General features: G+C 70.4%; 50 protein-coding genes and 1 tRNA gene (1 of these 51 running past the window's edge). 37 read left to right on the forward strand and 14 right to left on the reverse strand.

The genetic code is table 11. From position 1 onward, the window contains the following. The 3 genes from IE94_RS39955 to IE94_RS0122565 all read right to left on the reverse strand — a co-directional run. On the reverse strand, positions 1 to 552 hold a 552-nt coding region (locus tag IE94_RS39955), incomplete at its 3' end, for a condensation domain-containing protein (RefSeq protein ID WP_245235306.1). After that, positions 444 to 974 (reverse strand): condensation domain-containing protein, encoded by a 531-nt coding sequence (locus IE94_RS41205; protein WP_245235307.1) that lies wholly within the window; start codon positions 972 to 974, stop codon positions 444 to 446. The genes IE94_RS41205 and IE94_RS39955, both read right to left, overlap by 109 nt. Beyond that, positions 856 to 4,107: a non-ribosomal peptide synthetase gene (locus IE94_RS0122565; protein WP_051777607.1), complete on the reverse strand. Its 3,252-nt coding sequence runs from the start codon at positions 4,105 to 4,107 to the stop codon at positions 856 to 858. Before IE94_RS0122565 ends, IE94_RS41205 begins: the two co-directional genes overlap by 119 nt. A 271-nt stretch (positions 4,108 to 4,378) precedes the next feature. Between IE94_RS0122565 and gntA the strand changes: the two genes are divergently transcribed. Continuing rightward, the gene (gntA, locus tag IE94_RS35925) at positions 4,379 to 5,086 is read left to right on the forward strand and encodes a guanitoxin biosynthesis heme-dependent pre-guanitoxin N-hydroxylase GntA (protein WP_106977964.1); all 708 of its coding nucleotides are present in this window, start codon (positions 4,379 to 4,381) and stop codon (positions 5,084 to 5,086) included. Positions 5,087 to 5,190: 104 nt separating this feature from the next. Here the strand turns inward: gntA and IE94_RS0122575 are convergent, their stop codons facing one another. After that, positions 5,191 to 5,850, reverse strand: coding sequence for a response regulator (locus IE94_RS0122575; protein ID WP_030187199.1), 660 nt, complete (start codon positions 5,848 to 5,850; stop codon positions 5,191 to 5,193). A gap of 77 nt (positions 5,851 to 5,927) precedes the next feature. Between IE94_RS0122575 and IE94_RS37240 the strand changes: the two genes are divergently transcribed. The 4 genes from IE94_RS37240 to IE94_RS35935 all read left to right on the forward strand — a co-directional run bounded on the left by IE94_RS37240 (position 5,928) and on the right by IE94_RS35935 (position 11,763). Further along, complete coding sequence (locus tag IE94_RS37240) at positions 5,928 to 7,541, forward strand: sensor histidine kinase (protein ID WP_051777609.1); 1,614 nt, start codon at positions 5,928 to 5,930, stop codon at positions 7,539 to 7,541. Positions 7,542 to 7,956: 415 nt separating this feature from the next. Beyond that, positions 7,957 to 8,340 (forward strand): DUF6083 domain-containing protein, encoded by a 384-nt coding sequence (locus IE94_RS41210; RefSeq protein ID WP_078606563.1) that lies wholly within the window; start codon positions 7,957 to 7,959, stop codon positions 8,338 to 8,340. A gap of 562 nt (positions 8,341 to 8,902) precedes the next feature. Further along, positions 8,903 to 10,708, forward strand: a complete 1,806-nt coding sequence (locus tag IE94_RS0122585; RefSeq protein ID WP_030187204.1) for a DUF262 domain-containing protein — start codon at positions 8,903 to 8,905, stop codon at positions 10,706 to 10,708. Positions 10,709 to 10,716: 8 nt separating this feature from the next. Then, the gene (locus tag IE94_RS35935) at positions 10,717 to 11,763 is read left to right on the forward strand and encodes a CBS domain-containing protein (protein WP_245235304.1); all 1,047 of its coding nucleotides are present in this window, start codon (positions 10,717 to 10,719) and stop codon (positions 11,761 to 11,763) included. A 1,659-nt stretch (positions 11,764 to 13,422) separates the two neighbouring features. Here the strand turns inward: IE94_RS35935 and IE94_RS0122595 are convergent. Then, entirely contained in the window at positions 13,423 to 14,172 is a 750-nt protein-coding gene (locus IE94_RS0122595; RefSeq protein WP_030187206.1) for a hypothetical protein, read from the reverse strand. Positions 14,173 to 14,408: 236 nt separating this feature from the next. Next, positions 14,409 to 14,480 (reverse strand) — tRNA-Arg (locus IE94_RS0122600). Positions 14,481 to 14,658: 178 nt separating this feature from the next. Here IE94_RS0122600 and IE94_RS0122605 point away from each other — a divergent pair. The 26 genes from IE94_RS0122605 (at position 14,659) to IE94_RS0122730 (ending at position 42,934) form a co-directional block, all read left to right on the forward strand. Next, entirely contained in the window at positions 14,659 to 15,201 is a 543-nt protein-coding gene (locus tag IE94_RS0122605) for a response regulator (RefSeq protein WP_030187209.1), read from the forward strand. Positions 15,202 to 15,329: 128 nt separating this feature from the next. After that, positions 15,330 to 16,430 carry an ArgS-related anticodon-binding protein NrtL gene (nrtL, locus tag IE94_RS0122610; protein ID WP_030187213.1) on the forward strand — a complete coding sequence of 367 codons (1,101 nt, stop codon included), beginning with the start codon at positions 15,330 to 15,332 and terminating at the stop codon, positions 16,428 to 16,430. Between the two features lie 18 nt (positions 16,431 to 16,448). Then, a complete protein-coding gene (gene lysA / locus IE94_RS0122615; RefSeq protein WP_030187215.1) occupies positions 16,449 to 17,840 on the forward strand; it encodes a diaminopimelate decarboxylase in 1,392 nt (463 codons plus the stop codon). Positions 17,841 to 18,022: 182 nt separating this feature from the next. After that, positions 18,023 to 19,315, forward strand: a complete 1,293-nt coding sequence (locus IE94_RS0122620) for a homoserine dehydrogenase (RefSeq protein WP_030187217.1) — start codon at positions 18,023 to 18,025, stop codon at positions 19,313 to 19,315. Positions 19,316 to 19,321: 6 nt separating this feature from the next. Next, entirely contained in the window at positions 19,322 to 20,380 is a 1,059-nt protein-coding gene (gene thrC / locus IE94_RS0122625) for a threonine synthase (RefSeq protein WP_030187220.1), read from the forward strand. Between the two features lie 339 nt (positions 20,381 to 20,719). Next, the gene (gene thrB / locus IE94_RS0122630; protein WP_030187223.1) at positions 20,720 to 21,649 is read left to right on the forward strand and encodes a homoserine kinase; all 930 of its coding nucleotides are present in this window, start codon (positions 20,720 to 20,722) and stop codon (positions 21,647 to 21,649) included. A gap of 429 nt (positions 21,650 to 22,078) precedes the next feature. Beyond that, positions 22,079 to 24,154 carry a transcription termination factor Rho gene (rho, locus tag IE94_RS0122635; RefSeq protein ID WP_030187226.1) on the forward strand — a complete coding sequence of 692 codons (2,076 nt, stop codon included), beginning with the start codon at positions 22,079 to 22,081 and terminating at the stop codon, positions 24,152 to 24,154. Between the two features lie 212 nt (positions 24,155 to 24,366). After that, the gene (locus IE94_RS0122640; RefSeq protein WP_030187229.1) at positions 24,367 to 26,157 is read left to right on the forward strand and encodes a trypsin-like serine protease; all 1,791 of its coding nucleotides are present in this window, start codon (positions 24,367 to 24,369) and stop codon (positions 26,155 to 26,157) included. Positions 26,158 to 26,503: 346 nt separating this feature from the next. Next, positions 26,504 to 27,652, forward strand: coding sequence for an LCP family protein (locus IE94_RS0122645; protein WP_030187231.1), 1,149 nt, complete (start codon positions 26,504 to 26,506; stop codon positions 27,650 to 27,652). Positions 27,653 to 27,776: 124 nt separating this feature from the next. After that, a complete protein-coding gene (gene rpmE, locus IE94_RS0122650; protein ID WP_030187235.1) occupies positions 27,777 to 27,998 on the forward strand; it encodes a 50S ribosomal protein L31 in 222 nt (73 codons plus the stop codon). 109 nt (positions 27,999 to 28,107) lie between these two features. Next, positions 28,108 to 29,184: a peptide chain release factor 1 gene (prfA, locus tag IE94_RS0122655; RefSeq protein ID WP_030187239.1), complete on the forward strand. Its 1,077-nt coding sequence runs from the start codon at positions 28,108 to 28,110 to the stop codon at positions 29,182 to 29,184. Between the two features lie 29 nt (positions 29,185 to 29,213). Then, positions 29,214 to 30,059, forward strand: a complete 846-nt coding sequence (gene prmC, locus IE94_RS0122660; protein ID WP_030187242.1) for a peptide chain release factor N(5)-glutamine methyltransferase — start codon at positions 29,214 to 29,216, stop codon at positions 30,057 to 30,059. Positions 30,060 to 30,115: 56 nt separating this feature from the next. Then, on the forward strand, positions 30,116 to 30,763 hold the full coding sequence (locus IE94_RS0122665) for an L-threonylcarbamoyladenylate synthase (RefSeq protein ID WP_030187245.1): 648 nt from the start codon (positions 30,116 to 30,118) through the stop codon (positions 30,761 to 30,763). Next, complete coding sequence (locus tag IE94_RS0122670; protein WP_030187248.1) at positions 30,760 to 31,440, forward strand: arsenate reductase/protein-tyrosine-phosphatase family protein; 681 nt, start codon at positions 30,760 to 30,762, stop codon at positions 31,438 to 31,440. Before IE94_RS0122665 ends, IE94_RS0122670 begins: the two co-directional genes overlap by 4 nt. A gap of 94 nt (positions 31,441 to 31,534) precedes the next feature. After that, on the forward strand, positions 31,535 to 32,791 hold the full coding sequence (locus IE94_RS0122675) for a serine hydroxymethyltransferase (protein ID WP_030187250.1): 1,257 nt from the start codon (positions 31,535 to 31,537) through the stop codon (positions 32,789 to 32,791). A 130-nt stretch (positions 32,792 to 32,921) separates the two neighbouring features. After that, positions 32,922 to 34,235, forward strand: a complete 1,314-nt coding sequence (locus IE94_RS0122680; RefSeq protein WP_030187253.1) for an MraY family glycosyltransferase — start codon at positions 32,922 to 32,924, stop codon at positions 34,233 to 34,235. 261 nt (positions 34,236 to 34,496) lie between these two features. Next, positions 34,497 to 34,931, forward strand: coding sequence for a Cg1360 family ATP-synthase-associated protein (locus tag IE94_RS0122685; protein ID WP_030187255.1), 435 nt, complete (start codon positions 34,497 to 34,499; stop codon positions 34,929 to 34,931). Between the two features lie 225 nt (positions 34,932 to 35,156). After that, positions 35,157 to 35,978, forward strand: coding sequence for a F0F1 ATP synthase subunit A (gene atpB, locus IE94_RS0122690; protein WP_030187257.1), 822 nt, complete (start codon positions 35,157 to 35,159; stop codon positions 35,976 to 35,978). Positions 35,979 to 36,051: 73 nt separating this feature from the next. Next, entirely contained in the window at positions 36,052 to 36,282 is a 231-nt protein-coding gene (gene atpE, locus IE94_RS0122695) for an ATP synthase F0 subunit C (protein ID WP_024884520.1), read from the forward strand. Positions 36,283 to 36,323: 41 nt separating this feature from the next. Continuing rightward, positions 36,324 to 36,878: a F0F1 ATP synthase subunit B gene (locus IE94_RS0122700; protein ID WP_030187263.1), complete on the forward strand. Its 555-nt coding sequence runs from the start codon at positions 36,324 to 36,326 to the stop codon at positions 36,876 to 36,878. 5 nt (positions 36,879 to 36,883) lie between these two features. After that, a complete protein-coding gene (locus IE94_RS0122705) occupies positions 36,884 to 37,699 on the forward strand; it encodes a F0F1 ATP synthase subunit delta (protein WP_030187268.1) in 816 nt (271 codons plus the stop codon). A gap of 172 nt (positions 37,700 to 37,871) precedes the next feature. Continuing rightward, positions 37,872 to 39,461 carry a F0F1 ATP synthase subunit alpha gene (atpA, locus tag IE94_RS0122710; protein WP_030187271.1) on the forward strand — a complete coding sequence of 530 codons (1,590 nt, stop codon included), beginning with the start codon at positions 37,872 to 37,874 and terminating at the stop codon, positions 39,459 to 39,461. A gap of 21 nt (positions 39,462 to 39,482) precedes the next feature. Beyond that, the gene (locus IE94_RS0122715) at positions 39,483 to 40,400 is read left to right on the forward strand and encodes a F0F1 ATP synthase subunit gamma (RefSeq protein ID WP_030187273.1); all 918 of its coding nucleotides are present in this window, start codon (positions 39,483 to 39,485) and stop codon (positions 40,398 to 40,400) included. Beyond that, positions 40,400 to 41,836, forward strand: coding sequence for a F0F1 ATP synthase subunit beta (atpD, locus tag IE94_RS0122720; protein WP_030187275.1), 1,437 nt, complete (start codon positions 40,400 to 40,402; stop codon positions 41,834 to 41,836). The genes IE94_RS0122715 and atpD overlap by 1 nt, the downstream gene beginning before the upstream one ends. A 131-nt stretch (positions 41,837 to 41,967) precedes the next feature. Further along, positions 41,968 to 42,342 carry a F0F1 ATP synthase subunit epsilon gene (locus IE94_RS0122725; RefSeq protein ID WP_030187277.1) on the forward strand — a complete coding sequence of 125 codons (375 nt, stop codon included), beginning with the start codon at positions 41,968 to 41,970 and terminating at the stop codon, positions 42,340 to 42,342. Positions 42,343 to 42,484: 142 nt separating this feature from the next. After that, positions 42,485 to 42,934, forward strand: coding sequence for a DUF2550 domain-containing protein (locus IE94_RS0122730; RefSeq protein ID WP_030187280.1), 450 nt, complete (start codon positions 42,485 to 42,487; stop codon positions 42,932 to 42,934). Positions 42,935 to 42,976: 42 nt separating this feature from the next. Here the strand turns inward: IE94_RS0122730 and IE94_RS0122735 are convergent, their stop codons facing one another. The 3 genes from IE94_RS0122735 to IE94_RS0122745 all read right to left on the reverse strand — a co-directional run bounded on the left by IE94_RS0122735 (position 42,977) and on the right by IE94_RS0122745 (position 46,783). Next, a complete protein-coding gene (locus IE94_RS0122735; protein WP_030187284.1) occupies positions 42,977 to 44,800 on the reverse strand; it encodes a glycoside hydrolase family 18 chitinase in 1,824 nt (607 codons plus the stop codon). Between the two features lie 148 nt (positions 44,801 to 44,948). Then, complete coding sequence (locus tag IE94_RS0122740; protein ID WP_030187286.1) at positions 44,949 to 45,590, reverse strand: response regulator; 642 nt, start codon at positions 45,588 to 45,590, stop codon at positions 44,949 to 44,951. After that, positions 45,587 to 46,783, reverse strand: a complete 1,197-nt coding sequence (locus tag IE94_RS0122745) for a sensor histidine kinase (RefSeq protein WP_030187292.1) — start codon at positions 46,781 to 46,783, stop codon at positions 45,587 to 45,589. The genes IE94_RS0122740 and IE94_RS0122745 overlap by 4 nt, the downstream gene beginning before the upstream one ends. A gap of 152 nt (positions 46,784 to 46,935) precedes the next feature. Here IE94_RS0122745 and IE94_RS0122750 point away from each other — a divergent pair, with 152 nt between their 5' ends. Continuing rightward, entirely contained in the window at positions 46,936 to 47,550 is a 615-nt protein-coding gene (locus IE94_RS0122750; RefSeq protein WP_030187295.1) for a hypothetical protein, read from the forward strand. Positions 47,551 to 47,599: 49 nt separating this feature from the next. Here the strand turns inward: IE94_RS0122750 and IE94_RS0122755 are convergent, their stop codons facing one another. Next, a complete protein-coding gene (locus IE94_RS0122755) occupies positions 47,600 to 48,172 on the reverse strand; it encodes a cob(I)yrinic acid a,c-diamide adenosyltransferase (protein ID WP_030187297.1) in 573 nt (190 codons plus the stop codon). Between the two features lie 275 nt (positions 48,173 to 48,447). Here IE94_RS0122755 and IE94_RS0122760 point away from each other — a divergent pair, with 275 nt between their 5' ends. The 3 genes from IE94_RS0122760 (at position 48,448) to IE94_RS0122775 (ending at position 52,667) form a co-directional block, all read left to right on the forward strand. Next, the gene (locus IE94_RS0122760) at positions 48,448 to 49,296 is read left to right on the forward strand and encodes a 3-hydroxyacyl-CoA dehydrogenase family protein (protein WP_030187300.1); all 849 of its coding nucleotides are present in this window, start codon (positions 48,448 to 48,450) and stop codon (positions 49,294 to 49,296) included. A 191-nt stretch (positions 49,297 to 49,487) separates the two neighbouring features. Continuing rightward, on the forward strand, positions 49,488 to 49,811 hold the full coding sequence (locus tag IE94_RS0122770) for an STAS domain-containing protein (RefSeq protein ID WP_030187305.1): 324 nt from the start codon (positions 49,488 to 49,490) through the stop codon (positions 49,809 to 49,811). A 234-nt stretch (positions 49,812 to 50,045) separates the two neighbouring features. After that, a complete protein-coding gene (locus IE94_RS0122775; protein WP_030187307.1) occupies positions 50,046 to 52,667 on the forward strand; it encodes an ATP-binding protein in 2,622 nt (873 codons plus the stop codon). An 89-nt stretch (positions 52,668 to 52,756) separates the two neighbouring features. Here IE94_RS0122775 and nucS read toward each other — a convergent pair whose 3' ends face one another. Further along, positions 52,757 to 53,428, reverse strand: a complete 672-nt coding sequence (gene nucS, locus IE94_RS0122780) for an endonuclease NucS (RefSeq protein ID WP_030187313.1) — start codon at positions 53,426 to 53,428, stop codon at positions 52,757 to 52,759. Between the two features lie 279 nt (positions 53,429 to 53,707). On the opposite strand from nucS, the gene IE94_RS0122785 reads away from it, so the two are divergent. Next, positions 53,708 to 54,100: an SCO5389 family protein gene (locus IE94_RS0122785; RefSeq protein ID WP_030187319.1), complete on the forward strand. Its 393-nt coding sequence runs from the start codon at positions 53,708 to 53,710 to the stop codon at positions 54,098 to 54,100. Between the two features lie 84 nt (positions 54,101 to 54,184). Here the strand turns inward: IE94_RS0122785 and IE94_RS0122790 are convergent, their stop codons facing one another. Beyond that, positions 54,185 to 55,213, reverse strand: coding sequence for an LLM class flavin-dependent oxidoreductase (locus tag IE94_RS0122790; RefSeq protein ID WP_030187320.1), 1,029 nt, complete (start codon positions 55,211 to 55,213; stop codon positions 54,185 to 54,187). A 267-nt stretch (positions 55,214 to 55,480) separates the two neighbouring features. On the opposite strand from IE94_RS0122790, the gene IE94_RS0122795 reads away from it, so the two are divergent. Further along, positions 55,481 to 55,813 carry a hypothetical protein gene (locus IE94_RS0122795; RefSeq protein WP_030187323.1) on the forward strand — a complete coding sequence of 111 codons (333 nt, stop codon included), beginning with the start codon at positions 55,481 to 55,483 and terminating at the stop codon, positions 55,811 to 55,813. Positions 55,814 to 55,827: 14 nt separating this feature from the next. On the opposite strand, the gene IE94_RS0122800 is transcribed toward IE94_RS0122795, so the two are convergent. Then, a complete protein-coding gene (locus IE94_RS0122800; RefSeq protein WP_030187326.1) occupies positions 55,828 to 56,694 on the reverse strand; it encodes an ABC transporter permease in 867 nt (288 codons plus the stop codon). Next, on the reverse strand, positions 56,691 to 57,671 hold the 3' portion of the coding sequence (locus tag IE94_RS0122805) for an ABC transporter ATP-binding protein (protein WP_030187328.1). The gene runs 309 nt beyond the window's last position; only the last 981 of its 1,290 coding nucleotides appear in the window; the start codon falls outside the window, past its right edge; the stop codon is at positions 56,691 to 56,693. The genes IE94_RS0122800 and IE94_RS0122805 overlap by 4 nt, the downstream gene beginning before the upstream one ends.

Consider the following 57,671-nt stretch of genomic DNA (forward strand, 5'->3'; position numbering starts at 1 on the left):
CTCCAGGACCCGCTCCCGCTCGCCCTCCTCCAGCACCCCGATCCCGCCGACCCGCACCTGCGGATCGGCCACCACCGCCTCCAACACCCGCACGAAGCGCCGCGTCAGGAGCTCCGCCGTCTCCCTGTCGAACAGATCCGCACTGAACTCCAAGGCCCCGTCGATACCGCTCGCGGAACCGTCGGCGGCGAACTGCTCACCGAGGTTGAGCGCCAGGTCGAAGCGCGCCATCTCCGAGTCGAGAGGCTGCCCGGACACCTCCATGCCCGGCCAGTCGGGGAGCCCGTCGCCGGTGCCACGGCCCAGGAGGTTGTGCAGGGACAACATGGTCTGGAAGAGGGGGTGGCGTGAGGGGGAGCGTTCGGGGTTGAGGGTTTCGACGAGGCGCTCGAAGGGGGTGTCCTGGTGTGCGTACGCGCTGAGGTCGCTCTCCCGCACCCGGCTCAGCAGTTCGGTGAAGCTGGGGTCACCGGTGAGGTCGGTGCGTAGGACGAGGGTGTTGACGAAGAAGCCGACGAGGTGGTCGAGGGCGTCGTCGGTGCGTCCTGCGATGGGGGTGCCGATGGGGATGTCGGTGCCAGGACCTTCCGCCAGTGGGCGAGCTGCTGTGCCGCAATCGACGTGTCGTCGCCCTCGTCGCCCAGCAGCGTCTGCTGCCAGAGGGTGTAGTCGGCGTACTGCACCGGCAGCGGCGCCCAGCCGGGGTTCCGTCCCGCGAGCCGGGCGGTGTAGGCGGTGGTGAGGTCGTGGGCGAGGGGTCCCATGGACCAGCCGTCGGCGGCGATGTGGTGGACGACGAGGAGCAGAACGTGCTCCTCGGGCCCGGTGCGGAAGAGGGTGGCCCGCAACGGCAGGTCACCGGTGAGGTCGAAGGGACGCCGGACCTCCGCGGCCAGCGCCGGTCCGGGATCGGCGTCGGCGGCCGCGTCGACGGTCTCCAGCCGGGGCTCTGCCCGTTCCGTGGGCAGGACCAGTTGCCGGGTTCCGTTCTCGTCCTGGGCGTAGAGGGTGCGCAGGGCTTCGTGCGAGGGCGCCGCGAATGCGGGAGACGAGCTGGGTGGCCAGGAGGGAGTGCCCACCGAGGTCGAAGAAGCTGTCGTCGATGCCCACCCGGGCGACGCCCAGCACGTCCGCGAAGAGCCCGCAGAGGATCTCCTCCTGGTCCGTACGCGGCCGGCGTGCCGACTCGCGGGCGTTCGCGTAGTCGGGGGCGGGCAGGGCACGGCGGTCCAACTTGCCGGTGGGCGTCAGCGGCAGCTCGGAGAGGTGGACGACGGCGGCCGGGACCATGTGCTGCGGCATGTGCTCGGCGACGTGGCGGCGCAGTGCCGCGGCGTCGGGCTCCTCGCCCTCGGCGGCGGAGACGTAGGCGACGAGGCGCTTGTCGCCGGGCTGGTCCTCGCGGACCACCACGGCGGCCTGGCCCACCGTGGCGTGGGCGCCGACCAGGGACTCGATCTCACCGAGTTCGATGCGGAAGCCGCGGACCTTGACCTGGTGGTCGGCGCGTCCGATGAACTCCATGACACCTTCGGGCGTCCAGCGCACCACGTCTCCGGTGCGGTACATGCGGGAGCCGGACGGGCCGAACGGGTTGGCGGTGAAGCGCTCCGCGGTGAGGGCCGGGCGGTTGACGTAGCCGCGGGCCACTCCCGCACCCGCCACGTACAGTTCGCCCGCCACACCGGGCGGGACCGGCCGCAGTGCCGAGTCCAGGACGTACACCCGCGCGTTGGAGACGGGCGTGCCGAGTTCGGCCGGGGAGGCGTCGCGGACGACACCGGTGACGCTGTCGGCGGTGCACTCGGTGGGACCGTAGAAGTTGAACGCGGTCAGGCCGGGTACGGCGGTCAGGGCAGCGCGCAGGGACTCGCCGATGGCCTCGCCGCCCAGGACCACCAGGGCGGGCCGGTGCCGGGAGGCGTCCAGCAGGCCGGCCGCGATGAGATGCTGGCACTCGGACGGGGTCATGTCGACGACGTCGATGCGGTCCTCGTCGACCTGACGGGCGAAGGCCTCCGGGTCGTGCCGGGTGTCGTCGTCGATCAGGTGCAGTTCGTGACCGTGCGCGGCCATCCACAGGAACAGGCCCCAGGACGCGTCGAACGAGAAGGACGACGTGTGCGCCATCCGCAGCCGGCGTCCACCGACCGAGTCCGTGACCGGGGCCAGGACCTCATACTGGTGGTGGTGGAGCAGGTTGCTCAGGCTCGAGTGGTGGATCAGCGCGGCCTTGGGTCGGCCCGTGGAACCGGAGGTGTAGAGGATGTACGCGCCGTTGTCCGGGGTGGCGGGCGAAGCCGCGGGGGCCGAGGCGGGGCGGGCTTCGAGGTCCTGCCGGGTGCGGGGGTCGTCCAGGCGTACGACGGGCGTGGTGGAGCCGGCGGGCAGCGCCGCCCGGTCCTCGGCGGCCGAGACCGTCACCACGAGGGCCGGGGCGGAGTCGGCCAGCATGAAGGCGGTCCGCTCGGCGGGATACGCGGGATCCACGGGCAGATAGACCGCGCCCGCCTTCATGGCGGCGAGCAGCGCGACGACGGAGTCGACCGAGCGGGGCAGTACGACGGCCACCACGTCCTCCGGGCCGACGCCGTGCTCCACGATCAGGTGGGCCAGCCGGTTCACCCGCGCGTCGAGCTCGCGGTAGGTGACCCGGGTCCCCCGGAAGACGACCGCGGTCTCCTCGGGGGTGCGGGCCACCTGCTCCTCGAAGAGGCGCGGGAGGGTGTCCGTGGGCACCGTACGGTCGGTGCGGTTCCAGTCGACGAGCATCCGCCGGCGCTGCGCCGGGTCCAGGACGTCGACCCGGCCCACGGGCCGCTCCGGCTCCGCGAGCAGCAGCCGCAGGACGTCGAGCAGCTGCGCGGCCAGTTCCTCGGCCCGTCCGGCGGTGAAGACGTCGGGCCGGTAGTCGAGCTGGAAGCGCAGCCTGCCGTCCGGGATGGCGACGAGGCCCAGCGGGTAGTGGGTGGCGTCGTAGCTCTCGGTGCCGAGGATGGTCAGGTCCTCGGCACCCTGTGCGAGGGCCGACGCGTCCAGCGGGTAGTTCTCGAACACCATGGAGGTGTCGAAGAGGTCGCCCATGCCGGCCGTACGCTGGATCTCGGCAAGCCCCAGGTGCTGGTGCGCGAGGAGTGCGCTCTGCTCCTCCTGGACCCGCGCCAGCAGGGCGGAAAGGGGCTCCTGCGGACGCAGCCGTACCCGCACCGGCAGCGTGTTGATGAAGAGGCCGACCATCTCCTCGACGCCGTCGAGCTCCGGTGAACGCCCCGAGACGGTGGCGCCGAAGACGACGTCGTCCAGGCCGGTGAGCCGGGCCAGCAGCAGTGACCAGGCCACCTGGGCCACGGTGTTGAGGGTCAGCCCGCGGCTCCGGGCGAAAGCGGTCAGCGCCCTGGTCTCGTCGTCGTCGAGGCCGAAGCGGATGTGCTCGGGGACCACGGGGGCCTGCCCGGCCGCCGGCGGGGCGACCCGGGTGGGCTCCTCCAGACCGGCCAGTGCCCGGGCCCAGGCCGTGCGCGCGGTGTCGGTGTCCTGCCCGGCGAGCCAGGTGAGGTGGTCGCGGAAGGGGCGGGGGCGGGGCAGCCCGGAGGCGTCGCCGCGGGACAGGTAGAGGGCGAACAGGTCCTTCATCAGGATCTGCATCGACCAGCCGTCCAACAGGATGTGATGGTTCGTCATCACGAAGCGGAAGCGCCGCTCCGCGAGCCGTACCAGGGTGAACCGCACCAGCGGCGCCTGCCCCAGGTCGAACCTGCGGTCCCGGTCGTCGAGCGCGGCCCGCCTCGCCCGCTCCTCCCGCTCGGCCGCGGGCACTCCGGTCAGGTCCAGGGTGCGCCAGGGGAGTTCCACCTCGCGCAGCACCAACTGCGCCCACTCGCCCGACTTGCGCTGCCGGAAGGCGACCCGCAGATTCGGATAGCGGGTCAGCAGCGAGGCGGCGGCGGCGCGCAGCGCCTCCTCGTCGAGGGCGCCCTCGAAGTCCGTCGTCACCTGGGCGACGTAGACGTCGGTGCCCGCCCCTTCGAGGACGTTGTGGAAGAGGAGACCCTCCTGGAGAGGGGACAGCGGGTAGATGTCCTCGATCTTGCGTGGCTGTCGCGTCACTGCCGTCTCTCCCACTCCGACCGCACTTGTTGATCTGACCAGCGACGAAATACAGCTGGCAGCAATAGTGATCAGCAACCTATTCGGGCGGCCGGGAGGTCTGTCAAGGAACTTTAAGCGCAGCCGTTAACCCTCGCCTTAAAGACCGATGTGGTTCGGGTCGTGCCATGGTTGTCCCATTCAACCTCTCCCTTAAACAGAAGGATTAGAGGGGGAGGGATTCTCCGTCAATGCTAGGGTCGCGGCACTTGCTGGGGGAGCTGGAGGAAGAATGGCACATCAAGACCTGGTGCAGGAATTCGGCTTGTGGATGGAAAGTGATTCCTTCACTTGCCTCGGCGCGCGTGCGTCCCTGCGTCAAGATGTGCTGGTGACCCGTGTCTACGACGAGCTGGACACGGAGGAGGACACCGAGCGGCTGCACCGCGACCTGACCCGGTTCGTCGCGGAACGGCTTCCCGGGGACACGGATTTCGCCTCGTTCGCGGCCGTATTCCGCGGCCCGGTGCGGATCGGGGAGGAGGAGTTCGAGGACATCCTCTGGAGACAACTGGACCGGCTGCACCGCGTCGACGCCCGCGACCACGCCTGGGACGACGGATACTCGAGTGATCCCGAGTCGCCGAAGTTCGGCTACAGCGTCGCCGGGCACGCGTTCTTCGTGGCCGGACTCAATCCGGCTTCCTCGCGAGTTTCCCGGCGGTTCTCCCACCCGGTCCTCGTATTCAACTCGCACCACCAGTTCGACCGTCTCAAGGCACAGGGTACGTATTTCGGGCTGCAGCGCCGCATACGGGAGAGGGAGATCCGCCTCCAGGGAGACGTGAACCCCATGCTGTCCGACCACGGCGAGTCCTCGGAGGCCCGTCAGTACTCGGGACGCGCGGTCCCGGCGGACTGGCGCTGCCCGTTCCCCGCACACGCGGCGGGCGGCACCGAGGACGGACACCCGGGTGGCGGCGGATCCGCCCACCCGTGACGCCGCCCGCCCGTGCCAACCTCGGCCCCTGAAAAGCGTGATGACGCCGGCCGGTGACGACGCCGACCGTCGGCCCCTCCCACCTGCCGCGTCCGCGGCGAGGTTCACTCGACGCGATCGAGCAGCCCCGCCTCGTGGGCGATGATGGCCGCCTGGACCCGGTTGTCTACGCCCAGGCGGGTGAGGATGGAACTGACATGTGTCTTGACCGTGCCTTCGACGAGGCGGAGGCGGCGGGCGATCTGGGCGTTGGCGAGGCCCTGACCGAGCAGCGCCAGCACCTCCTGCTCACGCGCGCTCAGCCGGCCGACCCGCTCCCGGGCCGCGGCCCCGCGGGCCGTCCGGCCGGAGGACATGCCACGGATCACGTGGTGCGCCGCCTCCGGCGACAGATACGCCGCCCCGTCCGCGACGGCGCGCACCCCCGCGATGAGGTCGCGGGGATCGCCGGACTTCAGCAGGAACCCGCTCGCGCCCTCGCTCAGCGCCCGGGAGATGTAGTCGTCCTTGCCGAACGTGGTGAAGATGATGACCGCCGTGCCGACCCCGGAACGCAGGATCGCCGACGACGCGTCCAGCCCGTCCAGGTGCGGCATCTGTACGTCGAGGAGCGCCACGTCGGGCCGGTGACGCAGGACCAGCTCCACCGCCTCCCGTCCGTCGGAGGCCTCGGCGACGACCTCGATCTCCGGGTCTGCGGAGAGGATCGCGCGCGCCCCTGCCCGCATCATCGTCTCGTCGTCGGCGATCAGCACCCGAATCACGCGTTCCCCATCCCTGGTCGCTGTGCGGCCGTCACCGCACCTGCTCGTCTCCAGGATCCCCGATTCCAGGACCCCCGATGAGAGACTCAGCCGACGCCGCCCTGCCTGACTCCACGACCGACCGGTACCGCGACGCACTGAAGCGGCTCGGCCGGCACCGGGTCGTACGGGGCACCGCCCTGTGGACGGTCCTCACCGTACCGGTGCTGTTCGAGTCGCCCGCCGTGTGGGACGCGGGCCCCGTGTGGTGGCCCTGGGCCGGTGCCCTGCTGCTCGTCCCGGCCGTCGTGCTCAGAGAGCGACGCCTGCCCCTGTCCTGGGGCCTCAGCGCCGTGTTGAGCCTGTTCAGCCCCTGGTTCGCCCCCGCCATGCTGGTGATGACCTACCTCGCCGGCCGACGCGACCTGAAGGGCCGGCCGGTGGAAGTGGTCGCCGCGGCGAGCGCCGTGCTGGCCGCACTCGCCGCCCTCGGCGCGAAGTCCGGCTACACCACGACGCTGCTCAACAGCGCGCCGCTGCTCGTCGGCGCCGTCACCGCCTGGCTGGCCGGCCGCCACCGGCAGCAGCGCCGCGAACTCGAACTGGCCGGCTGGCAACGCGCCCGGCACCTCGAACGCGAGCAGCAACTGAGCGCCGACCGGGCCCGGATCAGGGAACGGGCGAGGATCGCCCAGGACATGCACGACCACCTGGGCCACGACCTCACCCTCCTCGCCATGCAGGCCGCGGCCCTGGAAGTCGCCCCGGCGCTGGACGAGTCCACCCGCTCCACCGCGCGTCAACTGCGCAGCAGCGCGGGAGCCGCCGTCAAGAGCCTCAGCGACATCATCGGCGTCCTGCGGGTGGACGACGACGCACCCGAGTCGTCGGGCCCCCGCGAGGACGTGACGGCGACGGTGGACCGGGCCAGGGCCGCCGGAATGCTGGTCGACGTCCGGCGGGTTGGCCTCGACCTGGAAGCGCCGCCGGTGATCGAGGAGGCCGTGCAGCGCGTGGTCCAGGAAGCCCTCACCAACGCCGCCAAGCACGCCCCCGGGGCCGAGGTCCAGGTCCGGCTGGAACGCCTGACGGACCTCACCGTCGTCACCGTCACCAACGGCGCCTCCGGCCAGCCCGCCCGAAGCGGCGGCGGCCACAGCATGGGCCTGGTCGGCCTCGCCGAACGCGCCCGCGTCCTGGGCGGCACCTTCTCCGCCCACCACCGCGACGACGGCTTCGAGGTCTCGGCCCGCCTCCCGCACACCGGCGTACGACCCGGCACGAGCCCCCCGGACGACAGCCCCCCGTTCGAAGCCCCCGCCACCCACGCCGCCCAGCACCACGCGGAACAACGCGTGCGCCGCAGCCTGGCCGTCGTCCTCGCCGTACCCGTCGTGGCGGTGGCCGCGGCGGTCGCGGTGTCCGTGGTCTACCTCTCGCGACAGGTCGACGACATGACCCTCAACACCGAGACCTACCGGGGCCTCAGACTCGGACAGAGCTGGGAGGACCTGCGCTCGGTCCTGCCCTCCCAACAGGTCTACGAGGGAAGCGGCCCCAGCACCTCCGCCCGCGTCCCCACCCCGCCGAACTCCCTGTGCAAGTACTACCGCGCCGAGGGCGGCGGCTTCTTCGCCATGGAGGCCAAGATCTACCGCCTCTGCTTCGTCGAGGGCCAACTCGCCTCAAAGGACACCCTGGACGACACGTGACGGCGGCAGGTCGGCGAGTTCACAGTTCCGGGTGCACGCGTCCCCGCCCCCCCCGGTACTCACGCCGGCCGAGCAGCAACACCGGCATCTCGCCGACGCCCCTCTGCCTCCCGACGTCGGCACGGCTGGTGTCCTGCCACCCTCTCCGGGCCGCAGCACCCCAAACCGCTCGAACTCACCGCGCGCGACGCCACTGACGACAACGCGATCGTGACCCTCACCCCCGCAGGCCACCGCACCCCCTTCCGCTGCCACCCGCAGTCGCCTTCGCCGCATCTCGGCCGCGTGTCGTCGGTCGTTAGTTGCCGGCTGCACCTGCTGTATCGCATCGTGCATCGCTGGTGGGCTGCTGCCCCAAGGATTCCGTCCGGTTCGCGCTCTACGCCTGAGCTGACGGACCGGCGACCCTCACGGTATGGGGCCATTAGAGAAGGTACCGCGGCGGCTGAGTGGCGGGCAGTCCCGTTGCCCCGACTGCGGGCTGTTGCAGGACCGGGCGCCGACGCTTGAACAGGAATGGGTGCTGCTGGAGCCGGACATGAGACCCCTGGCTCACACGGTGCCTGCGGAGCACCGGTGGATCGAACTGTCCGATGGGAGGGTGACGGTCTACGGGGTATGTCCGCCGGATCAGTTCCAGCGGTGCCGCGTTGAGCACCGCCTCGTCTGCTCGGCAGGACCTCTGCCAGATCTGTGGCCGTGCTTGACGTCCCTACGCGAGGAGAACGCGCGACGAGTGGAACGACAGGCCGACCCGGGGCAGTCCCCGCCACCTGAGGAGTGGCCGGACACCGGCTGACGTACGCCCGGGAATCTCGGGGCCGACCATGGGAGACAGCCCAAGACCCTGTCCACGAACAGTCCACGGACCAGACAGACACCCGCTGCGAGCGGCACACGCCTGCACTTACGCGAAGACCCGGCCTCAGCGTTTCCGCCGCCGACCAGATCTCGGGGGCACCTCATGCAGGGTGCCCCGGCAGGATTCGAACCTGCGTACATGGTTATGGAGAGGGCTTCGAGTTCACGAGTAAATAGCTGGTCAGAGTCTCGCGAGCCCTGGACCAGGCTTGGCTCGTCCACAGGTGGTCCATGGCATGTCGATACCGCGCGGAGGGTGGGCTGCGCTTCAGCGCAGGTCGTTCCAGCTTTCAGTATGGTTCCTCTCCTCCCTCAGGGCACGGTGCCCTGCAGCATCCTGCCAGCGAGCTGACTGCCCCGAGGCCGCGATGAGCGCGACTCCTCCACCGCGACCGGTCGCCGTTGCAATGCGCTCTGAGCAGTTGACACGCGTCGAACCGCCCTGCTCGTATGGGCAGTTGCATGGTTCTGATCCAACTGTTGGTGGGGGAGTAGGCGTCGTGGCACTGGATAATCCGGATCTCAAGGACGTGCTCAAGGAAGTCGCCTCCGGTGCTCTTCAACTTCCAGACTTTCAGCGGGATTGGAAATGGGACGACGAGCGGATCAGGGCGCTCATCGCGACGGTGACGTTGAAGTATCCGCTCGGCGTGGTCATGTCGCTGCACACCGGTGGCACTCCGCAGTTCAAGGCCAGGCCGCTCCAGGGTGCCGAGGTTTGCGAAGGCGCTACGCCGGATTTGTTGCTGCTGGACGGGCAGCAGCGATTGACCTCCCTGTTCCAGGCGCTTCACCAGGACAGACCAGTGGAGACGCGGGATTCCCGGGGCAAGGACATGAAGGCCTGGTACTACGTGGACATCGCCAAGGCGGTCGGTTCACCCGCAGATAGGGATGAGGCGATTCTGTCGGTGCCCGAGGAACGCACGCTCAAGCGGGACTTTGCTCGCAAGGTGGTGCTTGATCTGAGTACTACCGAACGCGAATGCGCGACCGGACTTTTTCCGCTGAACTTTGTCTTTGACACCCACCGTGTGGGCGCATGGCAGCAGGAGTTCGTGCGAGATCCAGGCAACTGGCCTCTGTGGATGAAGTTTCAGGACCAAGTCCTGAACAACGTGCTGTCGTTCGACGTGCCGATGATCAAGCTTGCGTCCACCACCACCACGGATGCCGTGTGTGCAGTGTTCGAGCGAGTGAACACCGGCGGCATGCTACTGAACGTCTTTGAGCTGCTGACGGCCACCTATGCGGGAAACCAGGATTACGTTGTCCAGCGAGGGGATTACTACCGACTTCCGGACGAGTGGAAGCAGATCAAGTACGTGCTGACTACCGCGTATCCGGTGTTCGGTCGGCCTGAGGGCGGTCCGGAAGAGGGGCTGAGCAGCAGCGATTTCCTTCAGGCAATCTCCCTGGTCCGTACCTGGGAGGCGAAGCAGGCCGGGACGGTCACGTCCGTCTCGTGCAAGCGCCGGGACCTACTCAATCTGCCCCTCGCTGATTTCATCCGGCTGGCGCCGCGGGTGGCCGGCGCCTTCGCATGGGTGGGCGGTTTCCTGGAGCGCCAGTCCATTGTCCGTACGAGTGACCTGCCGTACCGCACCCAGTTGGTTCCGCTCGCGGCGGTTCGAGCGCTCATCGGCGACGAGACGGATGCCCCGGGAGCCGATGAGCGGATCGCTCAGTGGTATTGGTGCGGGGTCCTCGGCGAGATGTACGGCGGCTCGCTGGAAACCCGCTTTACCCGCGACACCGAGCAGTTGATCGACTGGATCCGGAGTGGCAACAGCGTTGTACCGGACACGGTCGCGGAGGCGGCGTTCCTCGACGACCGGCTGAATACACTGACCACCCGAAACAGTGCCGCGTACAAGGGTATCTACGCTCTGCTTATCAAGCAGGGCGCCGTCGACTGGTACTTCACCGACAGGCCGCTCGCCCCGGGGCAGCTGATCGAGCACGCCGTGGACGTGCGGCTGATCTTTCCCAAGGCATGGATCACCAAAAATGAGCCCAGCAGGGCCAAGTACGCTGATTCGATCGTCAATAAAACCCCACTGTCGCTTCGCGCGAGTAAGAGCATGTCGGGCCCGCCCAGTACCTACCTCAAAACGCTCTCGCTAGAATCGGGCATGCGGCCCGCGTGGTTCGAGGATGTAGTGGCCACCCACCTGGTCGATGTGAGCACCCTACGCGAGGGCGACTTCGTCCGCTTCTACGAGAACCGGGCGAAGCAGCTTCTGGACCTGGTGATGGCGGCTATGGGCAAGCGGACCGTCTTCCGCGACTCGATGGAATCGTGAGTGCGGCTATGGTGCAGATCCCTGGCGAGGAGCAGCTCCTCGCCCTCAAGGGCAAACAGATCCCTGTCCAGGAACTCCTCGCACTATTCGGCACCCGTCTACGCAATGAATTGACGGTCCCGCCTATCGAACAAGCCCTGAAAGACGTTGGCCTGTCCACCCTGCCATACTTTGGAACCTGCAACCACGGCGCTGACGTCCATATGGTGTCACTTCAGCATGCGCTGGTACAGGAGCCGGCCGATGCGGCTGGCGAGCCCGGGGAGGTGCCGTCCGGGGGGCTGCCAGCGCGTCCGCTGCGGGTCGGGGACATCCCCTCCGCGGTGGGGGGCCTCTTCTCCGTGACACCCGACATGGCACTTACTCAGGTGACCTACTTGATGCGAACCAAAAAGTACTCCCAAATTCCTGTTATTGAGGGGGACTCGACGCTGCACGGCGTAATCACGTGGAGTTCGGTCGCGAAGGTGTACGAGACTACTTCCGCTGCGGTACTGGCGGAGGCGATGGTGCAGGATCCGCCCGTCGTCGAGGCCCACCACGACTTTTTCTCTCTGCTTCCCCGGATCTGCGAGGAAGGTTATCTCCTGGTCAGAGCGAACAACGGCACTTTCAGCGGGATCGTGACAGCAGCCGATATCACACAGCGCTTCGAGGTAACGGCCTGGCCGTTCTTCGTGGTGGGAGAGATCGAGTCCCGGCTGCGAAAGTGTCTCGGTGCGAAGATCAGTGCAGACGCTATCCGAGCAGTGCAAGGACCGCCCAGCAAGCAGACTGGCCTGATCACTGATCTGATGTTCATGGGCTATGTGAAACTGCTGGATGGCGAGCAGCAGAACCCCCGTGCTCCGCACGCGATCGGACGACAACTGGCAAGCGCTCGGGTGGCCGGGCGTGGACCGAGGCCAGTTCGTCCGCCAACTCGACCGAGTACGCGTCATTCGCAACAGCATCGCGCACTTCGACGCCGAGCCGCTGACCCCGAAACTCTGCGGAGAGCTGCGGGAGTTCGTCGGACTGTTGCGGCAGATCACCTGACTCAGCGGTCCGGGTAGGGCCGGTGAATGGCATCGATCCGGATATCCCCCTGAGAAGGGTCTCGGCGTAGTCACGTTACGTCCGGTTTGTGTCATCCGAGACCGAGGAATGCGAGGAGCCATCGGCGATCGGGGGGGGCGTTGCGTCGCAGGCCTGCGACGCAACGTTGGAGCACAATGGTCTCTTAAAGCGGGTCTCCGCAACTCCTGCAGATGTCTTCGCCATCGTCGTACATAACGCCGCAGCAGTATGTGGGGCCGCCGCTGACTTCATAACAAGCGCTACACATTTGAGACTCGTCGTCCCAGTCAGTCGCGTTCTCGACGGGATCGTCACAGCCTGTACAGGCAAGCGCTGTCACCGCGCGGCACCCCAGCAATCGGAGGAGGTGAACGGAGAGCAGTAATCGCTGTCGTGTCGCTCCGAGTAGTCGCTCATGTTGGCTGTCGGCTTACCACAGTTCGGACACGTGGGGTGTTCACCCTGACATGTGCGACTGTTGTGCCCACCGAGTCCACATACGCTGCATGCCATGACGACATGGTAGATGAACCTCAGCCGTCGGCCCCAGGGCTTTGCCAAAGACTGGATGGCATGCGGTTTGTGATCAGGCGAGGCCGAGGCAAGCGAGGGGGGCGGCAGGCGTTGCGTGCGTTGCGGCGGAGGCCGACGGGCATGTTATTGGCGCCGTTCCCAGCCGAATAGGTCTGATGGTCAGATTGCGCCAGGTCGCCATCGTTCGCTGTGCATTTGCCTGTCCGCAGTTGGGAGGCGTTCTCGGCTGGCGGTGTGGGAGCGGTTTGTGATTGCTCGTGAGGCGGTGGGTGAGGTTCTGGCGGAGCCTCGGGGAGGCCGGGACGTGGTGCCGGTCGTGGTGGCCGGTGAACGGCCGATGCAGGTCAGGCAGGCGGTGCCCGGCTCAGTGGTGCCTCACTGGGAGGAAGGGCTCGCCCCGCATCAACCATCTTCCGGTGCCAGCAGCTTTCCAGCTGCCCGTCGCGGCCCTCGAGTCAGCCGGGAACCGGCATCGCATCGCATCACGTACGACGGCCCACTCCACATCGCTCATGTCGGACGGATGCTTCGGTCGCCTGTGCGGCCGGTCCGCGGCATTCCCGAACCGGTGAGCGAGACAAACACACGACAGAGACGCCGAGTCGGACGCCATCGATGCCGACACGGAAGACTGCAGCACCTGGGGCCTCCTGTTGCTCGGTTGGCTTCGTCACCCTCGAGCTGTGCGGGAGGCCCCGCTTTCATGCCCCGTCGGCCGCGAGATCACCCGACCAAGTCGACGGCCTCGAACTCACGCCCACCAAGATCGATGGAGCAACAGCTTCCTACGCCTGACCAGCGGAAACACAACAGCACTCTCGGAAAGACCAGGCATCTGAGGCCAAGCGGGTAGCCCGAGTGCTTGAGTGCTACTGCGGTTTTCCCGTACCAGTGGAGCCGGTACTCGTTTTCGTGGGCGTGACTGATCTGAAGGTCGTTGCCACGCAGCTCAGCGTGCGCGTGTACCGGGAGCATGAGGTGGCGGCACTGGGGCCGCTCTCCGGGGTGCTGACGGCCGCGCAGGTCGAGCATGTACAGCGTCGCTCGCCATCGACAGGCGTGGAGCCAGGTCTGAGTCAGCCCGTTGCAGCGAGAGGTCAGTCATCTCTGCCGGAAGCAGTTCACCCGTCCCAGTGGGTTGCAACGGCATCTGCGACGCTGAAGACAGCGTCACATTCGGCGCATTGCGCTCTACCAAAAAGATAGGTCAACTTGCCCGCGACATCGGGCTGGTTGTCGGCAAGCGCGCGACTGTGCAGTCTTTGGGCAAGCCCCTCCAGCGCTGATGAGTCTGCGGGCTGAAGAGGGATCTTCTTTGCCGCGGTCTCGTTCATGTACATGCTGTCTGTGGTCGAGAAGAAGCCGTACTCACCGAAGGCTATGAAGTTCTCGGCGCTGCACGCGGGGCAGGGCACTTCGTACTCGTCATCGTTCAGGCCGTCGAGTTGTTCGCCCCAAACCTCGACGTCTTCGAAGCCGAGGAGTGCGGCGAGCAAGTAGACGTAAGTTCCGGGGTCATCGCTGAGGCTCGGATCCCGAAGAGCTTCCTCAGTCAGTTGCAGCAGGTCGGACATCTCCGAGGCGTATGCCACGTGGGGATCTGGCTCGCCGTATGGCTGGTCAGTACTGGCCGCGATGGCGCCGGCCAGCAAGAGTGGTGGCTGCCTGTCGGCAGGCGACCACTGGCGCGCCAGGTCTCGTAGGGCCGGCAAGGCGGCATGGCTTGCCGGGTAGACGGTGCCCTGATGGCACAAGCGGGACCAAAGCTCGGTCCAGTCTGAGTCGGTCGGGGCTTGGCTCACCCTGTCGAGCAGACCGGGAACGTCTTCTGCCGTGCCGTAGGCGTGGTGGAGCTGCGACCAGTCCGTCATGCCAGCGATCTAAGCAGTCGGGCACCGCAGACTTCACGCCTGGGGCGTGCCAGTCGCGCTGTCGTGGGAAGCAGTCAGCGACCTGCGGCGATGCTCCAAGATCCCGTCCACGCCTTGCCCACGAACCACGGACCCCGACATACGGCCGCTCCGGGCCGCACACGCCAGCACATACGCGAAGACCCCGGCCTCAGCGTTTCCGCTGGTGACGGGGTCTTTGGGCACCTCATGCTGGGTGCCCCCGGCAGGATTCGAACCTGCGCACACGGCTCCGGAGGCCGTTGCTCTATCCCCTGAGCTACGGGGGCGTGTCCGTCGCGGTGGTGTTGCTCGCGGCGACGGGTAGAACACTACCAGCTCGCCCGGGGTGGTCATGAACGGGTTTTGGCGGGCGGGGGCGGTGCCAGGGTGGGGCGTTGTCGCCCGCGGGGGGTGGAAGTGGGGAAAAGCCGGACGCGGTGGCCGGTCCGGACCTACTCTCGAGTTGTGCCTAGGGCGTCCGGCCGGATTCTTGTTGTCGACGACAACAAGGTCATCCGGCAGCTGATCAGGGTCAACCTCGAGCTGGAGGGCTTCGAGGTCGTGACCGCGGGCGATGGTGTCGAGTGTCTGGAAGTCGTCCATCAGGTGCGACCCGACGTCGTGACACTGGACGTGGTCATGCCTCGGCTGGACGGGCTGAGAACCGCCGCCCGGCTGCGTGCCGATCCGCGGACCCGGGACCTGCCGATCGCGATCATCAGTGCCTGTACGCAGTACGAGGTCGACGCCGGGTTCGCCGCGGGGGCCGACGCGTTCCTGTCCAAGCCCTTCGAGCCTGCCGAGCTGGTGGGTCTCGTACGGCAGTTGGCCGAGCGGAAGATCAGTGGACCCGGTGGACCCGGTGGACCCGGTCGATCCATGGGGCCCAGTGGATCCAGTGGGGCCGTCGTCAACGGGTTGTCCGGGACGGGCGGCTCCGGGGGCGGGGTCTCGCTGCCGCGGATGCGTGGGCGCGCGGGGGAGAGCGAGGCGTCCGCCCAGGCGTGAGGGACCGACGCCGGGGGAGCCCGAGAGACCCTGGCTCGCCCAGCTGACGGGGACGGCCCGCGTCCATATCCCGGGACTGCGGCAAATCGGTTCGCCTACCCACCCCCCTCCTCGCCTACGCTGGTCCCGTGACACCCGTAGAGCTCTCCCGCACCGTGCTGCACGCGGTGCGTCGCGCCGTCGAGGCGGGGGAGCTGAGCGTGGCCGTGCCGACGCGTGCCGTGGTCGCGCCGCCGGGGCCCGGAGGGTGCGGGGACTACGCCACCGGCATCGCCCTCCAGCTGGCCCGGCCGGCCGGGCAGCCGCCGCGGAGGGTCGCGGAGGTGCTGCGGCCCCACCTCCTCGGGGTCGAGGGGATCACCGACGTCGTCCTCACCGGGCCGGGGTTCATCAACATCCGTCTGGACGGTGCCGCCTCCGCCGTCGGGGTCGTCGGCGAGGTTCTGCGCCGCGGGGAGCGGTACGGGTACGCCGAGGGGCCCGACGGTCGCGTCGTGCGGCTGCACTGCCCGCACGACCTGCGTGCCGTCGTCGTGGCCGAAGCAACCGCGCGGCTCCTGCGCTCCCAGGGGGCGCTGGTGCGGGTGAGTGCCGAGGGGTTCGAGCCCGCGTGGGCCTCCGTCCTGGGGGCGGGAGTCGACGCCGTCGGGGTCGCGCCCGCCGGGCCGCCCGCCGAGCTGTCCCTCGACGTCCGGCCCGTGCCCGTACCCGCGTCCGCCTCCGGCGAGCTCCTCGCCCTCGGGCGGGACGCCGGACGCTGGGCCCTGCTCCACCCCGCGGCCCACGACCTGCCCCGGACCGGCGAGGAGCACCTCGTCCAGCGGGAGAGCAACCCCCTCTTCCGGGTGCGGTACGCGCACGCCCGTGCCCGGGCCGCCGCTCGCAACGCCGCCGACCTCGGTTTCACCGCCGCACCGGGCCCCCTCGGCGCGGGCGCCGAGCAGGACCTCCTCGCCGCTCTCGCCGACCACCCCCGTGTCCTCGCCGCTCTCGCCGACCACCCCCGTGTCCTCGCCGCCGCCGCGGACCACCGTGCCCCCGACCGGCTCGCCCGGCATCTCGTCACCGTCGCCGACGCCGCACTGCCCTTCCTGCCCACCGTGCTGCCGCGTGGCGGGGAGAAACCCTCGGCCGCCCACCGTGCCCGGCTGGCGCTCGCCGAAGCCGTCGGGGCGGTGCTGGCCGGCGGCCTGGCCCTCCTCGGCATCGACGCACCCGACCACCTCTGAGAGAGCGCAGAAGACGCCATGAGCCGTTCCGCACACCCCGCCGGGCCCCGTCACGCCGACGTCCTGCCCGAGGGGCACTACTCCGCGCCCGCGGACGATCTGAACGCCCTCGACCCCAAGGTCTGGGCCCGCACCGTCGGGCGGGACGCGGACGGTGTCGTCACCGTCGGCGGGATCACCGTCACGCAGCTCGCCGAGGAGTACGGCACTCCCGCCTACATCCTCGACGAGGCCGACTTCCGGGAGCGGGCGCGGGCCTGGCGCACCGCCTTCGGGGCCGACGCCGACGTCTTCTACGCCGGGAAGGCCTTCCTGTCGCGCGCCGTCGTGCGGTGGCTGCACGAGGAAGGGCTCAACCTCGACGTGTGTTCCGGTGGGGAGCTGGCCACCGCCCTCTCCGCCGGGATGCCCGCCGAGCGGATCGCCTTCCACGGCAACAACAAGTCGCCGGAGGAGATCGAGCGCGCCGTACGGGCCGGGGTCGGGCGGATCGTGCTCGACTCCTTCCAGGAGATCGTGCGCGTCGCCCACGTCGCCGAGTCGCTGGGCCAGCGGCAGCGGGTGCAGATCCGGATCACCGTCGGCGTCGAGGCGCACACCCACGAGTTCATCGCCACCGCCCACGAGGACCAGAAGTTCGGGATCCCGCTGGCCGGCGGGCAGGCGGCCGAGGCCGTGCGGCGGGCCCTGAAGCTGGACGGCCTGGAGGTCATCGGGATCCACTCGCACATCGGGTCGCAGATCTTCGACATGTCGGGGTTCGAGGTCGCCGCGCACCGGGTCGTGGGGCTGCTCAAGGACATCCGGGACGAGCACGGCGTCGAGCTGCCCGAGATCGACCTCGGGGGCGGGCTGGGCATCGCGTACACCAGTGACGACGATCCCCGCGAGCCGCACGAGATCGCCAAGGCGCTGACCGAGATCGTGACGAGGGAGTGCGAGGCCGCCCGGCTCGCCACCCCCCGCATCTCCGTCGAGCCCGGGCGGGCCATCGTCGGGCCGACGGCCTTCACGCTGTACGAGGTCGGCACCATCAAGCCGCTGGACGGGCTGCGGACGTACGTGTCCGTGGACGGCGGGATGTCGGACAACATCCGCACCGCGCTCTACGACGCCGAGTACAGCGTCGCCCTCGTCTCCCGCACCTCAAACGCCGAGCCGATGCTCGTGCGCGTCGTCGGCAAGCACTGCGAGAGCGGGGACATCGTGGTGAAGGACGCGTTCCTGCCGGGGGACCTGGCACCGGGTGACCTGGTCGCCGTACCGGCGACGGGGGCGTACTGCCGCTCCATGGCCAGCAACTACAACCACGTGCTGCGGCCGCCCGTGGTCTCGGTGCGGGACGGCGCGGCGCGGGTCGTCGTCCGGCGGGAGACCGAGGAGGATCTGCTGCGTCTCGACGTCGGGTGACGCCCCGCGGCGGAGGAGCCCCCGGCCACGCCCCGCCCGAAGGAGCGGGAGGGTGAAGATCTTCCGGCTCGCGACCCCTCCGAAAATGAAATAAACGTCTCACGATCCGGACGAAAGGCAGAAAATCCCGTCCGGTGCGTGAGACTGGTCCCACCGTAGACGGTATGAGGAAACGAGGTCGGATGATGCGTACGCGTCCGCTGAAGGTGGCGCTGCTGGGCTGTGGAGTGGTCGGCTCAGAGGTGGCGCGCATCATGACGACGCACGCCGCCGACCTCGCCGCCCGGATCGGCGCCCCGGTGGAGCTCGCGGGGGTCGCCGTACGGCGGCCCGACAAGGTGCGGGAGGGGATCGACCCGGCCCTCGTGACCACGGACGCCACCGCGCTCGTCAAGCGGGGGGACATCGACGTCGTCGTCGAGGTGATCGGGGGGATCGAGCCCGCCCGTACGCTCATCACCACCGCCTTCGCGCACGGCGCCTCCGTGGTCTCCGCCAACAAGGCGCTCATCGCCCAGGACGGCGCGGCCCTGCACGCCGCCGCCGACGAGCACGGCAGGGACCTGTACTACGAGGCCGCCGTCGCCGGTGCCATCCCGCTGATCCGGCCGCTGCGCGAGTCGCTGGCCGGCGACAAGGTCAACCGGGTGCTCGGCATCGTCAACGGGACGACCAACTTCATCCTCGACGCGATGGACTCCACGGGCGCCGGGTACCAGGAGGCCCTGGACGAGGCCACCGCCCTCGGGTACGCCGAGGCCGACCCGACCGCCGACGTCGAGGCCTTCGACGCCGCCGCCAAGGCCGCCATCCTCGCCGGGATCGCCTTCCATACGCGCGTGCGCCTCGACGACGTCTACCGCGAGGGCATGACCGAGGTCACCGCCGCCGACTTCGCCTCCGCCAAGGAGATGGGCTGCACCATCAAGCTGCTCGCCATCTGCGAGCGGGCGGCGGACGGGGGATCGGTCACCGCACGCGTGCACCCCGCGATGATCCCGCTCAGCCACCCGCTGGCCAATGTGCGCGAGGCGTACAACGCGGTGTTCGTGGAGTCCGAGGCCGCCGGTCAGCTCATGTTCTACGGGCCCGGTGCCGGCGGCTCCCCGACCGCCTCCGCCGTGCTCGGCGACCTCGTCGCCGTCTGCCGCAACCGGATCGGGGGCGCCACCGGTCCCGGCGAGTCCGCGTACGCCGCCCTGCCCGTCTCCCCGATGGGCGACGTCGTCACGCGCTACCACATCAGCCTCGACGTGGCCGACAAACCGGGCGTGCTCGCCCAGGTCGCGACCGTGTTCGCGGAGCACGGTGTCTCCATCGACACCGTGCGGCAGTCCGGCAAGGACGGCGAGGCATCCCTCGTCGTCGTCACCCACCGCGCGTCCGACGCCGCCCTCGGCGGTACGGTCGAGGCGCTGCGCAAGCTCGACACCGTGCGGGGTGTCGCCAGCATCATGCGGGTTGAAGGAGAGTAACCAGCAATGACCCACCAGTGGCGCGGAATCATCGAGGAGTACCGGGACCGGCTGCCCGTCTCCGACAGCACGCCCGTCGTGACGCTCCGTGAGGGCGGCACCCCGCTCGTGCCCGCGCAGGTGCTCTCCGAGCGCACGGGCTGCGAGGTCCACCTCAAGGTCGAGGGGGCGAACCCGACCGGGTCCTTCAAGGACCGCGGCATGACCATGGCCATCAGCAAGGCGAAGGAGGAGGGGGCGCAGGCCGTCATCTGCGCGTCCACCGGCAACACCTCCGCCTCCGCCGCCGCCTACGGCGTGCGTGCGGGCATGGTCTCCGCCGTGCTCGTGCCGCAGGGCAAGATCGCGCTCGGCAAGATGGGCCAGGCCCTCGTGCACGGCGCGAAGATCCTCCAGGTCGACGGCAACTTCGACGACTGCCTCACGCTGGCCCGCGCGCTCAGCGACAACTACCCCGTGGCGCTGGTCAATTCGGTCAACCCGGTACGGATCGAGGGGCAGAAGACGGCCGCCTTCGAGATCGTGGACATGCTCGGCGACGCGCCCGACATCCACGTCCTCCCGGTGGGCAACGCGGGCAACATCACCGCGTACTGGAAGGGCTACAAGGAGTACGCCGCCGACCGGGTCAGCGCCAGGACGCCCCGCATGTGGGGGTTCCAGGCCTCCGGCAGCGCCCCGATCGTGCGCGGCGAGGTCGTCAAGGACCCCTCCACCATCGCCACCGCCATCCGCATCGGCAACCCCGCCTCGTGGGACTTCGCGCTCGCCGCGCGGGACGAGTCGGGCGGCGCCATCGACGAGGTGACGGACCGTGAGATCCTGCGCGCCTACCGGCTGTTGGCCTCCCAGGAGGGCGTCTTCGTGGAGCCCGCGTCCGCCGCGTCGGTGGCCGGTCTGCTGAAGGCGGCGGAGCAGGGCAAGGTCGACCCGGGGCAGCGCATCGTGTGCACCGTCACCGGCAACGGGCTGAAGGACCCGGACTGGGCCGTCGCGGGCGCCCCGCAGCCGGTCACCGTCCCGGTCGACGCGGCGACGGCGGCCGAGCGGCTCGGCCTGGTCTGAGCGGCTCGGCCCGGTCCGGGCGCCGCATCCGTGCGACGCGACCGGCGTAAGAGGGCGTAAGCGACGCCCGGCCGGGAAGGTCACTCACCAGGGGTTGCACAGGGGGCTTACGACACGCATCGTGCGCCTCCTGTGCGCCCTATGTCGCCACGGAACCTTCCTTCGATAGGCTGTACCTAACCCGCCCGCCGCATATGCCGCGGCGCCGCGCCGTCCCCGCGGTCGCGCCCAGGGTTCTGTACGTCATCGTCATCGAATGTCAATCGACAGTCACGGCAGTCACGGCAGTCAGTCACGGCAGTTCCCACAGTCACGCAGCTCAAGGAGAGTCATCGAGCGATGGCCGGTCCAGCGTTCCGCGCCGCCGCCGTCAGGGTGCGCGTCCCCGCCACCAGCGCCAATCTCGGTCCGGGCTTCGACGCCCTCGGCCTCGCGCTGGGTCTCTACGACGACGTGGTCGTCCGGGTGGCCGACTCCGGGCTGCACATCGACATCGCGGGTGAGGGCAGCGAGACCCTCCCGCGCGACGAGAAGCACCTCCTCGTCCGCTCCCTGCGCACCGCCTTCGACCTGCTCGGCGGACAGCCGCGCGGCCTGGAGATCGTCTGCGCCAACCGCATCCCGCACGGCCGCGGCCTCGGCTCCTCCTCCGCCGCCATCTGCGCCGGCATCGTCGCCGCGCGGGCGGTGACCATAGGCGGCGAGGCCCGCCTCGACGACGCCGCGCTGCTCGACCTCGCCACCGAGATCGAGGGCCACCCGGACAACGTGGCGGCCTGTCTGCTGGGCGGATTCACCCTGTCCTGGATGGAGTCCGGCGCCGCCCGGGCGATCAGGATGGAGCCTTCCGATTCCATCGTTCCGGTGGTTTTCGTGCCCGGAAAGCCGGTCCTGACCCAGACCGCGCGCGGACTGCTCCCGCGCAGCGTCCCGCACGTCGACGCAGCCGCCAACGCCGGTCGCGCCGCACTGCTCGTCGAGGCCCTCACCCGGCGCCCCGAGCTGCTGCTGCCGGCCACCGAGGACCGCCTGCACCAGGAGTACCGCGCGCCGGCCATGCCGGAGAGCGCGGCGCTGGTGGAACGGCTGCGCGGCGACGGCATCCCCGCGGTGATCTCGGGTGCCGGGCCCACCGTGATGGCCCTGGCCGACGCCGACACGGCCGACAAGGTCGAGGCGCTGGCGGGAACGGACTGGGCGGCCAACCGGCTCGGCCTGGACCAGCAGGGCGCGTGCGTCCTGCCCCTGGCGACCGCCAGTGACACCTGACGCGGACGGTTGCCGGATTTCGAGAGGGGGAATGTTTGTTGGATCCGGTAGTGTTAACCTCAAGTCTGCACCCGACCCCACCATGGCGAGGTGCCTCGTGTCCCCGTCCGGGACAGACATTCTTCCGGGAGCCCCCCAAGCCGCATTGTGCAGTGGATGCCGTACGTGATCAGTACGGCCGACACGGGCGCTGAGCGGCCCGCCGGTGGGGTTTACCCCCGCTGGGGGAGTTTCGGAACCGGTGCGACCACGCCGCATGACACTGACACCGGGTGCCACGGCTAGGGGAAGCGCCATCACCAGATATCTCTTCCGCCGTTCAGGCGGACCACCGCCCCGGCACGGTTCACACAGCAAGGACCGAAGCCGGACAGCACAACCGGTCGCCGAGCCAGACAGGCCGACGTCCGCTCCAGGGAAGGACCCTTCGTGAGCGACACCACCGATCTGATGGGCGCACGTGTCGAGGAGACCGCTGCCGCGCCCGCCACGGACGCCTCCGCGCCTGCCACCGGTGCCGGCTCCCGGCGGCGCCGCGGTACCGGCCTCGACGGCATGGTGCTGGCCGAGCTGCAGCAGGTCGCCTCCGGCCTCGGCATCAGGGGCACCGCGCGGATGCGCAAGAGCCAGCTGATCGAGGTCATCAAGGAGGCGCAGGCCGCGGGGGGCTCGCCCGCCAAGGCCGCGGCCGCCGCGGACACCGCCGGCGAGACCAAGCCGAAGCGCCGCAGCACCTCCCGGACCCGTACGGGCGACGAGGCACCCGCCGAGAAGGCGGAGAAGGCCGGCAAGGCCGACAAGAAGGCGGACAAGGCGGCCGCCGACAAGGCCGCCCAGCAGCAGATCGAGATCCCCGGTCAGCCGTCCCCCAAGGTCAACGTCTCGGCCGAGCAGGCCGCCCCCGCCGACGACGCCCCCTCCGAGCGCCGTCGTCGCCGGGCCACCGCCGACGCGGGCAGCCCGTCCGCCGCCACCGAGACGGTGGCCGTCGAGACCCGCACCGAGCCGAAGGCGGACGCCTCGGCCGCGCAGCAGACGCAGGGCCAGGGCGACGCCCGTTCCGACGCCGAGGGCGGCGAGGGCCGCCGTCGCGACCGCCGTGACCGTGGCGACCGCGGTGACCGTGGCGACCGTGGCGACCGCGGTGGCCGCGACCGGCGCGGCAAGGGCGACGACCAGCAGAACCAGGGCGGCGGCCGCCAGGACCGTCAGCAGCAGGGCGGCGGCGGACGCCAGGACCGCCAGCAGCACGACGACGGTTACGACGACGACGGCAGCGGCCGTCGCGGCCGTCGCGGCCGCTACCGGGACCGCCGGGGCCGTCGCGGGCGCGACGAGATCCAGGAGCCGCAGATCAACGAGGACGACGTCCTCATCCCGGTCGCCGGCATCCTCGACATCCTCGACAACTACGCGTTCATCCGGACCTCCGGCTACCTGCCCGGCCCCAACGACGTGTACGTCTCCCTCGCCCAGGTCCGCAAGAACGGGCTGCGCAAGGGCGACCACCTCACCGGTGCCGTGCGCCAGCCCAAGGAGGGCGAGCGCCGCGAGAAGTTCAACGCGCTGGTGCGCCTGGACTCGGTCAACGGCATGGCCCCCGAACACGGCCGCGGTCGGCCGGAGTTCAACAAGCTGACGCCGCTGTACCCGCAGGACCGCCTCCGCCTGGAGACGGACCCGGGCGTCCTCACCACCCGCATCATCGACCTCGTCGCGCCGATCGGTAAGGGCCAGCGCGGTCTGATCGTGGCCCCGCCGAAGACCGGCAAGACCATGATCATGCAGGCGATCGCCAACGCGATCACGCACAACAACCCCGAGTGCCACCTGATGGTCGTCCTGGTCGACGAGCGTCCGGAAGAGGTCACCGACATGCAGCGGTCGGTGAAGGGCGAGGTCATCTCCTCGACCTTCGACCGCCCGGCCGAGGACCACACCACGGTCGCCGAGCTGGCCATCGAGCGCGCCAAGCGCCTGGTGGAGCTGGGTCACGACGTCGTCGTGCTGCTCGACTCGATCACGCGTCTGGGCCGTGCGTACAACCTCGCCGCCCCGGCCTCGGGCCGCATCCTGTCCGGTGGTGTCGACTCGACCGCCCTGTACCCGCCGAAGCGCTTCTTCGGTGCGGCCCGCAACATCGAGGACGGCGGTTCGCTGACCATCCTCGCCACCGCCCTGGTGGACACCGGGTCCCGCATGGACGAGGTCATTTTCGAGGAGTTCAAGGGCACCGGCAACGCCGAGCTCAAGCTCGACCGGAAGCTCGCCGACAAGCGCATCTTCCCGGCGGTGGACGTCGACGCGTCCGGCACCCGCAAGGAAGAGATCCTGCTCGGCAGCGACGAGCTCGCCATCACCTGGAAGCTGCGCCGCGTGCTGCACGCGCTCGACCAGCAGCAGGCGATCGAGCTGCTCCTCGACAAGATGAAGCAGACCAAGTCGAACGCCGAGTTCCTGATGCAGATCCAGAAGACGACCCCGACGCCCGGCAACGGCGACTGAGCCACCGCCGGTCGGCTCGCCGTACGGAAGTCCCGCTTCGTCACCAGGGTGACGGGGCGGGACTTCCGGCTTGTGGGGCTTGTAGGATCAGCGCACCGCAGTGGGGGGGAACGTATTTTCGGATACGCCCACAGGGTGATCAGTGCCGCCTTCACGGGCCCGCACCCAAGGGCTGTTCTCTCCTGCCTGCGTCTACGCGACAGGAGACCTGAGTGACATCTACCCCTCGAAGAGCCCGCCTGGCTCTTCCCGCGGCCACCGCCGCACTCGCCCTGTCGGGCGCGGTCCTCGCGGCCGTCCCCGCCCAGGCGTCCGACGGGACCCCCGTCCCGCCCCGGCCGGCCGCCACCGAACGGCCCGCCACCGCGTCCCACGCCGAGCTGGCGCAGCGCGCCCAGGACTCCGGGGCCGCCCTCAGGAACGGCACCGCGACCGCCCCCGACGCGCAGCCGGATGCCGCGCCGAGCACCGAGGCGCCGTCGGGCCGGATCGACCCGAAGATCATCGGCGGCCAGGACGCGACGATCTCCGAGGCGCCGTGGATGGTGCAGCTGCACTACTACGACGACAAGGGCAACGCCGACCCCGCCGACGACGAGGGCTACTTCTGCGGCGGCACCCTGGTGGCCCCGGCGAAGGTCCTGACCGCCGCGCACTGCGTGTACGGCCTGGACTGGACGGAACACGGAACCGTCGTCGCCGGCACCGCCCAGCTGCCCGACCAGACGGGCCTGCACGGCGGCCGGGTCGCCGGGGTGTGGCGCCAGTGGATCAACCCCACGTACCGGCCCAGCAGCACCTCGGGCGGTGACCTGGCGGTGCTCACGCTGACCGAGGCGCTGCCGTACAAGACCCTGCGGCCCACGACGAGCGGCGACACCGCCTCCTACGCCAACGGGACCCCGGCGACGGTCTACGGCTGGGGGCGCACCAGCTCCACCAGCCAGGAGATCTCGCCGACGCTGCGGAAGGCGACCGTGCCGATGCGCTCGGACGCCTCCTGCACCTCGTACTGGGGCTCCGACTTCGTGCCCGGCCAGATGGCCTGCGCCGGTGACCCGGCCTCCGGCCAGGACGCCGGTACGGTCTCCCCGTGCAACGGCGACTCCGGCGGCCCGCTCGTGGTCAACGGCCGTATCGCCGGTGTGGTGTCCTGGGGCGTCAAGGACTGCGTCGCCTCGGGCGCCTACGCCGTCTACGCCAAGGTCAGCTCCTACGTCGGCGAGGTCAACTCCCGCGTCGACGACACCGACCTCGACTTCGACGGCCTGGCGGACCTGTTCGCACGCACCCCCGGCGGGGAGGCGTACGAGTACTACTCCGTCGGCGACAAGGCGCCCTACCTGGCCGACCGCCTCTCGCTCGGCGACTGGGGCGGGGTGAACCTGGTGCGCCAGGGCGACCTGGACCGCGACTTCTACCAGGACTACGTGTACCGCGCCTCGGACGGCGTGCTGTACACCCTCGCCTTCGACGGGGTCGACAGCTACCGGTCGATCCGGGTCGGCGGCGGCTGGAACGCGATGAAGGACCTCCGCGTCCCGGGCGACCTCTCCGGCGACGCCCTGCCCGACCTGGTCGCCAAGGACAAGGACGGCGTCCTGTGGCTCTACCCCGGCAAGGGCGACGGCACGTTCGGCAGCCGCGTCCGGATCGGCGGCGGCTGGGCCTCCTTCACGATCACCGGCAAGGGCGACTACAACCGCGACGGCAGGCCCGACCTGCTGGCGCGGGACGGCTCGGGCGTCCTGTGGCTGTACCCGGGCACCGGGAAGGCCGCGCCGGCGTTCGGCAGCCGGGTCAAGGTCGGCGGCGGCTGGAACGCCTACGGCGCCTTCACCACCGCCGGTGACCTCACCGGTGACGGCAGGCCCGACCTGCTGGCCCGCGACAGCTCCGGTGTGATGTGGCTGTACAAGGGCACCGGCGCCTCGGGCACGGCCACGTTCAAGACCCGTGTCCGGGTCGGCGGCGGGTGGAACGCGTTCAACCTCTTCGGCTGAGCGAACGACCCCCGCGGGGCCGCCTCCACTCCGGGGGCGGCCCCTTCGCCGTTCACCGGGCCCCGGGCTGCGAGCTTCGCCACACGCCGCGGCCCGGCCGGTGCCCCGGCGGCTCCGGACCGGTGTCCGCGGATCCCCAGGTCAGCGCGGCGAGCCCGGGCCGGGCGAACACGCTCCGTCACCGTTTCCCCATCGCGTCGCCACAGACCGTTGTGCAACCCTGTCCCGAGTTCCGCCGTCCGAGCTACGGGGGGACCATGGTGAGGTACCGGCGCCGAACCGCCGGAGCCGACCGACCCGACCCTGAGCGCAGGGGGTAACCGACCGGACGAACACCGAGGAGCCCATGTCCGCCCAGAGCACGCCGGATCCTGCGATACCCGGCCCCGGCCAGTCCCGTACCACCGGACCCGGTCACCGGGGCAAGGGCCGCCGCCGCAGGCCCAGAGCCAAGCGGCGCAAGGCCCTGCTCGTCGCGGCCTGGAGCGCCGCGGGCATCGTGGTCCTGGGCGGCACCGGAGCCGGAGTCCTGTACTTCAAGCTCAACGGCAACCTCACGAGCGTCGACATCAACCAGGCGCTCGGCGCCGACCGGCCGGAGAAGGCCGACAACGGCTCCGAGAACATCCTGGTCCTCGGCTCCGACACCCGTTCCGGCGGCAACAAGAAGCTCGGCGGCGGCACCGACGACGGCACCGCCCGCTCGGACACCGCGATGATCGTGCACGTCTACAAGGGCCACAAGAAGGCCAGCGTGGTCTCCATCCCGCGCGACACCCTCGTCGACCGCCCCGACTGCACCGGCACCGACGGCGGCGACCACCCCGCCGCCGACGGCGTGATGTTCAACTCCGCCTACTCCACCGGCGGCGCCGCCTGCGCCGTGAAGACCGTCGAGTCGCTCAGCGGCCTGCGCATGGACCACTACCTGGAGGTCGACTTCAGCGGCTTCCAGAACCTCGTCGACGACCTCGGCGGCGTCCGGGTCACCACCACCGCGGACATCAAGGACCCCGACAGCCACCTCGACCTCCGGGCCGGCACCCACCGGCTCGACGGCGAGCAGGCCCTCGGCCTGGTCCGCACCCGGCACGGCGTCGGCGACGGCTCCGACCTCGGCCGCATCCAGCTCCAGCAGGCCTTCGTCAAGGCCCTGGTCGACCAGGTCAAGCACGTCGGGCTGCTCGGCAACCCCAAGAAGCTCTACGACATCGCCGACACCGCCACCAAGACCGTCACCACCGACTCCGACCTGGGCTCCGTGAACTCCCTGATGTCCTTCGCGAGCGGCCTGAAAGGCATCGGCGCGGGCAACATGCACATGGTCACCATGCCGGTGGTCTACGACCCCGCCGACGCCAACCGCGTCCTGGTCGAGAAGGACAAGGCCCAGCAGGTCTTCACGGCCCTGAAGAACGACCGCCCGATCCCCGGGGCGGCCACGCGGGGCACCGCCACCGGTGAGGCCAAGGGCGTCGTCAACACCGGGGAATAGATCACCCCGCCCCCCGGTTTTGGGGGATGGCGCCAGTCCTGGCAGACTGGTACGTCGGCTCCGGTTCACGCTCCCGCATCCCGCGGCTGCGACCCGGCGCCCTCCCGGAACAGTAGGAGACACCTTGAAGCGCGAGATCCACCCCGAGTACGTCGAGACGCAGGTCAGCTGCACCTGTGGCGCGTCGTTCACCACCCGCAGCACCATCCAGTCCGGCACCATCCGGGCCGAGGTCTGCTCCGAGTGCCACCCGTTCTACACGGGCAAGCAGAAGATCCTCGACACCGGTGGCCGCGTGGCCCGCTTCGAGGCCCGCTTCGGCAAGGCTGCCGGCTCCAAGAAGTAGCGAGCCCCCAATCGCCGGTCCACGGCCGCATCCCCTCCCCGGGGAGCGCCGGGACCGGCGTTTTTGGTCGCCCGCCTTCCCCTTCCCAAGCAGCAAGCAGGAGCCCAAGATGTTCGAGGCCGTCGAGGAACTCGTCGCCGAGCACGCCGACCTGGAGAAAAAGCTCGCCGACCCGTCGGTCCACTCCGACCAGGCCAACGCGCGCAAGCTGAACAAGCGGTACGCCGAGCTGACCCCGATCGTCGCCACGTTCCGCTCCTGGAAGCAGACCGGCGACGACATCGAGACCGCGCGCGAGTTCGCGGCCGACGACCCGGACTTCGCCGCCGAGGTCAAGGAGTTGGACAAGCAGCGCGACGAGCTCACCGAGAAGCTGCGCCTGCTGCTCGTCCCGCGCGACCCCAGCGACGACAAGGACGTCATCCTCGAGATCAAGGCGGGCGCGGGCGGCGACGAGTCGGCGCTCTTCGCCGGCGACCTGCTGCGCATGTACCTGCGGTACGCCGAGCGGGTCGGCTGGAAGACCGAGATCATCGACGCCACCGAGTCCGAGCTGGGCGGCTACAAGGACGTCCAGGTCGCCGTGAAGACCAAGGGCGGCCAGGGCGCCACCGAGCCCGGCCAGGGCGTCTGGGCGCGGCTGAAGTACGAGGGCGGCGTGCACCGCGTGCAGCGGGTGCCCGCGACCGAGTCCCAGGGCCGGATCCACACCTCCGCGGCGGGTGTCCTGGTGACCCCGGAGGCCGAGGAGATCGACGTCGAGATCAACCCCAACGACCTCCGCATCGACGTCTACCGGTCCTCGGGCCCCGGCGGCCAGTCCGTCAACACCACCGACTCCGCCGTGCGCATCACGCACATCCCGACCGGAGTCGTCGCCTCCTGCCAGAACGAGAAGAGCCAGCTGCAGAACAAGGAGCAGGCGATGCGTATCCTGCGCTCCAGGCTGCTCGCGGCGGCGCAGGAGGAGGCGGAGAAGGAGGCCGCGGACGCCCGGCGCAGCCAGGTCCGCACCGTCGACCGCTCCGAGAAGATCCGCACGTACAACTTCCCGGAGAACCGCATCTCGGACCACCGTGTCGGCTTCAAGGCGTACAACCTGGACCAGGTCCTGGACGGCGACCTCGACTCGGTGATCCAGGCCTGCGTCGACGCGGACTCGGCTGCCAAGCTCGCCGCCGCCTAAGCCCCCGTACGACTGCCCGGAGGACCAGCGTGAACCTGCTGCTCATGGAGGTGGCCCAGGCCACCCAGCGGCTGGCCGACGCCGGCGTGCCCTCGCCGCGCACCGACGCGGAGGAACTCGCGGCGTACCTGCACGGCGTCAAGCGGGGCGAGCTGCACACCGTGCCGGACGCGGACTTCGACGCCCGGTACTGGGAGGTCGTCGCCCGGCGCGAGGCACGCGAGCCGCTCCAGCACATCACCGGCCGCGCCTACTTCCGCTACCTGGAACTCCAGGTCGGCCCCGGCGTCTTCGTGCCCCGCCCCGAGACCGAGTCGGTCGTCGGCTGGGCCATAGACGCGGTGCGCGCCATGGACGTCGTCGAGCCCTGCATCGTCGATCTGTGCACCGGCTCCGGCGCCATCGCGCTCGCCCTCGCCCAGGAGGTGCCGCGCTCGCGCGTGCACGCCGTGGAGCTGTCCGAGGACGCCCTGGTGTGGACCCGCAGGAACATGGAGGGGTCCAGGGTCGACCTGCGCCAGGGAGACGCCCTGACGGCCTTCCCGGACCTCGACGGCCAGGTCGACCTGGTCGTCTCCAACCCGCCGTACATCCCGCTCACCGAGTGGGAGTACGTCGCCCCCGAGGCCCGGGACCACGATCCCGAGCTGGCCCTGTTCTCCGGCGAGGACGGCCTCGACCTGATCCGCGGCCTGGAACGCACCGCGCACCGGCTGCTGCGCCCCGGCGGCGTGGTCGTCGTCGAGCACGCCGACACCCAGGGCGGCCAGGTGCCGTGGATCTTCACCGAGGAGCGGGGCTGGGCCGACGCGGCCGACCATCCCGACCTCAACAACCGCCCCAGGTTCGCGACCGCCCGCAAGGCCCTGCCGTGAGCGACCGCACCCCGCTGACTTCGATCCCGCAGTACGTGTACGAGGAGGCCCGCTAAATGGCACGGCGATACGACACCAACGACGCGACCGACCGAGTGACCGGTCTGCGCGAGGCCGCCTCCGCCGTCCGCCGTGGCGAGCTCGTGGTGCTGCCGACGGACACCGTGTACGGCATCGGCGCCGACGCCTTCACCGCGGAGGCCGTCGGTGACCTGCTGGAGGCCAAGGGGCGGGGCCGCAACATGCCCTCCCCGGTCCTCATCGGCTCGCCCAACACCCTGCACGGCCTGGTCACGGACTTCTCCGAGATGGCCTGGGAACTGGTCGACGCCTTCTGGCCCGGCGCGCTGACCCTGGTCGCCAAGCACCAGCCGTCCCTCCAGTGGGACCTGGGCGAGACCCGGGGCACGGTCGCTGTCCGCATGCCGCTGCACCCGGTCGCCATCGAGCTGCTCACCGAGGTCGGCCCGATGGCCGTCTCCTCCGCCAACCTCACCGGCCACCCGGCCCCCGAGGACTGCGACGCCGCCCAGCAGATGCTCGGCGACTCCGTCTCCGTCTACCTCGACGGCGGTCCGACCCCCGGCATCGTCCCGTCGTCCATCGTCGACGTCACCCGCGAGGTGCCGGTCCTGCTGCGCGCGGGCGCGCTGTCGGCGGAGGAGCTGCGCAAGGTGGTACCCGACCTCGAGGTGGCGAATTGACGGCCCCTGGGACGGGGCGTGGCATAGGCAACGGGGAACGCGCCGCGGAGATCACGACCACGTTCGTCGGACTTCCGCGCGACAGCTTCCGCATCCTCCACGTCAGCACCGGAAACGTCTGCCGCTCGCCCATCACCGAGCGGCTGACCCGGCACGCGGTGCAGGAGCGGCTCGGTGTGCTGGGCGGCGGCCTGATCGTGGAGAGCGCGGGCACCTGGGGCCATGAAGGCGCCCCCATGGAGGCGAACGCCGAGACGGTCCTCACGGACTTCGGCGCCGACCCCGCCGGTTTCACCGGCCGCGAGCTGCTCGACGAGCACGTGATCCGCGCCGACCTGGTGCTCACCGCGACCCGCGACCACCGGGCCCAGGTCATCTCCATGGGCCACTCGGCGGGTCTGCGCACGTTCACCCTGAAGGAGTTCACCCGCCTGGTGAACGCCATCGACCCGGCGACGCTGCCTCCCCTGGAGGACGGCGTGGTCACCCGCGCCCGCGCCCTGGTCCGCGCGGCCGCCGCGCTGCGCGGGTGGCTCCTGGCACCCACGGTGGAGGCGGACGAGGTGTACGACCCGTACGGCGCCCCCCTGACCTTCTTCCGGTCGATCGGCGACGAGATACACCAGGCCCTGGACCCCGTGGTGACGGCGCTGACGGGGGTCCCCGCGCGGGCGTGAGGCGTGGGCGGTTCCCGGGCGGGTGTGAGGCGGGGTGGGGCTTGCGGGCCTACATTGGTCGTACGTCACCGTCGACGCATGCCCGGAGCGCATCATGTCGGTCACCCACGACATCATCGAGGCCGATGACAGCTCGCTCGGCGTCCTGCTGCGCCAGGACCCCGAGCTGGCCGAGATCCTGTTCGCCGAAGGCCGTCGGCAGTCGACGACCCTCCAGCTGATCGCCGCCGAGAACTTCACCTCCCCCGCCGTGCTGGCCGCCCTCGGCTCGCCGCTGGCCAACAAGTACGCCGAGGGCTACCCGGGCGCCCGCCACCACGGCGGCTGCGAGATCGTCGACGTCGCCGAGCGGCTGGCGGCGGAGCGGGCCCAGGCGCTGTTCGGCGCCGAGCACGCCAATGTGCAGCCGCACTCCGGCTCCTCCGCCGTGCTGGCCGCCTACGCCGCACTGCTGCGCCCCGGCGACACCGTCCTCGCGCTGGGCCTGCCCCACGGCGGCCACCTCACCCACGGCTCGCCGGGGAACTTCTCCGGCCGCTGGTTCGACTTCGTCGGCTACGGCGTGGACGCGGAGACCGGACTGATCGACTACGACCAGGTGCGCACCCTGGCCCGCACCCACCGACCCAAGGCCATCGTGTGCGGCTCCATCGCCTACCCCCGCCACATCGACCACGCCGCCTTCCGCGCCATCGCCGACGAGGTGGGCGCCTACCTCATCGCGGACGCCGCGCACCCGATCGGCCTGGTCGCCGGGGGAGCGGCGCCCAGCCCGGTGCCGTACGCCGACATCGTCTGCGCCACCACGCACAAGGTGCTGCGCGGACCCCGCGGCGGCATGATTCTTTGCGGAAGCGAACTGTCCGAGCGGGTCGACCGGGCCGTCTTCCCCTTCACCCAGGGCGGGGCCCAGATGCACACCATCGCCGCCAAGGCCGTCGCCTTCGGCGAGGCGGCGACCCCCGCCTTCGCCGCCTACGCCCACCAGGTGGTCGCCAACGCGCGGGCGCTCGCGGCCCACCTGGCGGCCGAGGGCCTGGTCGTCACCACCGGCGGCACGGACACCCACCTGCTCACCGTCGACCCCACCCCGCTCGGCGTCGACGGCAAGGCCGCACGCGGACGGCTGGCGGCGGCCGGGATCGTCCTGGACTGCTGCGCGCTGCCGCACGGCGACGCCCGGGGGCTGCGCCTGGGCACGGCGGCGGTGACCACGCAGGGCATGGGGGAGCGGGAGATGCGGGCGGTGGCCACGCTGCTCGCGGGGGTGCTCAGGGGAGACACGGAGGCCACCGCGGCACGCGACGACGTACGGGATCTGGTCACGGAGTTTCCCCCGTATCCGGAATGAGGCAGGGTAGGCGCACACGCGTGCACAGCCACACGTGCAACCATCGTCGCTACCCGGAAGTCCTCATCCATATGCCTGCATGGCTAGGCTGTGAGGCCGGGAATGGCCAGCGAGACCTGTGGGGAAGCCCGTGCGTGAATACCTGCTGACGCTCTGCGTCACGGCCGCGGTGACGTATCTGCTGACGGGGCCGGTACGGAAGTTCGCGATCGTGGCGGGGGCGATGCCGGAGATCCGGGCACGTGACGTGCACCGGGAACCCACTCCGCGGCTCGGCGGGATCGCCATGTTCTTCGGGCTGTGCGCGGGCCTGCTGGTCGCCGACCACCTGACCAACCTCCACCAGGTCTTCGAGAAGTCCAACGAGCCGCGGGCACTGCTCTCCGGCGCCGCCCTGATCTGGCTGATCGGTGTGCTGGACGACAAGTTCGAGATCGACGCCCTGATCAAGCTGGGCAGCCAGATGATCGCGGCCGGCGTGATGGTGGTGCAGGGTCTGACGATCCTGTGGCTGCCCATCCCCACCGTGGGCACGGTCGCGCTGACCCAGTGGCAGGGCACCCTCCTGACGGTGGCCCTGGTCGTGGTGACCATCAACGCGGTCAACTTCGTGGACGGCCTCGACGGTCTCGCGGCCGGCGTGGTGTGCATCGCGGCGGCCGCGTTCTTCATGTACGCCTACCGGATCTGGTACTCGTACGGCATCGAGGCAGCGGCGCCCGCCTCGCTGTTCGCGGCGATCCTGATGGGCATGTGCCTGGGCTTCCTGCCGCACAACATCCACCCCGCGCGCATCTTCATGGGCGACTCGGGCTCGATGCTGATCGGCCTGGTCCTGGCGGCGAGCGCGATCTCCATCACCGGCCAGGTGGACCCGGACAGCCTCTTCGGCGGCTCCGAGCGCAACACCGTGCACCAGATGGTGCCGGTCTACATCCCGCTGCTGATGCCGCTCACCATCATCGCCATCCCGGCCGCCGACCTGATCCTGGCGATCGTGCGCCGGACCTGGCGCGGCCAGTCGCCGTTCGCGGCGGATCGGGGGCACCTGCACCACCGGCTGCTGGAGATCGGCCACTCGCACAGCCGCGCGGTGCTGATCATGTACTTCTTCTCGGCGCTGATCGCGTTCGGCGCGCTCGCCTACTCGGTGAACGCGGCGTCGATGTGGATCGTGCTGGGCGTCGTCTTCCTCAGCGCGATCGGCCTGGTGCTGCTCCTGCTGCCGCGCTTCACCCCGCGCGCCCCCCGGTGGGCCGAGAGCTTCGTTCCGCCGCGCTACCGGCGCCGTCGCCGGACGGCCGCCGTCACCGCGGGCGAGGGCGCGGACGAGGGCGAGGACGGCGCCGAGGCCGTCGCGGACGAGGAACGGGTTCCGGTCACCGCGGGCGTCTCCGGCGTCAACGGGGCGACCGCCGTCGGGTCTCGTACGCGTACCAGGTGAGAGCGGAAAATGCCGCAATACCAGACAAGTTGGCGTCGTGACTGCACAGACGCGCACGGTCACTCTCACGTGTGACAGCAAGCACACCCAGAGGTAAAGACCTCATCAAATAGTTTGTGATACGGTTCACGAGTATCCCCCGGGTAGAGCCCAAGGACCGTAGTGCGACGGTCTCTTGTACGTCAGGACCTCGTCCGGCTCGGGGCTACGCTCGTCCATGACGACACCTGCCCCCTGTGTGTTGAAAGCGGAGTTGCCGCCATGCCGTCCAATGACGTCCGGATCCTGCTTCAGGCTGCCGTGCCCACGGCTGCCGTCGGCGCTGTAGCCGCCGTCGTCAGCGCCGTGGTCGCCGGCGGCAAGGGCGCGGTCGGAGCCGTCGTCGCGACCGTGGTTGCGATGCTCTTCATGGGAATCGGCCTCTACGTCCTGCAGCGCACCGCCAAATCGCTTCCGCACCTGTTCCAGGCGATGGGCCTGATGCTCTACGCGGCACAGATCCTGCTGCTGTTCGTCTTCCTCGCCGCGTTCAAGAACACGACGCTGTTCAACCCCCGGTCCTTCGCGATCACCCTGGTCGCCGTCACGCTCGCGTGGATCGCCGCGCAGACGCGGGCGCACATGAAGGCCAAGATCCTTTACGTCGAACCCGAACCGAAGGGCGAAAAGCCCGAAAAGACGGGTCACTCGTCGTGAGGGGTAGGGCCGCGATAAAGAGGCATGTGAAGTCCTGCTATCGTCCGGTGCCAACTGCGGCATCGCGGGCGCGGGCATCTCGGCTGACGCCTGTTGAATCGCGAGGCGAGATGCCCCACAGCCGCCCCCACATCCGTAACACCAGTCCCGTGCCGAACAGCGGCCCCGCGCCGCGCCGACACAACGAGGTTGCCGTATCCATGCGCCACGCTGAAGGAGCCCGCGGTGAGTGCTGACCCGACGCAGGTGCTCGCCTTCGAGACCGACTGCCACATCTTCGACGGCTGTGGCTTCCCGGCTCCCGGCCTGCACTCGTTCCTGTTCGAACCCCTCTGGGGCGACGCGGACAGCAACCTGTACTTCAACAAGCCGATGCTGCTGGCCCTGCTCGGTTCCATTGTCATCGTCGGCTTCTTCTGGGCAGCCTTCCGCAAGCCGAAGGTCGTGCCGGGCAAGCTGCAGATGGTCGCCGAGACCGGTTACGACTTCATCCGCCGAGGCGTCGTCTACGAGACGATCGGCAAGAAGGAAGGCGAGAAGTACGTCCCGCTGGTCGTCTCGCTCTTCTTCTTCATCTGGATGATGAACCTCTGGTCGATCGTCCCGGTCGCCCAGTTCCCGGTGACGTCGATCATCGCCTACCCGGCAGTGATGGCCGCCATCGTCTACGTCCTGTGGGTCTCGCTGACGTTCAAGCGCCACGGCTTCGTCGGCTTCTTCAAGAACGTCACGGGGTACGACAAGTCCCTGGGTGCTGTCCTGCCGCTGGCCATGCTCATCGAGTTCTTCTCGAACCTGCTGGTCCGGCCCTTCACACACGCGGTGCGGCTCTTCGCCAACATGTTCGCGGGCCACACGCTGCTGCTGCTCTTCACGATCGCCAGCTGGTACCTGCTGAACGGCATCGGCATCGCCTACGCCGGGGTCTCGTTCGTGATGACGATCGTCATGACGGCCTTCGAGCTCTTCATCCAGGCACTTCAGGCGTACGTCTTCGTGCTCCTCACGTGCACGTACATCCAGGGCGCGCTCGCCGAGCACCACTGAGCGTCCCGCACCACACCCCCTGATCGTCCGGTGGCCAACCCCCACCGGTCCGTAAAGAAAAGGAAGAACTGGCATGTCCCAGACCCTTGCCGCTGTTTCCGGCTCGCTCGGCTCCATCGGTTACGGCCTCGCTGCCATCGGCCCCGGCGTCGGCGTCGGCATCATCTTCGGTAACGGCACCCAGGCCCTCGCCCGTCAGCCCGAGGCGGCCGGCCTGATCCGCGCCAACCAGATCCTCGGCTTCGCCTTCTGTGAGGCGCTCGCGCTGATCGGTCTGGTCATGCCGTTCGTCTACGGCAAGTAATCGCGGATCAACTTCCCGCCGACTAGACGAAAGGCAAACCCATGAGCCCGATGCTCCAGATCGCGGCCGAGGAGATGGAGAATCCCCTCGTTCCGCCGATCCCCGAGCTCGTCATCGGCCTGATCGCCTTCGTCATCGTCTTCGGCTTCCTCGCCTGGAAGCTCCTCCCGAACATCAACAAGGTTCTGGAAGAGCGTCGCGAGGCCATCGAGGGCGGTATCGAGAAGGCCGAGGCCGCGCAGACCGAGGCCCAGAGCGTCCTCGAGCAGTACAAGGCCCAGCTCGCCGAGGCCCGTCACGAGGCCGCGCGACTGCGCCAGGAGGCGCAGGAGCAGGGCGCCACGCTCATCGCCGAGATGCGCGCGGAAGGCCAGCGGCAGCGTGAGGAGATCATCGCCGCCGGTCACGCCCAGATCCAGGCCGACCGCAAGGCCGCCGCGTCCGCGCTGCGCCAGGACGTCGGCAAGCTGGCCACCGAGCTGGCCGGCAAGCTGGTCGGCGAGTCCCTCGAGGACCACGCCCGCCAGAGCCGTGTCATCGACCGCTTCCTGGACGAGCTGGACGACAAGGCGACGAAGGCAGAGGCAGCCCGGTGAGTGGGATGCACGGAGCGAGCCGCGAGGCCCTGGCTGCCGCACGCGAGCGTCTCGACGCGCTGACGGACTCCACGTCCGTGGACGCCGGCTCGCTCGCCGACGAGCTGGCCGCCGTCACCGCGCTGCTCCACCGCGAGGTGTCGCTGCGTCGGGTCCTCACCGACCCGGCGCAGTCGGGCGAGGCCAAGGCCGAGCTCGCGCAGCGTCTCCTCGGCACCCAGGTCAGCGGCCCGGCCGTCGACCTGGTGGCCGGCATGGTGCGCAGCCGCTGGTCGCAGTCCCGCGACCTGGTGGACGCGCTGGAGGAGCTGGCGGACACCGCCGACCTCACCGCCGCCCAGAAGCGGAGCCGGCTCGACAACGTCGAGGACGAGCTGTTCCGGTTCGGCCGGATCGTCTCCTCCGACACGGAGCTGCGCGCCGCGCTCACCAACCGGTCGGCCACCACCGCGGCCAAGGGCGAGCTGCTGAGCAGCCTGCTCGGCGGCCGGGCGGAGCGGACCACCGAGCGTCTGGTGACGCGCCTTGTCACCGCACCGCGGGGACGTAGCCTGGAGTCGGGACTGGAGTCCCTGTCCAAGCTCGCCGCCGATCGTCGGGACCGGATGGTCGCCGTGGTCACCTCGGCGGTGCCGCTGAGCGACACGCAGAAGCAGCGCCTCGGCGCGGCCCTCGCGAAGGTCTACGGCCGTCCGATGCACCTCAACCTCGACGTGGACCCCGAGGTCCTCGGCGGAATCCGGGTGCAGGTCGGTGACGAGGTCATCAACGGCTCCATCGCGGACCGCCTGGAGGACGCCGGCCGCCGGCTGGCGAGCTGACGCCTCCCGCGACGGCAGTCGCGACAACAGCACAACACGCAGTAGCAGTACGTACTTACGACGGCCCTGGTTGGGCCGTGCAGAGGATTCACCTCTCATTGGGGGGAGTCCCGACTCGTGGAATACCCCCCAAGTGAAACTTCGGGCCCAACAAGGAGAGCAGGGAACTCAGATGGCGGAGCTCACGATCCGGCCGGAGGAGATCCGGGACGCACTGGAGAACTTCGTCCAGTCGTACAAGCCGGACGCGGCCTCGCGCGAGGAGGTCGGTACGGTCACCCTTGCCGGCGACGGCATCGCGAAGGTCGAGGGCCTGCCCTCGGCCATGGCCAACGAACTGCTGAAGTTCGAGGACGGCACCCTCGGCCTCGCCCTCAACCTCGAGGAGCGCGAGATCGGTGCCATCGTCCTCGGTGAGTTCAGCGGTATCGAGGAGGGGCAGCCGGTCTCGCGTACCGGTGAGGTCCTCTCCGTGGCCGTCGGCGAGGGCTACCTCGGCCGCGTCGTCGACCCCCTCGGCAACCCGATCGACGGCCTCGGCGAGATCGAGACCAGCGGTCGCCGCGCCCTCGAACTGCAGGCCCCCACGGTCATGCAGCGCAAGTCGGTGCACGAGCCGATGGAGACGGGCTACAAGGCCGTCGACGCCATGACCCCGATCGGCCGCGGCCAGCGTCAGCTGATCATCGGCGACCGCCAGACCGGCAAGACCGCCCTGGCCGTCGACACGATCATCAACCAGCGCGACAACTGGCGCACCGGCGACCCGAACAAGCAGGTGCGCTGCATCTACGTCGCCATCGGCCAGAAGGGCTCCACCATCGCGTCCGTGCGCGGCGCGCTGGAGGAGAACGGCGCGCTGGAGTACACGACCATCGTGGCCGCCCCGGCGTCCGACCCGGCCGGCTTCAAGTACCTGGCGCCGTACACCGGCTCGGCCATCGGCCAGCAGTGGATGTACGAGGGCAAGCACGTCCTGATCATCTTCGACGACCTGTCGAAGCAGGCCGACGCCTACCGCGCCGTGTCGCTGCTGCTGCGCCGCCCGCCGGGCCGCGAGGCCTACCCGGGCGACGTGTTCTACCTGCACTCCCGTCTGCTGGAGCGTTGCGCGAAGCTCTCCGACGCCGAGGGCGCCGGCTCGATGACCGGTCTGCCGATCGTCGAGACCAAGGCCAACGACGTGTCGGCGTTCATCCCGACCAACGTCATCTCCATCACCGACGGCCAGTGCTTCCTGGAGTCCGACCTGTTCAACGCCGGTCAGCGTCCGGCCCTGAACGTCGGTATCTCGGTCTCCCGCGTCGGTGGCTCCGCCCAGCACAAGGCCATGAAGCAGGTCTCCGGCCGACTGCGCGTCGACCTCGCTCAGTTCCGTGAGCTGGAGGCGTTCGCCGCCTTCGGTTCCGACCTGGACGCCGCGTCGAAGTCGCAGCTGGAGCGCGGTCAGCGCATGGTCGAGCTGCTGAAGCAGGACCAGTACCAGCCGATGTCCACCGAGGACCAGGTCGTCTCCGTCTGGGCCGGCACCACCGGCAAGATGGACGAGGTGCCCGTCGTCGACATCCGCCGCTTCGAGAAGGAGCTGCTGGAGTACCTGCACCGCCAGGAGCAGGGCCTCATGACCTCCATCCGCGAGGGCGGCAAGATGTCCGACGACACCCTGCAGGCCGTCGCCGAGGCGATCGCGGCGTTCAAGAAGCAGTTCGAGACCTCGGACGGCAAGCTGCTCGGCGAGGACGCCCCGTCCGTCGCCAAGTGACGTAAGGAAGGGACCTGACTCATGGGAGCCCAGCTCCGGGTCTACAAGCGTCGCATCCGATCCGTCACCGCGACCAAGAAGATCACCAAGGCGATGGAGATGATCGCCGCCTCGCGCGTCGTCAAGGCGCAGCGCAAGGTGGCGGCCTCCACGCCGTACGCGCAGGAGCTCACCCGCGCGGTCACGGCGGTCGGTACCGGGTCGAACACGAAGCACCCGCTCACCACGGAGGCGGACAGCCCGACCCGTGCCGCGGTCCTGCTCCTCACGAGCGACCGGGGCCTGGCCGGCGCCTTCAACTCCAACGCCATCAAGGCGGCGGAGCAGCTGACCGAGCGCCTCGAGCGTGAGGGCCGCCAGGTCGACACGTACATCGTCGGCCGGCGCGGTCTGGCCCACTACAACTTCCGCGAGCGCAAGGTCGTGGAGTCGTTCGCGGGCTTCACCGACGAGCCGACGTACGCGGACGCCAAGAAGGTCGCGGCGCCGCTCATCGAGGCCATCGAGAAGGACACGGCCGAGGGCGGCGTGGACGAGCTCCACATCGTCTACACCGAGTTCGTCTCGATGATGACGCAGACGGCGGTCGACTCCCGGCTGCTGCCGCTGAGCCTCGAAGAGGTGGCGGCCGAGTCGGGCGCGAAGGACGAGATCCTTCCGCTGTACGACTTCGAGCCGTCGGCGGAGGACGTCCTCGACGCCCTGCTGCCTCGCTACGTCGAGAGCCGCATCTACAACGCGCTGCTGCAGTCGGCCGCTTCCAAGCACGCCGCCACGCGACGCGCGATGAAGTCGGCCACCGACAACGCGGGCGAGCTGATCAACACGCTCTCCCGTCTTGCCAACGCGGCCCGCCAGGCCGAAATCACCCAGGAAATCAGCGAGATCGTCGGTGGCGCCAGTGCCCTGGCCGACGCGAACGCGGGGAGTGACAACTAATGACCACCACTGTTGAGACCGCGACGGCCACGGGCCGCGTCGCCCGGGTCATCGGCCCGGTCGTCGACGTGGAGTTCCCCGTCGACGCGATGCCGGAGATCTACAACGCGCTGCACGTAGAGGTCGCCGACCCGGCCAAGGAGGGTGAGCTCAAGACGCTGACCCTCGAGGTCGCCCAGCACCTCGGTGACGGCCTGGTCCGCACCATCTCCATGCAGCCCACCGACGGCCTGGTCCGCCAGGCCCCGGTGACCGACACGGGCGCGGCCATCTCCGTCCCCGTCGGCGACTTCACCAAGGGCAAGGTGTTCAACACCCTCGGTGAGGTGCTGAACGTCGACGAGCAGTACACCGGTGAGCGCTGGCCGATCCACCGCAAGGCTCCGAACTTCGACGAGCTCGAGTCGAAGACCGAGATGTTCGAGACCGGCGTCAAGGTCATCGACCTGCTGACCCCGTACGTCAAGGGCGGCAAGATCGGTCTGTTCGGCGGTGCCGGCGTCGGCAAGACGGTGCTCATCCAGGAGATGATCTACCGCGTCGCCAACAACCACGACGGTGTGTCCGTGTTCGCCGGTGTCGGCGAGCGCACCCGTGAGGGCAACGACCTCATCGACGAGATGAGCGAGTCGGGCGTCATCGACAAGACCGCGCTGGTCTTCGGTCAGATGGACGAGCCGCCGGGCACCCGTCTGCGCGTCGCGCTGGCCGGCCTGACCATGGCCGAGTACTTCCGCGACGTCCAGAAGCAGGACGTGCTGTTCTTCATCGACAACATCTTCCGCTTCACCCAGGCGGGTTCCGAGGTGTCGACCCTGCTCGGCCGCATGCCCTCCGCGGTGGGCTACCAGCCGAACCTGGCCGACGAGATGGGTCTCCTCCAGGAGCGCATCACCTCGACCCGCGGTCACTCGATCACCTCGATGCAGGCGATCTACGTCCCCGCGGACGACCTGACCGACCCGGCCCCGGCCACCACCTTCGCCCACCTCGACGCGACGACGGTGCTCTCCCGTCCGATCTCCGAGAAGGGCATCTACCCGGCCGTGGACCCGCTGGACTCGACGTCCCGCATCCTCGACCCGCGGTACATCGCGGCGGACCACTACCAGGCCGCGATGCGCGTGAAGAACATCCTGCAGAAGTACAAGGACCTGCAGGACATCATCGCGATCCTCGGTATCGACGAGCTGGGTGAAGAGGACAAGCTCGTCGTCCACCGCGCCCGTCGCGTGGAGCGCTTCCTGTCCCAGAACACCCACGTCGCCAAGCAGTTCACCGGCGTCGACGGGTCGGACGTCCCGCTGGACGAGTCGATCGCGGCCTTCAACGCGATCTGCGACGGCGAGTACGACCACTTCCCGGAGCAGGCGTTCTTCATGTGCGGTGGCATCGAGGACCTGAAGAACAACGCCAAGGAGCTGGGCGTCTCCTGAGCCCCGGCTCACGGTGAGCCGCACGGTTCACCACCCGGAGGGGGCGGGCGCGTCCCGTCCCCTCCGGCACGCCCCTTAGACTTGTAACCAACACCCGGCTCTCCCGCCGGGTGGTGACCCGAGGAGCCACCTTGGCTGCTGAGCTGCACGTCGCGCTGGTCGCGGCCGACCGAGAGGTCTGGTCCGGCGAGGCCACCCTGGTCGTCGCGCGCACCACGTCCGGCGACATCGGCGTCATGCCCGGTCACCAGCCGCTGCTCGGTGTGCTGGAGTCGGGCCCGGTGACCATTCGTACCAGTGACGGCGGGACGGTCGTCGCCGCGGTGCACGGCGGGTTCATCTCGTTCGCCGACAACAAGCTGTCGCTGCTGGCCGAGATCGCCGAGCTGTCGGACGAGATCGACGTCCACCGCGCGGAGCGCAAGCTCGAACAGGCGAAGGCGGAGGGCGACGCCCACGCCGAGCGTCGCGCGGACGTCCGACTGCGCGCGGCGGCGGGACGCTGATCCACAGCCCTGTGCGATAGCGTCGTGCCATGACGTCACTCAGCCGCGGCTGGGACCGGAGGCATCCGGACCCGGCCGCGGCTGAGGCAGATCCGGGTGTTTTTTCCGTTCCGTTACCTAGGAGACGAGGAGGTCGGTGTCGATGGCCCTCGCTCTGACTGTGTGCGGAATCGTCGTGGCCGTGGTGGTGATCGGCCTCTTCGTCTTCGGTCTGCGCCGTCGGCTGATCCAGCGCTCGGGCGGCACCTTCGACTGCTCGCTGCGCTGGGACGCCCCCAAGGAGGGCGACACCACCGACGGCAAGGGGTGGGCCTACGGGGTGGCCCGCTACAACGGCGACCGGGTCGAGTGGTACCGCGTCTTCTCGTACTCCCCCCGCCCGCGCCGCGTGCTGGAGCGCTCCGCGATCGAGGTGGCCGGCCGCCGGCTGCCGGACGGCGAGGAGGAGCTGGCGCTGCTCTCCGACGCGGTGGTCCTGGCCTGTCTGCACCGGGGCACACGGCTGGAACTGGCGATGAGCGAGGACGCGCTGACCGGATTCCTCGCGTGGCTGGAGGCAGCCCCGCCCGGTCAGCGCGTGAACGTGGCCTAGCCGTCTCGCCCGGCCACGCCGCTCGAAGAGCCTGCCGCGGTCCTACGTCAGACCGTTGCTGATGGCGCCCACGAGTTCGCCGTTCGCGGTGTCGCCGCTGAACTCCCAGAAGAAGGCGCCGCCGAGGCCCTGGTTCTTGGCCCAGCTCATCTTGCCCGCGATGGTCGACGGGGTGTCGTACGACCACCACTGGTTGCCGCAGTGCGCGTACGCGGTGCCGCCGACCGTGCCGGTGACCGGGCAGGAGTTCTTCAGGACCTTGTAGTCCTCGAAGCCGGCGTCGTAGGTCCCGGGGGCCGCGCCGGTGGCGGTGCCGCCGGGGGCGGACTGGGTGACCCCGGTCCAGCCGCGGCCGTAGAAGCCGATGCCGAGCAGGAGCTTGGCCGCCGGGACGCCCTTGGACTTGAGCTTGGCGATCGCGTCCGCGGAGGTGAAGCCGGCGGTCGGGATGCCGGGGTACGAGGTCAGCGGGGAGTGCGGGGCGGTCGGGCCGGTGGCGGCCCAGGTGCCGAAGTAGTCGTACGTCATCACGTTGTACCAGTCGAGGTACTGGGCGGCACCGCCGTAGTCGGCCGCGTCGAGCTTGCCGCCCGTGGTCCCGTCGCCGGAGATGGCGGCGGTGACCAGGTAGTTCGGGCCGAACTCGGCGCGCAGCGCCTGGGAGAGGTTCTTGAAGGCGGCGCTGCCGGAGGTGTCGCAAGTCGCGCCGCAGGCGTTCGGGTACTCCCAGTCGATGTCGATGCCGTCGAAGACGTCGGCCCAGCGCGGGTCCTCCACGACGGCCTTGCAGGACTTGGCGAACGCGGCCGCGTTCTGCGCCGCCTGGCCGAAGCCGCCCGAGTAGGTCCAGCCGCCGAAGGAGTACAGCACCTTGATGTGCGGGTACTTGGCCTTGAGTTGGCGCAGCTGGTTGAAGTTGCCGCGCAGCGGCTGGTCCCAGGTGTCGGCGACGCCGCTGACGGACTGGTCGGCGGTGTAGGCCTTCTCGTACGCGGCGAAGGTGTCGTCGACGGTGCACTGGCCGTTCTTGACGTTGCCGAACGCGTAGTTGATGTGGGTGATCTTGGAGGCGGAACCCGAGGTCACCAGGTTCTTGACGTGGTAGTTGCGTGCGTAGACGCCCCACTCCGTGAAGTACCCGAGGTTGACCTTGCCGCCGGGGCCGGGCTCGCCGCCGTTGTCGCCGGTGGTGCGGACCTTGACCGCGCCGCTGACGGGGCCGGTCTGGTCGGCGGTGTCGCGCGCCTGGACCGTGTAGGAGTAGTCCGTGCCCTTGGCCAGGCCGGTGTCGGTGTAGGTGGTGCCGGTGACGGTGGCGACCTTGGCGCCGTCGCGCAGGACGTCGTAGTTCTTGACGCCCTTGTCGTCGGTCGCCGCCGACCAGGACAGCTTCACCGAGGTGTCGGTGATGTTCGAGGCGGTGGGCGTGCCGGGCGCGGAGGGGGCCGCGTCGCCGGGAACCGAGGTGCCGTCGCAACTGCCGCCGTTGATCTTGCAGTTGGACGGGGAGCCGGGGCCGCTGCCGTTGAAGCCGAAGGAGACCGAGGCGCCGGGGGCGAGCGTCCCGTTCCAGCCGACGTTCTTGGCGGTCCAGTGGTCGCCGGAGTTGGTGACGGTGGCGTCCCAGGCGGAGGTGACCTTGGTGCCGGTGGGGAAGTCCCACTCGACGGTCCAGGAGCTGAGGGAGGTGGTGCCGGTGTTCTTCACCGTCCAGCTGCCGCCGAAGCCCGTACCCCAGTCCGAGGTCTTGGCGAAGGTGGCCGTCGCGCTGGTGGCCGCCTGCGCCGGGCTCGCGAGGCCGACGAGCCCCGCGAGGGGGAGCGCCAGGGTCGCTGCGAGTGCCGCGGCCTTGTGTCTGAAGCGCATGTGCGCCTCCTTATAGGGGGATGTTGTTGTGGGCATGACTGAGCCTCATGCCCGCAGTGCCGCGAGAATAGAAAGGGTCTGGACCAGAGGTCAATAGGTCTGGACCAATGTGCGCGGTCGTGGTTGAGCCGGTGTTTGAAGGGGGAAACTAGATCCCCAACTCCTGCGCCAGCACCGCCGCTTGCACCCGGCTGCGCAGCCCCAGCTTCCCCAGCAGCCGGCTGACATGCGTCTTCACCGTGGCCTCCGCCATGTCGAGACGCTCGGCGACCGCGGCGTTGGACAGCCCCTCGCCGAGACAGGACAGCACCTCGCGCTCACGCCGGGTCAGCTCCCGCAGCACCGCCGGGTCCGCGGCCGGCTCCCGCACCGGCTTCGCGGCGAACTCGGCGATCAGCCGCCGGGTGACGGCCGGGGCCACGACGCCCTCGCCGCCCGCCACCGTGCGCACGGCCGCGATCAGGTCCTTGGCGTCGGTGTTCTTCAGCAGGAACCCGGCGGCTCCCGCCCGCAGCGCCCCGAAGACGTACTCGTCCAGGTCGAAGGTGGTCAGCACCAGGACGTCGGCGAGCTGCTCCCCGACCACGATCCGGGTCGCCGCCACACCGTCCAGGCGCGGCATCTGCACATCCATCAGCACCACGTCGGGACGCAGCTCGCGGGCCAGCGCCACCGCCTGCTCGCCGTCCGCGGCCTCCCCGGCCACCTCGATGTCCGGTGCGCTGCCCAGGATCAGCACCAGTCCCGCGCGCACGGCGGACTGGTCATCGGCGACGAGAACGCGGATCATGCGAGGTCTCCTTCGGTCAGGGGCAGGGTGGCGCGCACGGCCCAGATCGTGCCGCCCGCCGCCGCGGGGTCCGCCACCGCCCCGGCCTCGAACGTGCCGTGCAGCAGCGCGGCCCGCTCCCGCATCCCGACCAGACCGGCACCGGAACCCGGGGCGCGCGGGGTGCCCCGGTCGCCGTAGGGGCTGGTCACCTCGACCCGCAGGGCGTCGTCGTGGCGGGAGAGCCGGACGTGGACGGTGCCGTGCGAGGCGTGCTTGAGCGCGTTGGTGAGCGACTCCTGCACGATCCGGTACGCGGCCAGCTCGACCGGTGCGGGCAGGTCGTCGCCGCACGCCGCGTCCAGGGTGACGTCGAGGCCGTTGGCGCGGGCGCCGTCGGCCAGCGCGCCGAGCCCGTCGAGGGTGGGGGCGGGGGCCGGTTCGCTGTCCCCGCCGCCGTCCCGCAGGATGCCGATGAGGCGGCGCATCTCGGCCAGGCCCGCCACGCTGTTCTCGCGGATCACGCCGAGCGCCTGCCGGGTGGTCGCCGCGTCGTCGAGGGAGAGCGCGGCCGTGGAGTGGATGGCGATCGCGGAGAGGTGGTTGGCCACCATGTCGTGCAGCTCGCGGGCCATCCGGGAGCGTTCCGCCGTCACCGCCTGGACCCGGTCCATCTCGGCCAGCAGCGCGGTCTGCTCGGCCCGCAGCAGCGCGGCGTCGGCGGCCTCGCGGTGATTGCGGACGATGAGCCCCGTGGAAGCGGGCGCGAAGGACACGACGCCGACGGCGACACCGATGAGCAGCGCCTCGGGCACCCGCCACAGCGCGAACGGCACGACGGTGCCGGCCACGGTCAGCAGCCCGGTGATCCACGGGATGCGGCGGGCCGAGGCGGGCGGACCGTACAGCACGGCGGCGTACATCAGGTCCGTGTACATGATCACCGTGACCAGGCTGCCCCGGGTGAACGTGTCGGCGACCAGCGCGGCGGTGCCGATCAGCAGCCCCGTCCGGGGCGCCGCCCGGCGCAGCAGCTCGCAGCCCGCCATGACGGTGAGCGGGACCAGCAGGGGCCAGCGGCCGCCGAACAGCACGACCGGCTCGTCGGCGGGCCGCACCCCCAGGCCGATGACCCACAGCAGCAGCCCGCCCAGCAGCCCGGCCGACGCGGCGTACACGTCGAAGCGGCGCGGGTGGGGGAGTCGTGCGGCCATGTCACCATCCAACACGGCCCGCGCCCCGCCCGCCTGATGCGCGGGAAGGGTCCCGCACTGCATCTTTCGATGTACCGGAGGTTCGTCACCGCCGACGACGAACGCGGCGCGTTCCCACGGGAGCCTGGAAGGGCGAACGAAGGGAGTACGTCGTGGTCGTCGCGTTGATCATCGCCTGCGAGGTCGGCTTCTGGGTCCTGCTGGCCCTCGGGCTGGGCGCCCGCTACCTGCTGAAGTGGCGGCGCACCAGCGTGTTCCTGCTGCTGTGCGAGCCGGTGCTGGAACTGGTGCTGTTCGCCGTGACGGCGTGGGACCTGAAGAACGGCGCCGAGCCCGGCTGGGAGCACGGCCTGGCCGCGCTGTACATCGGCTGCACCGTCGCCTACGGCCCCTACACGATCCGCCGGCTCGACGGCCACGCCGCCCACCGCCTGGCCGGCGGCCCGCCCCCGGCCAAGCCCCCGCGCCACGGCATGGCACGGGCCGCCCACGAGGGACGGCTGTGGCTGCGCACGCTGCTCGGCGCCGCCGTGGCCTGCGCACTGCTCCAGGGCGCGGTCTGGTACGTCGGTGACCAGGGCGAGGTCTCGTCGCTGCGGGCCTTCCAGTGGACGGCCCTGCGCGCCGTCGGTATCCACGGGCTGATCGCCCTCACGTACCTGGTCCGGCCGAAGAAGGCCCCGGCGGGCACGGCGTCGGCCGAGGCGGGCGGCAGCGCCCCCGAAGGGGCGCGGGAAACCGCGCGACCGGCCGCGACGAAGCGCTAGACGGCCGAGCGCCGTCCCGTACCTGCCCGCGTACCTGCCCGCGGAGCGTCTAGCGTTCCCCGCCCGGCACCCACAGCACGTCTCCGACCTCCTTGTTGGCTACGCGGGCCAGGATGAACAGGAGGTCGGAGAGCCGGTTCAGGTAGGTCGCGGTGAGCGGGTTCATCGTCTCGCCGTGGGCCTCGAGCGCCGCCCAGGTGGAGCGCTCGGCCCGGCGGACCACGGTGCACGCCTGGTGCAGCAGGGCCGCGCCGGGGGTGCCGCCGGGGAGGATGAAGGAGCGGAGCTTCTCCACCTCGGCCAGGTAGCGGTCGCAGTCGGCCTCCAGCTTGTCGACGTAGAACTGCTCGACCCTGAGCGGCGGGAACTCCGGGTTCTCCACCACCGGCGTGGACAGGTCCGCGCCCACGTCGAACAGGTCGTTCTGGACGCGGACGAGGACCTTGACGACGTCCTCGGACAGGCCGCCCAGGGCGATGGCGGTGCCGATCACCGCGTTCGCCTCGTTGGCGTCGGCGTACGCGGAGATCCTGAGGTCGGTCTTGGGGACCCGGCTCATGTCACCGAGGGCGGTGGTGCCCCGGTCGCCGGTACGGGTGTAGATGCGCGTCAGGTTGACCATGGGGCCAGCGTAGTTACGCCCGGGACGCCTGTCGGCGGACACCCTCGGAGGTCTCCCGCGCCCTGCTCCCGCTGCCGACGGGACGCAGGGGCCGCTGAGCGGGAAAGTGCTCAACTAGGCCGTACGGGGCGCGCGGTGACACCCGTGCGACACCCCTCGGTGTGATGTCCGTCATTTGAGACGTGACGCGCGTTACTAACCGGTCACACAGCGCCTCACGCCCGCTAATCTCCGGCCGAGAGACGAGAATCAGCGCGTATCAGGGGAGTCGCACAGTGGCACGGAAGCTCGCCGTCATCGGAGCCGGTCTCATGGGGTCCGGCATCGCCCAGGTCTCCGCGCAGGCGGGCTGGGACGTCGTCCTGCGCGACGTCACCGACGAGGCGCTGCGGCGCGGCACCGACGGCATCAGGGCCTCCTACGACAAGTTCGTCGCCAAGGGGAAGCTCACCGCCGACGGCGCCGAGGCCGCCCTCGGGCGCATCACCGCGACCACCGACCTGGACGCCGCCGCCGACGCCGATGTCGTCGTGGAGGCCGTCTTCGAGAAGCTCGAGGTCAAGCACGAGATCTTTCGTACCCTGGACAAGCTGGTGAAGGACGGGGCGATCCTCGCGTCCAACACCTCCGCCATCCCGATCACCAAGATCGCGGCCGTGACGGAGCGCCCCGAGCGGGTCGTCGGCACCCACTTCTTCTCGCCGGTGCCGATGATGCAGCTGTGCGAGCTGGTGCGGGGCTACAAGACCAGTGACGAAACGCTCGCCACCGCACGCGAGTTCGCCGAGTCCACCGGCAAGACCTGCATCGTCGTCAACCGCGACGTGGCCGGTTTCGTGACCACCCGCCTCATCTCCGCCCTCGTCGTCGAGGCCGCGAAGCTGTACGAGTCGGGCGTCGCCAGCGCCGAGGACATCGACCTCGCCTGCAAGCTGGGCTTCGGCCACGCCATGGGACCGCTGGCCACCGCCGACCTGACGGGCGTCGACATCCTGCTGCACGCCACGGGCAACATCTACACCGAGTCCCAGGACGAGAAGTTCGCCCCGCCGGAGCTGATGCGCCGGATGGTGGACGCCGGTGACATCGGCCGCAAGAGCGGGCAGGGCTTCTACAAGCACTGAGGTCACCTCGGCCGCGGCAGACGTCACACGCCGGGGTGAATTCGGTATCGGTTCGCTTACAGGCGGCAACCTCCGGTCGTTTCGGCCAGTCAGAGGGTGCAACACCTGATATCGCCGAGAGACCACACCGCACGGAACGCAACGCCCAAGACGAAGAAGACGACGAAGTAGACGCACGCCGGGGAGCGCATATGCACATCAGGGGCGACCACGTCGAGCTGGTCGTCGGGGGCCGCCTCGACGTCCGCAGCGCGGCGGACGCCCGTACGGTCCTGCACTCGGCCGTCGACGACGGAGTCGGCGACCTGGTGCTGGACCTGTCCGAACTGGACTCCTGGGACGCCACCGGACTCGGCGTGATCATGGGAGCCCACCGGCGGGCGGGACGCTGCGGGCGCCGACTGGTGCTGCGCGACGTGCCGCCGCAGATGCAGCGCCTGTTGGTGGCCACCCGGCTGCACCGCATCCTCGCCATCGAGGGCGGCATCGGTGTGGAGACCCTGCCCCGCGTGTAGGTGAAGGTTCACACCTCCGACACACGCAATCCTCACGAGACCGTGACCTCTCCGGCCGTCCCGCACCCCGGACTGTCGGCGATACTGGGCGAAGGTTTAGGGTCTGGCTGCCCGCTGCCTTTGCAAACCCGCCGGCGGGCCCGGACCAGAAGCGACAGTGCGGTGTGCGGCAAGGCCGGGAGGGTGGTCCCCGCCGGGGCCCTGCACACGACGCTTTTGGGGGGGCTTGAACCAATGGACCCGAACAACCGGGGCCCTGAGGAGTACGGCCAGGACGGCGACCACCGGGCGCCGCGCCCGCGCCCGCACAGGGACCCCCTCACCTCCGACTTCGGACAGCACGCGCCCGCGCTCGCCCGCACGGTGCAGCTGGTGTCCGAGGACTTCCTGCTCACCGTCAATCCCGTCGACGGCAGCGAGATCGAGGTCTGCCCGCCCGCCGAGCGGCCCGCCCGGCCCAAGAAGCGCACCGCGGCCGAACGGGCCGAGGCGGAGCGCGCCGCGCGACCGCCCGTACCCCCGGGACCGGTCCGCACCGTGCTGGGCCTGCTGGCCCGCGACGACGAACGCGAACGCCTGGTGCGGCTGCTCGCCCGCGGCCGCTCCGTCCGCCTCACCGGCCCCGCCGGTTCCGGCCGCACCAGCCTCCTCGACGTCGTCGCCGAGGACTGCGCGGGCCTCGCCCCCGACGGCGTGGTGCGGCTCAACGGCCACCGCCGCACCGCCGACGACCTGCTCCACGACCTCTTCCACGCCGTCCACCGCGCACCCCTGCACCGCCCCGGCCGGGCCGAGCTCCTCGGCCACCTCCGCGAGGTGGGCGCGGTGGTCGTCCTGGACGACGTCGAGTTCGGCGGCACCGCCCTCGACGAACTCCTCGACGCCACCCCCGAGTGCGCCTTCCTCATCGGCGCCACTCCGGACGTGGCCGCACCCTCCGCCGACTCGGCCGTGGAAGAGGTCTTCCTCACCGGCCTGGACCGCTCGGACGGCGTGGAGCTGCTGGAGCGCGCCGCGGGGCGTTCCCTCACCGAGGACGAGGCCAACTGGGCCGGGGACCTCTGGTTCGAGTCCGAGGGCCTGCCGCTGCGCTTCGTCCAGGCCGGTGCCCTGCTGCGCCGCCGGGACCGGGAGCGGGCCGGGGCCGACGCCGTCGACGAGTTCGGCGTCTTCGCCGACGCCCGCCCGGCCGACGACACCCCCTACGACGCCACCGAGAGCGACAACGTACCCCTGCCGTCCCTCGGTGAGGCCGCCGCGCCCGCGCCGCTGCTCGCCTCCCGGCTGGGCGCCTCCGCCCGCGCCACCCTGGAGTTCGCCGTCGCGCTCGGCGGCGAGGTGCCGCACCAGGCGCACCTGCCCGCCCTGATCGGCGACACCCACGCGGACGCCGCCCTCGGCGAGCTGACCGACTGCGGACTGGTCTCCCCGGTGGGCTCCCGCTACCGGCTGGCCGCCGGGGTGCTCACCCAGCTGGAGAGCGCCGGGTACGCCGGCACCGTACCGGAGCGGGCGCTGGCCGCCGCCCAGCACTACGCCTGGTGGGCCGGGCACCCCTCGGTCACCCCCGAGCGGGTCTGCGCCGAGGCCGACGCCGTCCTGGCCGCCCTCGCCGTGCTGGTGCCCATGACGACCCCGCCCGCGGACGACGCGGAGAGCCCCGCCGTCGAGCTGGCCCGCACCGCGGCGCCCGCCTTCGCCGCCGGACTGCACTGGAGCGCCTGGCAACGGGCGCTGCGCTCCGGCACCGAGGCCTCCCGGCTCGCCGGTGACGTCGCCGAACAGGCCTACTTCCACCACGAGCTGGGCGTCCTCGCGCTGTGCGAGGAGCAGCTGGACCGGGCGCGCGCCGAGCTGGAGGCCTCCATCGGCCTGCGCGGCGCGCTCTCCGACAAGCGCGGCGCCGTGGCGGGCCGGCGCGCCCTGGCGCTGGTCGCCGACCGCAGCGGGGACACGCCGGGCCTGGGCAGCGGCGCGGGCGCGTTCGGCACGGCGCCGCCCGCCGCCGGACCCGGTGCCGTCGGCGCGGGGTTCGGCCCCACGGTGGGGGAGGAGGTGCCCGACGTCCGCAACGAGGAGTCGGCGTCGCCGTCCGCGGGTGTCCCCGCGCCCTTCCCGCCGCTGAGGCCGCGTCCGCAGTCGCCGACCCTCGTCACCCGCCGCGAGCCCGAGGAGGAGCCGTCCCGCACGGTCGCCGGCGGCATCAAGGGCTTCGCGCGGCGCAACCTGGTGGCCGCCGGAGCGGGCGCGCTGCTCGTCGCCGTGCTCGGCACGGTGGTGACCCTGGGCGCCACCTCGGAGAACGACCCCGGGGACCCCTCCAACGAGGTGGGCGTCAACCCGTCGGCCAGCCAGGGCGTCGACGACGGCAGCCTGGGCGCGGACCGGCCCTCGGACGACGGGGAGGGCCAGGGGGCGACCGGCAGCCCGACCGACTCCGGCCCGGACGGCACCCCGGGCACGACGGACGACCCGACACCGACCCGGTCGGGGCAGCCCTCCGACGAGCCCAGCACCGGCGACACCACCGACCCCGGTGACGAGGAGAGCCCGGACGACCCCGGGTCGCCGGACGAGCCGAGCAAGACGCCGAGCGCGCCGACGACGAAGCCGACCTCGCCGAAGCCGACGGACACCGAGCCGACGGACTCCGGGACACCCACCGAGTCCGACGAACCCACCACGCCCACGCCCACCGAAACGGACACGCTGCCGCCCTCGACCCCGGAGACCTCCGACACGGCGAGCCGCGAGTCGACCCCGGCCGCCGCAGGTTCCCCGGCCGGCACCGCGACCGCCTCGCAGAGCGGCGCCGCGACCGGAGGGCCGGGGACGGTGACGGGCCCGGTCATCTGACCCCACGGCCGCCCACGGGACGGGCGACGACACAGGAGGGCCGGGTCCGCCGCACGGACCCGGCCCTCCACGTCGCAGGTGACGCGCTCTCAGAACAGCCGCAGCTTGTCGTCCTCGATGCCGCGCAGGGCGTCGTAGTCCAGCACCTGGCAGCCGATGCCGCGGTCCGTGGCCAGCACACGGGCCTGCGGCTTGATCTCCTGGGCGGCGAACACGCCGCGCACCGGGGCGAGATGCGGATCGCGGTTCAACAGCTCCAGGTAGCGCGTGAGTTGCTCCACGCCGTCGATCTCGCCGCGCCGCTTGATCTCGACCGCGACGGTCCCGCCCTGGGCGTCCCGGCACAGGATGTCGACCGGGCCGATGGCCGTCATGTACTCGCGGCGGATGAGGGTGTAGCCCTCTCCCAGCGTGTCGATGCGGTCGGCGAGCAGCTCCTGGAGGTGCGCTTCCACGCCGTCCTTGATCAGACCCGGATCGACGCCCAGTTCGTGCGAGGAGTCGTGGAGGATCTCCTCCATCGTGATGATGAGCTTCTCGCCCGCCTTGTTGACGACGGTCCAGACGCCCTCCTCCTCGCCCGCGCCCTCCTTCAGGGTGCAGGGCGGCGACATCCAGTTGAGGGGCTTGTAGGCCCGGTCGTCGGCGTGGATCGAGACGCTGCCGTCCGCCTTGACCAGGATCAGCCGGGGGGCCGAGGGCAGGTGGGCGGTGAGCCGTCCGGCGTAGTCGACGGAGCAGCGGGCAATGACGAGACGCATGGTCGGCAACGCTACTCGACGGGCCCGGCCCGACGCGATTCGCCCGCACCCGGGCACCGCGTGCGCTGTCCCACTTCTCCCATTGGCCCCGTCTTGCACACTGGCCGATTGTGCGCCTACCCGATGGTGTCCATCTGGGCATTCTCCTGGTGCCGTCACGATCGGTTGCTTACGGTATTGAACGGGAGGTCGCGAACTGTGTACTCAGCGTGTTCGGAATCGCGCACTCCCTTAACTGTCCGGCAACCCCTGCTGGTCGGGGGTGCGAGAGGAGAACCCATGTCGCTCGACGTCTCACCGGCCCTACTCGAACAGGCCGAGCGAGGCGAGGTCGACGAAGCAGAATTCGTCGACTGCGTCCGGACCTCCCTGCCCTACGCATGGGAGATGGTCAGCTCCCTGGTGGCACAGCTGAAGGTCGACGGCGGAGCCTTCGCCGACAACCAGACGCCCCCGCCGGACGAGCAGGCACGCGGTCAGCTCCTGCGTGCGCTCGCGAGTGACGCCATACGCGGTGCACTGCAGCGGCACTTCGGGGTGCGGCTGGCCTTCCAGAACTGCCACCGGGTGGCGGTGTTCCCGTTGGACTCCTCCGTCGACGAGACACTGACCAAGTTCACCTCGGTGCGCAGCCAGTTGTTGAACCAGTCGCCCGAACTGCGCGACTGCTGAGGCCCCTAGAGCGCCCGCTTGCCGCTCCGTACGCGGGAGGTGCAGTTCTTGTACCGGAGCGGCAAGCTCCCCGCCCGCACCCCCTCAGCGGAGCTGGGGGAGAACCTCGGCCCCGAGCCGCCGTACGTTCTCCTCGGTGGCCGCCAGGTCTCCCGAGCCCTCGACGAGCAGGGCGAAGCGGGAGACACCGGTCCGCTCGGCGGTCGCCGCGAGCCGGTCCGCGCACAGCCGCGGCGTGCCCACCGGGTGCAGCCCGCAGAGCAGTTCTGTGTACGCGTGCGGATCGCGCATCCGCCGGTCCCGGCCGTCCACCGTGACATGGGCGCCCAGCCCCTGCCGCAGCCAGCCGGGCATCGCCTTGAGCAGCGTCTCCGCCGCGTCCGTGCGCCGGTCCGCGATCTGGCAGACGCCGGCCGAGACGTGCGCCGCGCCGTGGATCCGCGCCGCCGGGTGGCCGGCCGCGCGGGCGTGGCGGCGCCACAGGGCGACCATCTCCGCCTTCTCCTCGTCGCCGACGTGCATCCCGAGGAGCATCGGCAGCCCCCGCTCGGCCGCCAGCCGCACGCTCGACGGCGAGGTGCAGGCGAGGACGACCTCCGGGCCCGGCTCCTCCGACAGGGACTCCGACGGGCGCGGCACCACGGGCACCTCGCGGAACCGGAACCGGTCGCCCGAGGCGCCGACGGCCGGTTCCCGCAGCCAGCGCAGCAGCAGGTCGAGCGACTCCGGAAATCCCTCCTCGTACGCCCGAAGACCCGCGCCGAACACCTCCAGGTCCACCCACGGACCGCCGCGGCCCACGCCCAGCGAGAAGCGGCCGCCGCTCGTGACGTGCAGCAGCGCGGCCTGCTCGCCGAGCGCCACGGGGTGGACGGTGGGCAGCACACTGACCGCGGTGCCGACCCTCAGCCGCCGGGTGCGGCCCAGCAGCAGCGCGGCCAGGGTCACGGCCGACGGACACGTGCCGTACGGCACGAAGTGGTGTTCGGCCAGCCAGACGGCGTCGAGCCCGGCCTCCTCGGCGACCTCGGCCGAGCGGACCGCGCGGTGCAGCGCCTCGCCCTGGCCCTGGCCCGGGAACTGGGCCCCCAACACGAAACTTCCTACGCGCATTGCCTTTTCCTGCTTCCTCGGCCCCGACGTGGAGCTCCCCCGCACGGCATAACCGCCTGACACGTGCCGAGGACACGGCCGGACGGAGGACTTTGCGGATTGTCTGCAGAATCGGCCGTTGCGGGACGGCGCACGGGCTCGGGCGGGAACGTCGCGCGGGGGAGTTGCGCGGGGGAGTTGCGGTGTTCGGTGGCATACGCGTACCCGTGTCCGTGCCGCGTAGGCTGGATGCCGCCCTGCTTCCTGTATAGCTCCGTGAGGTGTCCTGTGTCCCCGCGTCGCAACCGACCCAAGGGAGCCGGTTCGTCCGGCCGGAGCGCCGAGGAGGACGGCTCCGGCCGCTACGGCGGCTGGCAGTCCTCGGAGAGCTGGCAGGGCGAGGAGTGGAGCGTACGGCACGTGGCGGGCGCGAGCGCGCAGGGGAAGTCGTACCGCTGCCCGGGGTGCGACCAGCTCATTCCGGACGGCGTCCCGCACGTGGTGGCCTGGCCGGCCCACTCGGGCGTCGACGAGCGCCGGCACTGGCACAAGGCCTGCTGGAACGCGAAGGACCGCCGCACCACGCGGGTGCAGCGGTCCCGTAACGCGCCGAGGTTCTGAGCGCCGGAGCGGCCCTACACGTCGCGCTTCTCCAGCAGGGCGAAGGCGGCGCCGAGTGCGACCGCCGTCACGCCGAGCATGATCCAGAGCGGGTCCAGGCCGGACGGCCCCGAGTCGGAGAGCGAGTTGGAGTAGAAGATGCTGAGCTGGTTCGGGATCGAGTACTCGAACAGGGCCTGCTGAACGTTCTCCAGGGACTTCGAGAACATGAACAGCGCGACCACCAGCGGGGCGAGCACCGCTCCGATCATGAGCGTGATCGCGCCCGCCGAGTGCCGGACGAGCGAGCCGACGGCGAGCGAGAGCAGCCCGAGCAGGGCGACGTACAGCGCCACCCCGACGGTGGCCTTGAACCACTGCTCCCCGGTGGGGCCCGAGGTCTGCCCCTCCAGCAGCGCCGCGTGCACCACGGCGACGCACGCGGAGGAGACCAGCGTCACCACGAACGCCACCAGGAAGAACACGATCGACTTCGCGGCGAGGACCCGGCTGCGAGTGGGGCAGGCGACCATCGTCGTGCGGATCATCCCGCTTCCGTACTCCGACGAGGTGGTCAGCACGCCGAGCGTGATCACGGCGATGCTGCCCAGGAGGACCCCGAAGAAGCCCTGTTCGAGCGGGTTCGAGGTGGAGACGTCGGTGGAGGAGTTCGCGACCACCGCGCCGGTCAGCAGGCCGATGCCGACGACCAGCAGGACGAAGACGCCCAGCGTCCACATCGTCGAGCGCAGCGACCTCATCTTCGTCCACTCGGAGGCGACCGCGTGCCGCAGACCGGCGCGCACCACCGGGATCGGCGACGTGTAGACCGGGTACGGCGAACCGGGCGCCGCCTGCCAGTCGGGCGCGGCCTGCGGCGTCGGGGGCTGGGGGGTGCTCATCGGGCGTCCTCGGGCTTGGTCGGGTCGGAGGCGGGCGCGGAGGCGGGCGCCGGGGCGGCGGCGGGGGGCGCGGGAGCGGCGGCGGGCGGCTGGGGCGTCTGTGCAACCGGCGCGACGGCAGGTGCCTGCGGCGCCCGCTGTGCCGCGTACGGGTTGGCCGGCTGACCGCCGGGCACCGCCCCGGGTGCCGCCGGGGCGCCGTACGGGCCCGCCGGGGCCTGGCCGGGAGCGCTCTGCGGAGCGGCGAAGAGCTGACCGCCCTGCTGGGGCGGCGGCGGGGCGTACCACCCGGGCTGCCCCTGACCCGGTACCTGCATCGGCGGCTGCGCGCCCGGCGGCAGGGGCTGCTGGAGCCCGGCCTTGCGGTCGGCGGTCGACCGGTAGTCCACGGCGCCCTGCGTCATCCGCATGTACGCCTCCTCCAGCGAGGCCTGGTGCGGCGACAGCTCCCACAGGCGTACGTCGGCGTCGTGCGCGACGTCGCTGATCCGGGGGAGGGCGAGCCCGGTCACCCGCAGCGCGCCGTCGGGCTCGGGCAGCACGTGGCCGCCCGCCTCGGTCAGCGCCGAGGTCAGCTTCTCACGCAGCTGCGGCTCGGTGTCCGGCGTCCGCACGCGCGCGAAGTCGGCGGAGTTGGCCGAGATGAAGTCCGTCACGCTCATGTCGGCGAGCAGCTGGCCGCGCCCGATGACGATCAGGTGGTCGGCGGTCAGCGCCATCTCGCTCATCAGGTGCGAGGAGACGAAGACGGTGCGGCCCTCCGCCGCGAGCGCCTTCATCAGGTTGCGCACCCAGTGGATGCCCTCCGGGTCGAGTCCGTTGACCGGTTCGTCGAAGAGCAGCACCTGGGGATCGCCGAGGAGCGCCGCGGCGATGCCGAGCCGCTGGCCCATACCGAGCGAGAAGCCCTTGGAGCGCCGCTTGGCCACGTCCTGGAGACCCACCACGCCGAGCACCTCGTCCACCCGCCGGGCCGG

Source organism: Streptomyces violaceorubidus (genome assembly GCF_000717995.1).
Taxonomy (GTDB): Bacteria; Actinomycetota; Actinomycetes; order Streptomycetales; family Streptomycetaceae; genus Streptomyces; species Streptomyces violaceorubidus.

Coding starts and splice junctions, on each gene's coding strand:
- gntA (WP_106977964.1), top strand. CDS start 4,379: ATGGCACATCAAGACCTGGTGCAGGAATTCGGCTTGTGGATGGAAAGT.
- IE94_RS37240 (WP_051777609.1), top strand. CDS start 5,928: ATGAGAGACTCAGCCGACGCCGCCCTGCCTGACTCCACGACCGACCGG.
- IE94_RS41210 (WP_078606563.1), top strand. CDS start 7,957: ATGGGGCCATTAGAGAAGGTACCGCGGCGGCTGAGTGGCGGGCAGTCC.
- IE94_RS35935 (WP_245235304.1), top strand. CDS start 10,717: ATGGTGCAGATCCCTGGCGAGGAGCAGCTCCTCGCCCTCAAGGGCAAA.
- IE94_RS0122595 (WP_030187206.1), bottom strand. CDS start 14,172: ATGACGGACTGGTCGCAGCTCCACCACGCCTACGGCACGGCAGAAGAC.
- lysA (WP_030187215.1), top strand. CDS start 16,449: ATGAGCCGTTCCGCACACCCCGCCGGGCCCCGTCACGCCGACGTCCTG.
- IE94_RS0122620 (WP_030187217.1), top strand. CDS start 18,023: ATGATGCGTACGCGTCCGCTGAAGGTGGCGCTGCTGGGCTGTGGAGTG.
- thrC (WP_030187220.1), top strand. CDS start 19,322: ATGACCCACCAGTGGCGCGGAATCATCGAGGAGTACCGGGACCGGCTG.
- thrB (WP_030187223.1), top strand. CDS start 20,720: ATGGCCGGTCCAGCGTTCCGCGCCGCCGCCGTCAGGGTGCGCGTCCCC.
- IE94_RS0122645 (WP_030187231.1), top strand. CDS start 26,504: ATGTCCGCCCAGAGCACGCCGGATCCTGCGATACCCGGCCCCGGCCAG.
- prfA (WP_030187239.1), top strand. CDS start 28,108: ATGTTCGAGGCCGTCGAGGAACTCGTCGCCGAGCACGCCGACCTGGAG.
- IE94_RS0122665 (WP_030187245.1), top strand. CDS start 30,116: ATGGCACGGCGATACGACACCAACGACGCGACCGACCGAGTGACCGGT.
- IE94_RS0122675 (WP_030187250.1), top strand. CDS start 31,535: ATGTCGGTCACCCACGACATCATCGAGGCCGATGACAGCTCGCTCGGC.
- IE94_RS0122685 (WP_030187255.1), top strand. CDS start 34,497: ATGCCGTCCAATGACGTCCGGATCCTGCTTCAGGCTGCCGTGCCCACG.
- atpE (WP_024884520.1), top strand. CDS start 36,052: ATGTCCCAGACCCTTGCCGCTGTTTCCGGCTCGCTCGGCTCCATCGGT.
- IE94_RS0122700 (WP_030187263.1), top strand. CDS start 36,324: ATGAGCCCGATGCTCCAGATCGCGGCCGAGGAGATGGAGAATCCCCTC.
- IE94_RS0122705 (WP_030187268.1), top strand. CDS start 36,884: ATGCACGGAGCGAGCCGCGAGGCCCTGGCTGCCGCACGCGAGCGTCTC.
- atpA (WP_030187271.1), top strand. CDS start 37,872: ATGGCGGAGCTCACGATCCGGCCGGAGGAGATCCGGGACGCACTGGAG.
- IE94_RS0122715 (WP_030187273.1), top strand. CDS start 39,483: ATGGGAGCCCAGCTCCGGGTCTACAAGCGTCGCATCCGATCCGTCACC.
- atpD (WP_030187275.1), top strand. CDS start 40,400: ATGACCACCACTGTTGAGACCGCGACGGCCACGGGCCGCGTCGCCCGG.
- IE94_RS0122730 (WP_030187280.1), top strand. CDS start 42,485: ATGGCCCTCGCTCTGACTGTGTGCGGAATCGTCGTGGCCGTGGTGGTG.
- IE94_RS0122735 (WP_030187284.1), bottom strand. CDS start 44,800: ATGCGCTTCAGACACAAGGCCGCGGCACTCGCAGCGACCCTGGCGCTC.
- IE94_RS0122740 (WP_030187286.1), bottom strand. CDS start 45,590: ATGATCCGCGTTCTCGTCGCCGATGACCAGTCCGCCGTGCGCGCGGGA.
- IE94_RS0122745 (WP_030187292.1), bottom strand. CDS start 46,783: ATGGCCGCACGACTCCCCCACCCGCGCCGCTTCGACGTGTACGCCGCG.
- IE94_RS0122755 (WP_030187297.1), bottom strand. CDS start 48,172: ATGGTCAACCTGACGCGCATCTACACCCGTACCGGCGACCGGGGCACC.
- IE94_RS0122770 (WP_030187305.1), top strand. CDS start 49,488: ATGCACATCAGGGGCGACCACGTCGAGCTGGTCGTCGGGGGCCGCCTC.
- IE94_RS0122775 (WP_030187307.1), top strand. CDS start 50,046: ATGGACCCGAACAACCGGGGCCCTGAGGAGTACGGCCAGGACGGCGAC.
- nucS (WP_030187313.1), bottom strand. CDS start 53,428: ATGCGTCTCGTCATTGCCCGCTGCTCCGTCGACTACGCCGGACGGCTC.
- IE94_RS0122785 (WP_030187319.1), top strand. CDS start 53,708: ATGTCGCTCGACGTCTCACCGGCCCTACTCGAACAGGCCGAGCGAGGC.
- IE94_RS0122790 (WP_030187320.1), bottom strand. CDS start 55,213: ATGCGCGTAGGAAGTTTCGTGTTGGGGGCCCAGTTCCCGGGCCAGGGC.
- IE94_RS0122800 (WP_030187326.1), bottom strand. CDS start 56,694: ATGAGCACCCCCCAGCCCCCGACGCCGCAGGCCGCGCCCGACTGGCAG.